48 protein-coding genes and 2 tRNA genes (2 of these 50 running past the window's edge) are annotated in these 57,671 nt (G+C 67.1%); 25 read left to right on the top strand and 25 right to left on the bottom strand.

What is annotated here, in order from left to right:
- Positions 1-2,479 carry the 3' portion of a kelch repeat-containing protein gene (locus QZ647_RS11065; protein WP_291272217.1) on the top strand. It extends 245 nt beyond the left edge of the window, so only the last 2,479 of its 2,724 coding nucleotides appear in the window; the start codon falls outside the window, past its left edge; its stop codon occupies positions 2,477-2,479.
- Positions 2,480-2,579: 100 nt separating this feature from the next.
- Positions 2,580-3,326 (top strand): hypothetical protein, encoded by a 747-nt coding sequence (locus QZ647_RS11060; RefSeq protein ID WP_291272216.1) that lies wholly within the window; start codon positions 2,580-2,582, stop codon positions 3,324-3,326.
- Between the two features lie 97 nt (positions 3,327-3,423).
- On the opposite strand, the gene QZ647_RS11055 is transcribed toward QZ647_RS11060, so the two are convergent.
- The 6 genes from QZ647_RS11055 to QZ647_RS11030 all read right to left on the bottom strand — a co-directional run bounded on the left by QZ647_RS11055 (position 3,424) and on the right by QZ647_RS11030 (position 8,864).
- Complete coding sequence (locus QZ647_RS11055; protein WP_291272215.1) at positions 3,424-3,768, bottom strand: hypothetical protein; 345 nt, start codon at positions 3,766-3,768, stop codon at positions 3,424-3,426.
- Between the two features lie 106 nt (positions 3,769-3,874).
- Positions 3,875-4,291 carry a hypothetical protein gene (locus QZ647_RS11050; RefSeq protein ID WP_291272214.1) on the bottom strand — a complete coding sequence of 139 codons (417 nt, stop codon included), beginning with the start codon at positions 4,289-4,291 and terminating at the stop codon, positions 3,875-3,877.
- Positions 4,292-4,348: 57 nt separating this feature from the next.
- Positions 4,349-5,899 (bottom strand): DHA2 family efflux MFS transporter permease subunit, encoded by a 1,551-nt coding sequence (locus QZ647_RS11045; RefSeq protein ID WP_291272213.1) that lies wholly within the window; start codon positions 5,897-5,899, stop codon positions 4,349-4,351.
- Positions 5,900-5,906: 7 nt separating this feature from the next.
- Positions 5,907-6,908 (bottom strand): HlyD family secretion protein, encoded by a 1,002-nt coding sequence (locus QZ647_RS11040; protein WP_291272212.1) that lies wholly within the window; start codon positions 6,906-6,908, stop codon positions 5,907-5,909.
- Position 6,909: 1 nt separating this feature from the next.
- The gene (locus QZ647_RS11035; protein ID WP_291272211.1) at positions 6,910-8,253 is read right to left on the bottom strand and encodes a TolC family protein; all 1,344 of its coding nucleotides are present in this window, start codon (positions 8,251-8,253) and stop codon (positions 6,910-6,912) included.
- Entirely contained in the window at positions 8,250-8,864 is a 615-nt protein-coding gene (locus QZ647_RS11030) for a TetR/AcrR family transcriptional regulator (protein ID WP_291272210.1), read from the bottom strand. Before QZ647_RS11030 ends, QZ647_RS11035 begins: the two co-directional genes overlap by 4 nt.
- A gap of 160 nt (positions 8,865-9,024) precedes the next feature.
- On the opposite strand from QZ647_RS11030, the gene QZ647_RS11025 reads away from it, so the two are divergent.
- The 7 genes from QZ647_RS11025 (at position 9,025) to QZ647_RS10995 (ending at position 23,613) form a co-directional block, all read left to right on the top strand.
- Complete coding sequence (locus QZ647_RS11025; RefSeq protein WP_291272209.1) at positions 9,025-9,708, top strand: CerR family C-terminal domain-containing protein; 684 nt, start codon at positions 9,025-9,027, stop codon at positions 9,706-9,708.
- 1 nt (position 9,709) lies between these two features.
- Complete coding sequence (locus QZ647_RS11020; RefSeq protein WP_291272208.1) at positions 9,710-11,002, top strand: TolC family protein; 1,293 nt, start codon at positions 9,710-9,712, stop codon at positions 11,000-11,002.
- A 120-nt stretch (positions 11,003-11,122) separates the two neighbouring features.
- Positions 11,123-12,238 carry an efflux RND transporter periplasmic adaptor subunit gene (locus QZ647_RS11015; protein WP_291272207.1) on the top strand — a complete coding sequence of 372 codons (1,116 nt, stop codon included), beginning with the start codon at positions 11,123-11,125 and terminating at the stop codon, positions 12,236-12,238.
- 3 nt (positions 12,239-12,241) lie between these two features.
- Positions 12,242-15,442 (top strand): efflux RND transporter permease subunit, encoded by a 3,201-nt coding sequence (locus QZ647_RS11010; protein ID WP_291272206.1) that lies wholly within the window; start codon positions 12,242-12,244, stop codon positions 15,440-15,442.
- Positions 15,443-15,531: 89 nt separating this feature from the next.
- Complete coding sequence (gene mfd, locus QZ647_RS11005; protein WP_291272205.1) at positions 15,532-18,948, top strand: transcription-repair coupling factor; 3,417 nt, start codon at positions 15,532-15,534, stop codon at positions 18,946-18,948.
- Between the two features lie 497 nt (positions 18,949-19,445).
- The gene (locus QZ647_RS11000) at positions 19,446-22,010 is read left to right on the top strand and encodes a PKD domain-containing protein (RefSeq protein WP_291272204.1); all 2,565 of its coding nucleotides are present in this window, start codon (positions 19,446-19,448) and stop codon (positions 22,008-22,010) included.
- 190 nt (positions 22,011-22,200) lie between these two features.
- Positions 22,201-23,613, top strand: a complete 1,413-nt coding sequence (locus QZ647_RS10995; RefSeq protein WP_291272203.1) for a hypothetical protein — start codon at positions 22,201-22,203, stop codon at positions 23,611-23,613.
- Positions 23,614-23,622: 9 nt separating this feature from the next.
- Here QZ647_RS10995 and QZ647_RS10990 read toward each other — a convergent pair whose 3' ends face one another.
- Together QZ647_RS10990 and QZ647_RS10985 are read right to left on the bottom strand one after the other, a co-directional pair.
- The gene (locus QZ647_RS10990) at positions 23,623-24,111 is read right to left on the bottom strand and encodes an acyl-CoA thioesterase (RefSeq protein WP_291272202.1); all 489 of its coding nucleotides are present in this window, start codon (positions 24,109-24,111) and stop codon (positions 23,623-23,625) included.
- A complete protein-coding gene (locus tag QZ647_RS10985; RefSeq protein ID WP_366526169.1) occupies positions 24,108-25,562 on the bottom strand; it encodes an HAD-IG family 5'-nucleotidase in 1,455 nt (484 codons plus the stop codon). The genes QZ647_RS10990 and QZ647_RS10985 overlap by 4 nt, the downstream gene beginning before the upstream one ends.
- 95 nt (positions 25,563-25,657) lie before the next feature.
- Between QZ647_RS10985 and QZ647_RS10980 the strand changes: the two genes are divergently transcribed.
- Together QZ647_RS10980 and QZ647_RS10975 are read left to right on the top strand one after the other, a co-directional pair.
- On the top strand, positions 25,658-27,730 hold the full coding sequence (locus QZ647_RS10980; protein WP_291273030.1) for a S9 family peptidase: 2,073 nt from the start codon (positions 25,658-25,660) through the stop codon (positions 27,728-27,730).
- Between the two features lie 27 nt (positions 27,731-27,757).
- A complete protein-coding gene (locus QZ647_RS10975) occupies positions 27,758-28,423 on the top strand; it encodes a cytochrome c3 family protein (protein WP_291272200.1) in 666 nt (221 codons plus the stop codon).
- Between the two features lie 111 nt (positions 28,424-28,534).
- On the opposite strand, the gene QZ647_RS10970 is transcribed toward QZ647_RS10975, so the two are convergent.
- A complete protein-coding gene (locus QZ647_RS10970; RefSeq protein ID WP_291272199.1) occupies positions 28,535-29,569 on the bottom strand; it encodes an alpha/beta fold hydrolase in 1,035 nt (344 codons plus the stop codon).
- Between the two features lie 442 nt (positions 29,570-30,011).
- Here QZ647_RS10970 and QZ647_RS10965 point away from each other — a divergent pair, with 442 nt between their 5' ends.
- Positions 30,012-32,105, top strand: coding sequence for a M3 family metallopeptidase (locus tag QZ647_RS10965; RefSeq protein WP_291272198.1), 2,094 nt, complete (start codon positions 30,012-30,014; stop codon positions 32,103-32,105).
- A gap of 62 nt (positions 32,106-32,167) precedes the next feature.
- Here QZ647_RS10965 and QZ647_RS10960 read toward each other — a convergent pair whose 3' ends face one another.
- The 4 genes from QZ647_RS10960 to QZ647_RS10945 all read right to left on the bottom strand — a co-directional run bounded on the left by QZ647_RS10960 (position 32,168) and on the right by QZ647_RS10945 (position 34,962).
- Positions 32,168-33,013, bottom strand: a complete 846-nt coding sequence (locus QZ647_RS10960; protein WP_291272197.1) for an OmpA family protein — start codon at positions 33,011-33,013, stop codon at positions 32,168-32,170.
- A 21-nt stretch (positions 33,014-33,034) separates the two neighbouring features.
- On the bottom strand, positions 33,035-33,751 hold the full coding sequence (locus QZ647_RS10955) for a hypothetical protein (protein ID WP_291272196.1): 717 nt from the start codon (positions 33,749-33,751) through the stop codon (positions 33,035-33,037).
- 151 nt (positions 33,752-33,902) lie between these two features.
- Complete coding sequence (locus QZ647_RS10950) at positions 33,903-34,436, bottom strand: hypothetical protein (protein WP_291272195.1); 534 nt, start codon at positions 34,434-34,436, stop codon at positions 33,903-33,905.
- Position 34,437: 1 nt separating this feature from the next.
- Positions 34,438-34,962 (bottom strand): HAD hydrolase family protein, encoded by a 525-nt coding sequence (locus tag QZ647_RS10945; protein WP_291272194.1) that lies wholly within the window; start codon positions 34,960-34,962, stop codon positions 34,438-34,440.
- A gap of 190 nt (positions 34,963-35,152) precedes the next feature.
- Between QZ647_RS10945 and QZ647_RS10940 the strand changes: the two genes are divergently transcribed.
- The 10 genes from QZ647_RS10940 (at position 35,153) to cydB (ending at position 44,872) form a co-directional block, all read left to right on the top strand.
- Complete coding sequence (locus QZ647_RS10940; protein WP_286355229.1) at positions 35,153-35,482, top strand: metalloregulator ArsR/SmtB family transcription factor; 330 nt, start codon at positions 35,153-35,155, stop codon at positions 35,480-35,482.
- 49 nt (positions 35,483-35,531) lie between these two features.
- On the top strand, positions 35,532-36,836 hold the full coding sequence (locus QZ647_RS10935; protein WP_291272193.1) for a TolC family protein: 1,305 nt from the start codon (positions 35,532-35,534) through the stop codon (positions 36,834-36,836).
- On the top strand, positions 36,833-37,873 hold the full coding sequence (locus QZ647_RS10930) for an efflux RND transporter periplasmic adaptor subunit (RefSeq protein ID WP_291272192.1): 1,041 nt from the start codon (positions 36,833-36,835) through the stop codon (positions 37,871-37,873). The genes QZ647_RS10935 and QZ647_RS10930 overlap by 4 nt, the downstream gene beginning before the upstream one ends.
- Entirely contained in the window at positions 37,863-41,153 is a 3,291-nt protein-coding gene (locus QZ647_RS10925; RefSeq protein ID WP_291272191.1) for an efflux RND transporter permease subunit, read from the top strand. Before QZ647_RS10930 ends, QZ647_RS10925 begins: the two co-directional genes overlap by 11 nt.
- Positions 41,150-41,362 (top strand): DUF2892 domain-containing protein, encoded by a 213-nt coding sequence (locus tag QZ647_RS10920; RefSeq protein WP_291272190.1) that lies wholly within the window; start codon positions 41,150-41,152, stop codon positions 41,360-41,362. The genes QZ647_RS10925 and QZ647_RS10920 overlap by 4 nt, the downstream gene beginning before the upstream one ends.
- Positions 41,359-41,532, top strand: a complete 174-nt coding sequence (locus tag QZ647_RS10915; protein WP_291272189.1) for a DUF6132 family protein — start codon at positions 41,359-41,361, stop codon at positions 41,530-41,532. Before QZ647_RS10920 ends, QZ647_RS10915 begins: the two co-directional genes overlap by 4 nt.
- 49 nt (positions 41,533-41,581) lie before the next feature.
- Positions 41,582-41,941 carry a rhodanese-like domain-containing protein gene (locus QZ647_RS10910; protein WP_291272188.1) on the top strand — a complete coding sequence of 120 codons (360 nt, stop codon included), beginning with the start codon at positions 41,582-41,584 and terminating at the stop codon, positions 41,939-41,941.
- A gap of 25 nt (positions 41,942-41,966) precedes the next feature.
- Positions 41,967-42,392, top strand: a complete 426-nt coding sequence (locus tag QZ647_RS10905) for an OsmC family protein (protein ID WP_291272187.1) — start codon at positions 41,967-41,969, stop codon at positions 42,390-42,392.
- Positions 42,393-42,487: 95 nt separating this feature from the next.
- Positions 42,488-43,816: a cytochrome ubiquinol oxidase subunit I gene (locus QZ647_RS10900; RefSeq protein WP_291272186.1), complete on the top strand. Its 1,329-nt coding sequence runs from the start codon at positions 42,488-42,490 to the stop codon at positions 43,814-43,816.
- 9 nt (positions 43,817-43,825) lie between these two features.
- Entirely contained in the window at positions 43,826-44,872 is a 1,047-nt protein-coding gene (gene cydB, locus QZ647_RS10895) for a cytochrome d ubiquinol oxidase subunit II (protein WP_286355238.1), read from the top strand.
- A gap of 6 nt (positions 44,873-44,878) precedes the next feature.
- On the opposite strand, the gene QZ647_RS10890 is transcribed toward cydB, so the two are convergent.
- The 12 genes from QZ647_RS10890 to QZ647_RS10835 all read right to left on the bottom strand — a co-directional run bounded on the left by QZ647_RS10890 (position 44,879) and on the right by QZ647_RS10835 (position 55,678).
- Positions 44,879-45,418, bottom strand: a complete 540-nt coding sequence (locus tag QZ647_RS10890; RefSeq protein WP_291272185.1) for a hypothetical protein — start codon at positions 45,416-45,418, stop codon at positions 44,879-44,881.
- A complete protein-coding gene (gene cmk / locus QZ647_RS10885; protein WP_291272184.1) occupies positions 45,415-46,080 on the bottom strand; it encodes a (d)CMP kinase in 666 nt (221 codons plus the stop codon). Before cmk ends, QZ647_RS10890 begins: the two co-directional genes overlap by 4 nt.
- A gap of 35 nt (positions 46,081-46,115) precedes the next feature.
- Positions 46,116-47,567, bottom strand: a complete 1,452-nt coding sequence (locus QZ647_RS10880) for a NapC/NirT family cytochrome c (protein ID WP_291272183.1) — start codon at positions 47,565-47,567, stop codon at positions 46,116-46,118.
- Positions 47,568-47,738: 171 nt separating this feature from the next.
- Entirely contained in the window at positions 47,739-49,388 is a 1,650-nt protein-coding gene (locus tag QZ647_RS10875) for an ATP-dependent DNA helicase RecQ (protein ID WP_291272182.1), read from the bottom strand.
- Positions 49,389-49,418: 30 nt separating this feature from the next.
- Positions 49,419-50,546, bottom strand: coding sequence for a histidinol-phosphate transaminase (gene hisC / locus QZ647_RS10870; RefSeq protein ID WP_291272181.1), 1,128 nt, complete (start codon positions 50,544-50,546; stop codon positions 49,419-49,421).
- Complete coding sequence (clpP, locus tag QZ647_RS10865) at positions 50,546-51,142, bottom strand: ATP-dependent Clp endopeptidase proteolytic subunit ClpP (RefSeq protein WP_286355244.1); 597 nt, start codon at positions 51,140-51,142, stop codon at positions 50,546-50,548. Before clpP ends, hisC begins: the two co-directional genes overlap by 1 nt.
- A 77-nt stretch (positions 51,143-51,219) precedes the next feature.
- On the bottom strand, positions 51,220-52,842 hold the full coding sequence (gene tig / locus QZ647_RS10860) for a trigger factor (protein WP_291272180.1): 1,623 nt from the start codon (positions 52,840-52,842) through the stop codon (positions 51,220-51,222).
- Between the two features lie 132 nt (positions 52,843-52,974).
- Positions 52,975-53,059, bottom strand: a tRNA-Leu gene (locus tag QZ647_RS10855).
- A 23-nt stretch (positions 53,060-53,082) separates the two neighbouring features.
- Positions 53,083-53,159 (bottom strand) — tRNA-Arg (locus QZ647_RS10850).
- A gap of 56 nt (positions 53,160-53,215) precedes the next feature.
- On the bottom strand, positions 53,216-54,151 hold the full coding sequence (locus QZ647_RS10845; RefSeq protein WP_291272179.1) for an amidohydrolase family protein: 936 nt from the start codon (positions 54,149-54,151) through the stop codon (positions 53,216-53,218).
- Positions 54,152-54,232: 81 nt separating this feature from the next.
- The gene (locus tag QZ647_RS10840; protein ID WP_286355247.1) at positions 54,233-54,526 is read right to left on the bottom strand and encodes an FYDLN acid domain-containing protein; all 294 of its coding nucleotides are present in this window, start codon (positions 54,524-54,526) and stop codon (positions 54,233-54,235) included.
- Positions 54,527-54,607: 81 nt separating this feature from the next.
- Positions 54,608-55,678, bottom strand: coding sequence for a hypothetical protein (locus tag QZ647_RS10835; protein ID WP_291272178.1), 1,071 nt, complete (start codon positions 55,676-55,678; stop codon positions 54,608-54,610).
- Between the two features lie 116 nt (positions 55,679-55,794).
- On the opposite strand from QZ647_RS10835, the gene QZ647_RS10830 reads away from it, so the two are divergent.
- The 3 genes in view from QZ647_RS10830 to QZ647_RS10820 are tightly spaced (at most 19 nt apart) and all read left to right on the top strand, a layout consistent with a single transcriptional unit that may run on beyond the window.
- Positions 55,795-56,154 carry an STAS domain-containing protein gene (locus QZ647_RS10830; protein ID WP_291272177.1) on the top strand — a complete coding sequence of 120 codons (360 nt, stop codon included), beginning with the start codon at positions 55,795-55,797 and terminating at the stop codon, positions 56,152-56,154.
- A 2-nt stretch (positions 56,155-56,156) separates the two neighbouring features.
- Entirely contained in the window at positions 56,157-56,594 is a 438-nt protein-coding gene (locus QZ647_RS10825) for an ATP-binding protein (RefSeq protein ID WP_286355250.1), read from the top strand.
- 19 nt (positions 56,595-56,613) lie between these two features.
- Positions 56,614-57,671: the 5' portion of a PP2C family protein-serine/threonine phosphatase gene (locus QZ647_RS10820; protein WP_291272176.1), read on the top strand. 514 nt of this gene lie beyond the right edge of the window; the window shows 1,058 of its 1,572 coding nt (coding positions 1-1,058); the start codon lies at positions 56,614-56,616; the stop codon falls past the right edge of the window.

The raw sequence follows: 57,671 nt of genomic DNA, 5'->3' as shown, positions 1-57,671 counted from the left end.
CAACAGCGCAGGAACGGCCACGAGCACGACTGCCACCCTCTCCGTGAGTGGTGGCAGCGGCAACCCCGTAGCGCCGACATTCACCACCCAGCCTGCCAGCCAATCGGTGGTGGCAGGAAGCGCGGCCGCGTTCTCGGCAGCTGCTACCGGAACGCCCACGCCGACCTACCAGTGGGAGCGCAGCGCGGATGGCTTGAGCTGGACCTCCATCAATGGGGCCACGCAGGCGAACTACACCTTCACGGCTCAGACGACGGACCACTTGGCGAAATTCAGGGTCAAGGCGAGCAATAGCGCAGGAACGGCGGTGAGCAATGTGGTGACGCTCACCGTGACGGCAACCGCTCCGAGCAGTTATTCCATTTCGGGCAAGGTGACCGATGCCTCCAATGCCGCCCTTTCATCTGTTACGGTCACTTGCACTGGGACCAGTACGAGCTCGGCCAGCACTGACGCCAGCGGTAATTTCACGATCTCGGGTCTGGCCAACGGAAGCTATGTCCTGACGCCTGCCAAGACCGGCTACAACTTCAATCCCGCAAGTACGACCGTCCTGGTGAGCGGTGCCAATGTCACCGGGAAGAATTTCACTGGGGTATCAAGTGGCCCTTCGTCTGGGGGTGGAGCCTTCGTACCCACGGGCTTTATGACCATCGGAAGGATGTATCACACGGCCACGCCTCTTGGAGATGGCACGGTCCTGATCACCGGTGGGCAAACCCCAATGGGGGATACCGGGAGTGCGGAGATCTATAACCCCTCGACGAAAACCTTTACCGCCACCCTCGGATCCATGGCCGTCAAAAGGGCTCAACATGCCGCTGTGCTCCTGCGTAATGGCAAGGTACTTGTCGTTGGCGGCGGGAATTACCTTTTTTCCATGTATAAAATGGCCGAAATCTATGACCCTTCGACCCAGAAGTTCACAACTGTTGGCCCCATGGTTCAGGACAGATCTTTGTCGGGCTGTTTTGCTGTGCTCCTCGCAGATGGGCGGGTGCTTATCGGTGGAGGAGAAGCTTCGTCAACCGCTGAAATATACGATCCAATCTTAAATAAATTCATAGCGACAGGGTCCATGGTGGTGTCGAGATTCATGGGCCCGGCTGTAGCGGTACTTAACGATGGTAAAGTCATGGTCGTTGGTGGTGGCTCAAATAGTGCCGAGTTGTACAATCCGGTAACGGGTGTATTCACTGCCACTGGTGCACCCACAGCTGTGACTAGCGATCATGTAACAACTCTTTTAACAGATGGTAGGGTGTTGCTGACGGGGAACTCATCCTCTGGTGCTGCTGAACTATATGACGCTAATACGGGTCGGTTTACTGCGACTGGAGTAATGGGAACACTCTCTATTGGGCATTCAGCTGTGCGCCTTCAAAGAGGCTCAGTGCTACTTGTAGGATTGGACCCGGGCGATCTTCACATCTGGCCTCCCGAACTTTATGATCCCTCCACAGGTTTATTCTCTGTGACTGGTTTCATGGCAAAATCGAGCTATTACCATACCACTACGCTTCTTGCCGATGGCAGTGTCCTTGTGGCCGGAGGCCTGACGGGGGGGGGAATCATTACGGATCGCGCCGACCTATACAACGCGGGGGACGCCAGTTCGGCCCCAATCTTCACAGCTCAACCCCAAAGCCAGACCGTGACGGTGGGAGCCAGCGCCACCTTGACGGTGGCTGCCAGCGGGACCCCCGCGCCCAGTTACCTGTGGGAGCGCAGCGCGGATGGCCTGACCTGGGCACCGATTCCGGGGGCCACCCAGGCCAGTTATTCCCTTTCAGCCCAGCCTTCCGACCATTTGGCGAAGTTCCGCGCCAAGGCCACCAACAGCGCAGGCACTGCGATCAGCAATGTGGCGACACTTACGGTCGTGGCGGCTCCCCCGTCTTCGGGAGTCTATGGGAGTCGCTACTATCCGATGAGTTCAGGCAATTATTGGCAATATGAAGGGGTTTCAATCTCAGGCAGCAGATACACGGATACTTACACGGTATTATCGGCATCGAGTCAGAGTGCGACTATTAAATATATTAATTCATCCTTTATGACTGGAAACTATACGAATTTTAATATTCAGCTCAGTGGTGTGGACATGAGCACCATGAGCCTTAGCTACTCAAGCGGTGGGTCTTATGTTTACACTCCGCCTCAACCCATTCTTTTGCCCGATTCTTCTTTTGGTCCCCATTTGGTGTTCACGAGCACAGGCCAAGGAAGTTCCTTTTCTCAAACAGAAACAATCGATTGTAAAATAATTGGTCCCGAAACAGTCACAGTACCTGCTGGAACCTTCGATACCATTCGAGTTGATTCAGTGCGTACAACTGTTACTGGAGCTTCGACGCTAACGATGTATATAACTGATTATTTTGCAATCGGAGTCGGCCGGGTAAAGAGTCGAACAGTATCTTCATCAGATCCATCAAGTCAGACTGATATTAGTCTTCTTTCATATGCTATTCGTTAACGATGATTTATTAAAAATCAATAGATAAAGCGCCGTTGTACAAGGCATGAACCCAAGACTCTTCTAAAGGAACCTACTCATGAATCTCCAGGCATGCTTGATGACCCCAGTCCTGCTTATCGCCGCCAGCCCAGCCTCGGCCCAGGCCCCCTCCAAGGACGCCCCCCTCACCAATCAGGAGGTCATCAAGCTCTGCAAGCTCGATCTGGGTGACGATGTGGTCATCGCCAAGATCAATCAGGCGAAGTATGTGGATTTCAAGCTGGAGACCGATGACCTCACCAAGCTCAAGTCGCAGGGCGTGAGCAAGCCCGTGCTGGCGGCCATGCTCAAGCGCGCGACGGCCACCGCAGGCGAGATGAACACCACCAGCGTGATGGGCCCTTACGGTGGAGCCGTGGTGACCACCTCGGGCGGTCCCATGGCGCGGCTGATGACCAAGGATGGCGAGTACGACCTCAGGTCCATCGCAGGCAGCCCGAGTCAGACCTGGGCCTATGTCACGGTGCTCATGTTCATGGATTACCCAGGGCTGAAGGCCGAGGTCCGCACCAAGGACCACAAGCCGGCGTTCCTCGTGCGGTCGCAACAGAGCCCCGTGGGGCGCTACTTCCTAGTCAAGGCGGAGTCGAACAAGAAGGATCTGACCCGCTCGGTGAAACTGGGGAGCCGGGGCATGTTCACCAACAAATCCGTCACCAACCCCGACAAGGACTGGACGGTGCTCTTCGCCGCCAAAGAGCAGGGCAACGGGTTCTGGCAGATTACGCCCCAGAAGGACCTGGAGCCTGGGGAGTACGGCATCTGGTTCAGGGATTCGGAGCTGTACGACTTTGGCGTGGATTGAGGTTCACCTAGAAAGTCAGCCTAAGAAAAGCGGCCCCAGTCGGGGCCGCTTTTTCCGTAGAACCTAGATTGTTGGGAAATCGGTGGATCGACGGATTTCAGTGGTGCCCATGCCCATGGTCATCCGCGGGCTGGCCGATGAACTCGGCTTTCCGGCCCAGGAAGATCACCCAGAGCGCATAGAGGGCCAGGAGGGCGAGACCCAGGGCGAAGAAAGCGGGGCGGGCGGTGGCCAGGTTCTGGGACCGGAAGCCCAGGAGGCCCAGGACGGATCCGAAGAGCCCGGTCGAGATGAGCACCAGGCCCCAGCGGGAGGCCGCCACGGGATTCTGGCCCACCTCTTCGGGCAGGGTGCCGAGGGGGTTCTTCACCTCGCCGGCCACATGGGTGCCCTGGAACAGCAGGACCACAAACAGAAGGAAATAGAAGACCAGGAAGAGCATGAACGGACCCTCACCTTTCTTCGTAACATGATTCGCCGGCCCCGGGGCGGAATTCGCTGCACATGTCACAACCCCCGCCGGGCCGAGAGCGGCCCCCTGAGGGCCTTCAGCGCTCTTCGAGGATGGCCCGTCCCGCCGCGATGGCCGTCTCTTTTTCGCGGAGCCAGCTCTGCTCGCGCCGACGGCGCTGGAGAAAGACCCCAAAGAAAACGCCTGCCGCGACGAGGCAGAGGGCCGCGAGGCCGAAGAGGGCCGGGATCCCCCTCCCGGCGGCGGGCTGAACGGCCGGAAGGGCGAGGGCCCCCGCCAGACAGGCCAGACCGAAGACCAGGGCCCGGATGGCGCGGGAACGCCAGGGCCGGACCTCCTTCTCCAGGGCGGCCCTGGAGAGATCCCGGACGAAATCGACCTGCTCCTCGGCGTTGGCGGTCCCGTGGGCCGCTTCCATCTCGAGCTTGGCCAGGGTGAGGGCGAGCTCTCCCGAGACATCGTCCAGCGTGGCGGTTCGGCTCCGGATCGTCATGGCAGTTCCTTTCGGTGAAGAGGCGGGCCCCGGAATGGGCGCTCCGCAGGCTGAACCTCAATGGAAGGAGAGGCCTCCCCCTTTGGGGTTGCGCAGGGTCAGGGCGAAGGGCAGGGCGAGAAGGAAGACGACCACCAGAAATCCGAACACATCGACGAAGCTCATGAGAAAGGATTGGCGGGTCACTTCGGCGCCGATGAGGGCTTGGCTCAGCCGGTTCACGGAACCGGGGTCCAGACCCGCCCGGGGGAACAGCCCCTGGGCGAGACCGGCATAGCTGGTTTGGAGCGTCCCGTTGAAGGGGGTGATGTGCTCCGCGAGGCGGGCATGATGGAACTGCGCCCGCTGCGCCAGGATCGTGCTGGCCACCGCGATGCCCACGCTGCCGCCTTCGTTCCGCATGAGGTTGAACATGCCCGAGGCGGTGCCGACCAGGGCCGGCGGGATGCGCTGGACGGAGGCGGTGGCGATGGGGACGAACACGAAGCCTATGCCCAGCCCGTGGAAGATCCAGGCCATGACGAGGTAGGCCATGCCCGTCTGGAGGTTCACATGCATCAGCAGCCAGGCTGAATAGGCCAGGGAGGCCGCTCCGGCGGCCACGATGAGCCGCACATCCACTTTGCCCATGGCCAGCCCCACTGCGATCATGGCCACCACCGAAGCCACGCCGCCGGGACTCAGGATGAGCCCCGCCCAGGTGGGCGTGAAGCCCAGCAGGTTCTGGACGAAGAGCGGCAGCAGGATGAACGCGGCATAGAGGCCGAAACTCACGATGAAGATGAGGGCCATGCCGCCGGCGAATTCCGGCAGGCGGAACATGGAGAGGTCCACCAGAGGGTTCTCCGCGGTGAGGGAACGCCAGATGAACAGCGTGATCCCCAGGGCGGCGAGCCCGGCGAAGACCTTCACCATGTTCGACGCGAACCAGTCCAGGCGCTCGCCGCGGCTCAGGAAGAGCTCCAGGCAGCCCAGGCCCACGGCGATGAAGATGAGGCTCCAGTAGTCCACCGCGCCCTCGGGTTTGTGCAGGTAGGCAGGGTCTTCCACGAAGCTGAAGGCCAGGTAGTAGGCCAGCACGCCCACCGGGATGTTGATCCAGAAGATCCAGGGCCAGCTCCAGTTGTCCGTGATCCAGCCCCCCACCAGGGGACCGAGGATGGGCCCGAAGATGACGCCGATGCCGAAGAGGGCGGAGGCCATGCCGTGCTCCTCCTGGGGAAAGGCTTCGAGGGTGATGGCCTGGGACATGGGCACCATCGCGCCGCCCGCCAGACCCTGCACGACGCGCATGAGGATCAGCCAGCCCAGGGTGGGGGCCGCCCCGGCCCCGAAGCTGGCCAGGGTGAAGAGCGCCAGGCAGAAGAGGTAGAGGCGCTTCCGGCCGAAGAAGCTACCCAGCCAGCCCGTGATCGGCAGGATGATGGCGTTGGCGACGAGGTAGCTCGTGATGACCCAGGTGATCTCATCCGTGCCCGCGGCGTAGGTGCCCTTCATGTGGGGCAGTGCCACATTCGCGACGGAGGTGTCCAGGACCTCCATGAAGGTCCCGAGCATGGTCGTCAGGGCCACGATCCACTTGTGGGAAGGGCCGCGCGGAGCGCTCATGGCCACCTCAGCGGCTCCGGGTGTCGATCTCGGCTTCCACGCTCAACCCCAGCCGGAGCTTGCGGTCCGGGTCCGCATCCGCGTCGAGCCGGATCTTCACGGGCAGCCGTTGGACGACCTTCACCCAGTTCCCCGTGGCGTTCTCCGCCGGCAGGAGGCTGAACGCCGCTCCGGTGCCGGCGGAGAGGCTTTCCACGGTTCCCATGAAGGTCCGGCCATCCAGATCGGTCCTCATCCGGACCCTCTGACCGGGGCGGACGCGGTGCAGCTGGGTCTCCTTGAAATTGGCTTCGACCCAGAGATCCGGATGGCCCAGGGGCACCACGGCCAGCAGGGGCTGCCCGGCCGCCACCACCATGCCGGGCTCCGCCAGCTTCCGGCTCACCACGCCATCGCAGGGGGCGAGGAGGGCGCAGTAGGAGCGCTGCAGCCGCGCCTGGGCCAGGGCCGCCTGGGCCACCTGGACCTTGCTCCGGCTCACGCCCAGCAGGCCCTGGGCGGCGGCCACCTGCTTCCGGGCGGCGGCCGCCTGTGCGCGGGCCACCTCCTCGGCGGTGAGGGCCTGGTCGTACTTCTGCCGGGGGAGGGACTGCCGCTCGAAGAGCGCGGCCATGCGTTTCTTCTCGAGGCCCGCCAGGGCCTGCTGGCTTTCGGCGGACTGCAGCTGGGCCTGGGCCTGGGCGATCTGGGCCTGGTTCAGCGCGAGGGCGCTGCGGGCCTCGGCCTCCGAGGCTTCGCCCCGCGCGACGGCCGCGTCGTAGTCCCGGGGATCCAGGGTGGCCAGGAGCTGACCGGCCCGGACGGCCTCGTTCTCCTGCACCGCCACCGTGAGGAGGGGCCCTGGGATGCGGCTGGCCATGGTCGTCACATATCCCTTCACATAGGCATTGTCGGTGCTCACGAAGACCTGCCCGTGGCGCCATCGGACGAGGGCCCAGAGGGTGCCGCCGGCGGCGAGGAGGAGGATGGCTGCCAGGGAGATCCATTTCTTCTTCGCAGGGGCATCCATCTCACTTCTCCCGGGAGGTGTGCGTTTCAAAGAAGGTCGGCAGGTCCTCGCCCAGGGCCACCAGCAGGGCGGCCTGCTGGGCATAGGCCCGGTATCTGCGGTCCGCCAGGGCACTGCGGCTTTCGGCAAGCACGGACTCGGCCTCCAGCACCTCGGTGTTCCGCACCAGCCCTTCGCGGTACTGGTCGCCCACGATGCGGAGGTTCTCCTCGGCCGAAGCCACATTCGCCCCGGCCGTCTCCATCTCGCGCAGGGACTGCCGGAAGGCCCGCAGGGCTGCAGCCGCGGCCTGGCCCGCCTGGCGCTCCGCTTCCTGGAGATCCCGGCGGGCGCGGGTGGTTTCGGCTTCCGCCTGGCGGATCCGGGCGGTGCGGATCCCCCCATCGAAGACCTTCCAGGAGAGCCCGACGAAGAGGCTCGTGTCGTGCTCATGCACCATATAGGGGTTCTGGGCATAGGTATGGCTGGCCTCCGCGGCCACCGTCGGGAGGCGGTCCTTGCGACGGAACCCTGCCTGATCCGCCAGGGCCTGGACCTTGGCCCGGGCGCTGCGCACGGTTTCGTTCCGGTGGGTGGCCAAGGCCCGGCAGGCCGGCTCGTCCCAGGGCAGGGCGGGTGGGCCCTCGGAGGTCTCAGGCAGATCCTGCGGGGTTTCGGCGGGAAGGCCCATGGCGATGTTGAGCGCCTCCATGGCGGAGGCGTAGGCCTGGTCCAGGGCATGGTCCGCGTCACCCACGGCGCGGAGGGCCACCTCCGTGCGGAGGAGGTCGTTGCGGGCCACCACTCCCTGCTCGAAGAGGGCCCTGGCCTGGCTCATGTGGCTTTCCAGGGTCTTGCCGCGTTGGGCCAGGACCCGTTTCTGGGCTTTCAAGTTCAGGAGGGTGAAATACCGCGCGGCCACCTCGCCCTGGGTCTTCTGCAGGTCGGCCTGGCCGGCGTGGGTCACAGCCTCCTCCCGGGCGCGGGAGGCCGACATCGCGCCTTCCCGCCGACCGAAATCCCACAGCAGGTATTGGATGGAGGCCTTGTAGCGCCAGGACTGCCGGTCCTCGATGGGGAAGACCTGGGGGGGGACGGCGAGGGGTCCGATCCTCATGGGCTGACTGAGCAGCTCCGACCGGTGCTCGGTGACCCGGTAGCCGCCCTGGAGCTGGATCTCCGGCCAGTAGAGCCCCTTCACCTGAGCGGTCTCCTCCCGGGCTCCCGCCAGGCCCAGCCGGGAGGCCTCCGCCGCCTGGGAGGCCGACCCGGCCAGCCTCAGGGCCCTGGCCAGGCTGAGGGGTTCGCCGCCGCGGATGGGGTAGACCAGGAAGGCGCCGAGCAGGAAGGCGGTGGCGGTTCTCATGCGGAGACTCCCGCCCCCTGGAGGAAGCAGGCGATGGCACGGTCCACGCAAGCCCCAGGTGACTCGTCGATGCCGCTCCGGTGGCTGTGATAGAGGGAGGCCTCGAGCACCCCGAAGCAGAGCTGGGTGAGGAATTCCTCGCCCAGGTCCCGGAGCTGGCCGGCCTCCACCGCCTGGCGGAGGATGGCCTTCAGGCGGCTCCGTTCCGTCTCGTAGATCTCCTTCAGGCGGGGAAGGAACCGGGACTCGAAGCCCCAGTCGAAATAGACCCGGTCGTGGATGAACATGGGCAGCCAGATGGCCCGGCCCTTGAACTGGTCGGCATAGGCCAGGAACATGGCCCGCAGCTGCTCCAGGGGCGGGCGGTCAGCGCGGAGGAGGGCCTCCGCCTGGACGAAGAACTGCTCTGCCCGGCGGAGCATGACCTGTTCGTAGAGCTCCTGCTTGGAGGGGAAGTGCTCGTAGAGGCCCTGCATCCCGATCTGCGCCTCGGCGGCGACCTCCTGCATGGTGGCCTCGTCGAAGGGCTTCCGGCCGAACACCGTGCCCGCTGCTTCCAACAGCAAATCTTTTCTTTGCTGCTTTTCAAGGCTTTTCCGGTCCATGGTCATCGGAGACTCCGAATCCATATTCCGAATTTAGAATTTTAATTATGACCGTCAAGTCACCTTTTCAAATCACATCGAGGGCCATTTGGGTCTTGACTGGCTCAAACGATTGATTAATTCTTGAACTCCGTTGTTCAATCGATTGATTTGGAAGCGAGAGCCCATGAACGCACAGCCCACCGACGCCTCTTTAGACACGCGTCAGCGCCTGATCGAGGCGGCGATCCTGACCTTTGCGGAGAAGGGGTTCGATGGGGCCGGCATCCGCGAGATCGCCAAGCGGGCCCAAGCCAACTCGGCCCTGGTGACCTACCACTTCAGCGGCAAGGAGGGGCTCTACCTGGCGGCCCTCCAGTACATCTTCAACCGGAAGGCCTGCCATGTGGCCGAGCTGGCCGCGGCGCCCCGCTTCGAGGGGCCGGGGGCCCGCGAGGCGGCCCTCCAGGGCCTGAAGAAGCACATCCAGGCCTTCATGGAGGACCTGATGGCCTGCGACCGTGGGCCCGACCCCCTGGACGAGGCGGCCATGGCACTCATGGCCCGCGAGATGCAGGCACCCCGCCCGGTGTCCTCGGCCCTCCTCATGGAGCAGATCCGGCCCCATGTGGAGCACCTCATGCACTGCCTCGAGGTGCTGCGCCCGGATCTCTCCCGGGACCAGCTCCTGAACATGGGCCTGAGCATCCAGGGCCAGCTGCTCTATTTCCGGAATTCCCTGGGGATCTCCCGTCTCATCCGCCAGAACCCCCGCTACCCGGAGGATCTGCCGGCCCTCATTCAGCACTTCACCGAATTCAGCCTGCGGGGACTCGGCGTCCCCGAGGCCTTTCCCGAGCCGAGGAACTGACATGCTCCTGATCGCCCCTCCCGCCCTCCAGGCGCCGGCGCCCGAATCCCCGTCCCGCGTGCTGGACCTGGCCGGTGCCCTGGCCCGGGCCAGGAATGAGAACCCGCTGCTCCGGGCCGCCAAGGCCCGCGTGGACGAGCGGCGCGGCCTCATCACCAGCACCCGGGCCGATGCCCTGCCGCAGCTCACCCTCGTGGGCGACTTCACCCGCGCACGGGATGTCTCCATCCTCAACAGCGGTTTCGCCGACAGCGCCGCGACCTTCGGCCTGTCGCCGACCTCCCTCGTGGGCGCCCGCAGCATCTACACCAGCCAGGCGAACCTGACCCAGCCCCTGTTCTATTGGGGCAAGCTGGGCACGGCCGTCGACATCGCCAAGATGGGCGAACAGGAAGCCACCCTGGCCTACACGACCTCGGAGCTGGATGTCCTGCACGGTGTCGCCAAGGCCTACCTCGGGGTGCAGGCGGCCCAGGCCGAGCAGGAGGTCATCGAGACCCGCCGGAAGACGGCGGAGCAGTTCGTGGCGGATGTGAAGGCCCGGCTGGAGGCCCAGACCGCCACCGAGTTGGACCGCCTGCGGGCCGAGAGCGAATTGCTGGCGGTCATTCCCGAGGCCCTTCAGGCGGAGGCCAATGTGAAGCGGGCCATGGAGGTGCTGAACGGGCAGCTGGGCCTGGATCCCAAGGCGCCCCTCACCCTGGCGCCCCTGGGCCTGCCGGAGGCCGCCCCCAAACCGGCGGGCGCCGAGCGGAGCGAACTGGCCCAGCTGAAGCAGCAGGAGGCCATGTACCGGGCGAACGAGAAGATCATCACCTCGGACCTGCGCCCCAAGTTCGACCTCAGCGCCAGTTACGGCTACCAGGCCGGGAAGAGCGACAACCTCTTCAAGGAGCCGTACGACACCTGGAAGGTGAGCATCACGATGAAGTTTCCGATCTTCGACGGGCTGCGCAGCTCGGGCAAGCGGGCCCAGAACACAGCCCAGCTCGAGCAGGTGAAGCAGTCCCGCATCGACCGTGAGCGGACCGTCGCCATCGAGCAGAGCACGGCGGACCGCGAGCTGGAGAAGGCCATCGCCCTGAACGAGGCCGCCCGCCGAGCCCATGACGCCACCGCCGAGGCCCTGCGCATGAGCCGCGAATCCTTCGAGCAGGGGCTCATTACCTCCCTCGACCTCCTGCAGGCGGAGCGCGCCGAGCGCCAGGCCGAAAGCCAGCGCCGCCGCGCAGAACTGGGCCTCTGGTCCGCCCGCTTCGATCAGCGCCGATCCCTCGGCCTGCCTCCTCTCTGATGCTGTCCGGAGGGGACCGCCTGCTCGCTTCGCTCGCGATGTCCTCCCCGGAACCCCCCTCGTCGCCGCCAGGCGAAGCCTGACGGCGAGCTCGAATCCGACGAATTCCAGGAGCCGACCATGAACCGCAAAACCATCCTCTACATCGCCGTGCCCGCCGTCGTGATCGCCGGGGCGGCCAGCTTCCACCGCGGCAAACGCAACAATGAGCTGGACCACCAGGCCACGGTGAAGTCCGAGGGCACAGTACCCGTGACCCTGATCCCCGTCCAGGAGCGGAGCTTCCGGCCCGCCGTGGCCTTCACGGGCACCCTGCTGGCGGTGAACCGGGCCGAGCTGAAAGCCGAAGTCACCGGCCGGGTGACCCGGGTGGCCGTGCAGGAAGGCGACACCGTCGCCGCCGGCGCGCTGCTGGGGGCTCAGGACGAAGACGACTACCAGCTGGGCGTCCAGGCGGCCGAGGCCCAGGCGGCCCAGGCCCGGGCCCAGGCCCTCCAGGCCCAGCGCGACAATGACCGTTCCGTGGCGCTCCTGGAGAAGCGCAGCATCACGCGCCAAGCTGCCCAGCAGGCCGAGACCGCCTACAACGCCACCCGGGCCGCGGCCCAGGCCGCTGAAAGCAACCTGGGGATGGCGCGGTTGCGCCTGAAGAAGGCCCGCCTCGTGGCGCCCTTCGCGGGGCAGGTGGCCCGGCGCGCGGTGCAGCCCGGCGAGATGCTGAACCCCGGTCAGGTCGCCTTCGAAATCGTGGACAACCGCAAGCTGGAGATCCGCGCGGACCTTCCCACCGAGGCCATGGCCCAGGTGAAGGTCGGTCAGCGCGCGACTTTCCGGGCCATCGGCCTGGACCGCCTGGTCGAAGGCCGGGTCGCCCAGGTGAGCCCCAGCCTGTCTCAGGACGGCCGCACCCTGCGCGTCCGGGTGGAAGTTCCCAACCCAGATGGCGCGCTCAAGGGCGGCCTCTTCGTCGAAGGCGTGATCCTCGGCGAGGGCGAGACCAAGAGCCCGGCCCTGCCGGCCACGCTGCTGAAGGCTCAGGACCACGACGCCGAGATCTACATCGTGGAGCAGGAGATGGCGCGCCGGAGGAAGGTCATCCTGGGACCCGAGCAGGACGGTTTCCGCCCGGTCAGCGGGCTTGCGGTCGGCGCGCAGGTGATCGACAGCGGCAAAGACCTGGTGGGCGAGGGCACCCGCCTCCGCGTGATCAGCGGCGCTGCCGCAGAGGGGAAGTGAACCATGTTCCTGTCTGACCTCTCCATCCGCAGGCCGGTCCTGACCGTCTGCATCATGCTGGCCCTGGTGGTGCTGGGGCTCTTCTCCGTGAAGAGCCTGGGCATCGACCAGTACCCCAACACCGACATCCCCACCGTCACCGTCTCCGTGATCTACCCCGGCGCCAGCCCCGAGTCAGTCAAGCAGGATGTGGTCCGGAAGATCGAAGAGGCCGTCAACCCCATCGAGAAGATCAAGGAGATCAGCTCCACCAGCCAGGAGGGCCTGGGCACGCTCGTGATCCAGTTCCACCTGGGCCGCAATGTGGATAACGCGCTGAATGATGTGCGCACGAAGATCGGCCAGATCCGCCGGGATCTCCCCAGCAACATCGAGGAGCCCGTCATCTCCAAGTTCGACCCGGCGCAGCTGCCGGTGCTCTCCCTGGTGGTGAAGCCGGATGCCAAGCATGCAGACATGAGCGACCGGGAGCTCACCCGCATCGCGGAGGACTTCCTCAAGCGGCGCATCGAGAACATCAACGGAGTGGGCAAGGTGGACCCGGCGGGTGGCAGCACGCGCGAAATCCTCGTCAACATCGATCCCAAGAAGCTGGAATCCCAGGGGCTGGCCCTCCAGGCCGTGAAGAGCGCCCTGGGCAGCGACACCATGGCCATTCCCAGCGGCAACCTGCTCCAGGGGAACCGCGAAGTGTCCGTGAAGGTGGATGCCAAGGCCCGTACCGTGGCCGACTTCAACCATGTGATCGTGGGCAACAAGGAAGGCCGCCCCATCGAGCTGCAGGAAGTCGCGACGATCGTGGATGGCATCAAGGAACGACGCAGCCTCGCGCGCCTGGACGGCAAGGATGTGGTGGCCTTGGAAATCCAGCGGCAGACCGGCGGCAACACCGTCGCCATGGTGACGGCGGTGGAGAAGGCGCTTGAGGAGATGAAACCCGAGCTGCAGAAGCAGGGCGTGGAGGTGGTCACGGCCAAGGACAACGCCCGTTTCATCATCGACAATGTCGACGATGTGAACATGTCCATCTACCTGGGTGGCCTGCTCACGGTGATCATCGTCTTCTACTTCCTGAAGAGCTGGCGGTCCACCCTCATCACCAGCCTCACGCTGCCCGTGTCCGTCATCTCCACCTTCATCATCATGCGGGTGCTGGATTTCACGCTGAACACCATGACCCTCATGGGCCTCAGCCTCGCCATCGGCATCCTCATCGACGACGCCATCGTGGTCCGCGAAAACATCACCCGGCATGCGGAAATGGGCAAGGACCATATCACCGCCGCCCGCGAGGGCACGGCAGAGATCGGCCCGGCGGTCATCGCCACGACGCTGTCCATCCTGGCCGTGTTCGTGCCCGTGGCCTTCATGGGCGGCATCGTGGGCAAGTTCTTCTTCCCCTTCGGCATCGTCGTGGCCTTTGCCGTGGCCGTCTCGCTGTTTGTGAGCTTCACGCTCGATCCCATGCTGAGCGCCGTGTGGCCCGATCCCGAGCACGAGAAGAGTTCCGATGCCCATGTGCACTACCGGGGTCGCAATCCCATCATGCGCAGCGTGGAGGCCTTCAGCCGCATGCTCGACCGCTGGGAACAGCTCTACAAGACGGCCATCGAGTGGTCCCTGAACCACCGCAAGACGGTCATGGCCATGGGCGGAGGCAGCTTCGTGCTGGCCATGGTCCTTTCGGGCCTGCTCGGCAACAACTTCATGCCCGACTATGATCGAGGCGATCTGCAGGTGACCTTCAAGGCCGAACCGGGCTCCAGCCTGGCCGCCACCCGCGACAAGGCGCAGGCCATGGAGGCCTCCATCAAGGCCATCCCCGGCGTGGCCTTCACCTACACCACCATCGGCACGGGCCTGAACGGCACCGTGAATTCCGGCGGCATCTATGTGAAGTTGAAGGAAGGCCGCCGCCCCAACCAGGTGATCATCCGCCGCCAGATCCGCGAAGCCTTCCGCTCCATCCCCGGTGTGGATGCCGCCGTGGGGCCGGTGAACGACTGGGGCATGGCTTTCCCCATCATGGTGGCCGTGCAGGCGCCGGACCGGGACGCGGTCATCCAGGCCGTGCCGCTGGTGAAGGAGGCCCTGCGCAGCGTCCCGGGCGCCGTGGATGTGACCACCAGCCTGGATACCGGCAAGCCTGAACTGAAGCTCGTCATCGACCGCAAGGCCGCCTCTGATCTGGGGGTGAGCCCGGCCCTGGTGGCTCAGATGGTGCGCCCCCTGGTGGACGGCGAAAAAGTGGCGAAGTATGAAGACGAGAAGGGGGAGCAGCGCGATGTGCGCGTCCGCCTCGAGGATCAGCAGCGCCGCTTCACGACGCAACTGGCGAACATGACGGTTCAGAGCACCAAGGACCTGGGCGGTGGCAAGCACCCGCTGGTACGGCTCAACCAGGTGGTGCGCTTCGAGGAGGGCATCGCCCCCGCCAAACTCCAGCGCCATGACCTGATGGAAGAAGTGGAAGTCGATGCGAACTTCGAGGGCTCGACCCTCGGCGAAGTCAGCGCCGGCGCGGCCAAGAAGGTGGCGGAGCTGAAGGCGAGCGGCAAGCTGCCCGAAGGCACGCGGGTCGAGTTCCTGGGGCAGACCCGGGATCAGAAGGAGACTGCGGGCTACATGGGAACCTCGCTGCTATTGGCGGTGTTCTTCATCTACTTCGTGCTCGCCAGCCAGTTCGAGAGCTTCAAGCTGCCCATCGCCATCATGGCCAGCCTGCCGCTCTCCATGGTGGGCATGGTGCTGATGCTGCTGGTGACGGGCGACTCCATGTCCATGATGACGAGCATCGGCATGATCCTCCTGATGGGCCTGGTGACCAAGAACGCCATCCTGCTGGTGGACCATGCCCTGCACTTGGAGCGGGAAGAGGGCATCTCCCGCCGCCAGGCCATCATCCGCGCAGGCACGGTGCGGCTGCGGCCCATCCTCATGACCAGCTTTGCCATGATCGGCGGCATGCTCCCGCTCTTCCTGGCGTTGGGTGCCGGTGCCGAGATGCGCGCTCCCATGGCCCGGGCCGTGGTGGGCGGCCTCATCACCTCCACCCTGCTCACGCTCATCGTGGTGCCGGTGTTCTTCGAGATCGTCGAGGACTTCAGCCTCGTGAAAGTGTGGGGCCGGATCCGGCGCCTGCTGGGCCGAGCCGAGCCGGAGCCCGAGGTGGTCCGTCCCCTCGCCGGGGCCCCGGAAGCCTGAGTTAGATGAAGCCGGGGCCTCCCGGCGGACCGTGCGGGAGATATGAGCGCTCGTCTCCGGGCGCCGCTTGAGGCAATCTGAAGGGTGCCATGAATGTCGTCGCCCCCGAGCTGAAGGATCTGCTGCGTTTGGCCGAGGCCCCCGCAGAGGTCCTTGGGGCACCGGGCGCTCGTCTCCGCTGGACCTCGCCGCCCGCACTGGCGCTGGTGCTGGCACGGTGGATCACCCGCGAAGGCCGGGTGCAGTCCCTCTGGGTGGATGCTCCCACCGAGGGGGAAGCCCGCATCCTGGCCCAGGACCTGCAAGCTCTGCTGCCCGGTGTGGGTGTGGCCCACTTCCCTGGGTTCGCGCCCTATGCGGGCGGCGAAAGCAGCCCGCCGGGGATGGTGCTGCGGGAGCGGCTGTCGACCCTGGTGGGCCTGCTCGAGCGCCAGGTCCAGGTGCTGGTGACGGGGCCGCTCACAGCCTGCGAGAAGCTGCCCCATCCCACCTGGTTCCAGAAGCAGAAGCTGGATCTCCACCAGGGCGCCGAGGTGCCCCGGGAGCTGCTGCTGGAGACCCTGGTGGCCCTGGGCTACCGCCGCGCGGAGATGGCTTCGGCACCCGGCGAATTCAGTTCGCGCGGCATGGTGGTGGACCTCTGGCCCGATCACCAGGCCCAGCCCCTGCGGCTGGAGACCTTCGGCGATGAGCTGGAGCGCCTCAGCCCCTTCGACCCCGATACCCAGCGCCGTACCGGAGAGGCCCTGGAATCCCTCACCCTGTATCCCCGCTTCGAGGGTGACCGCGGCGATGGCCAGGCCCTGCTGGCGGCCGTGGCCTCCCGTGCGGACCGCACGCCGGAAGCCGACGATGATCTAGCCTTCCGCCGGGCCCGGCTCGCCACCCACGGCCACTTTCCTGGTGAGGAGCTGTTCCATCCCCTGCTGGCCCAGCCCAAGGGCCAGCTGGTCCACTGGATGCCGCCCTGTCTGCGGGTGCGGCTGGACGGGGCCTGGGAGGAGGCCCTGCGCGAGGCTGAGCGGACCCGCATCGAGGGGGGCCTGGCGGTGCTCCGTCGGGGTGGCGTGGTCTGCCCTGACTTCGAGGACCGGTTCCAGCCGGCGGATCCCAGTCGGCCCACCCTCCACCTCACCGAGTGGCAGAGTGAGGCCACGGTACCCCTCGCGGCCCAGCCCGTGCGGGAGTTCCAGGGGCGCCTGCCGGATCTGGCCGAGCATGTGCAGGAGCTGGCGCTCACGGGACATCGGGTCTTCCTCGCGGGATCAACGCCGGGCATGCGGGACCGCTTCGCGGAATTCCTCCGCGATTACGATCTGCCCCAGGCTTACGGCACCGAAACGGGTTGCCGGGCCATTCAGCTGGCCCTGAGCGCGGGGGTCCATCTCAAGGAGCCCGCCCTGGTGGTCTTCACCGAGCGGGAGATCTTCGGGCGCAAGGCCATCCAGGCCGCGCCCAAGAAATCGCGCAGCGCGGCCTTCCTGTCGGATCTGCGGGACCTCAAGCCCGGCGACCGCGTGGTGCATCTCGACCATGGCATCGGCGAGTTCCTGGGATTCGCGACCCTCACGGTGGGTGGCGAGGAACAGGAAGTGCTGCAGCTGCGCTATGCCGACGGGGGCCAGCTCAATGTGAGCCTGGAACGGGCCGATCTGATGCAGCGCTACACCGGGGCGGAGGGCCACCTGCCGCCGCTGGACAAGTTGGGCGGTGCCAGCTGGGCCAAGGTCAAGCGCAAGGCCAAGAAGGCCATCCGCGACATGGCCGACGAGCTGCTGAAGCTCTACGCCCAGCGCAAGCTGGAGAAGGGTCACGCCTATCCGCCCGACGGCCCTGACATGGCGGCCTTCGATGCCAGCTTCGCCTTTACGCCCACGCCGGATCAGATCGAAGCCATCGAGGCCGTGAAGGCCGATCTGGAATCGCCGCGCCCCATGGACCGCCTGCTGGTGGGCGATGTGGGCTTCGGCAAGACCGAAGTGGCCATGCGCGCCGCGGCGAAAGTGGCTCTGGAAGGGCGCCAGGTGGCGGTGCTGTGCCCCACGACGGTGCTCTGTTTCCAGCACTTCAGGACCTTCAAGGAGCGCTTCGCCGGATTCCCCATCCGCATCGAGATGCTCAACCGCTTCGTGGATCCCGCCGACCAGAAGCGCATCCTCCAAGAAGTAGCCGACGGCAAGGTGGAGATCGTCATCGGCACCCACCAGCTGCTGGGCGCGAAGCTGAAGTTCGCCGACCTCGGCCTGGTGGTGATCGACGAGGAGCAGCGGTTCGGCGTGGGCCACAAGGAGAAGCTGAAGAAGCTGCGCCTCAATGTGGACCAGCTCGCGCTCAGCGCCACGCCCATCCCGCGCACACTGCACATGAGCCTCACGGGGCTTCGCGAGATCAGCCTCATCGAGACGCCGCCGAAGGACCGGCTGGCCATCGAGACCGTGGTGGCGCCCTGGAGCGACGAGCTGGTGCAGACCGCCATCCAGTTCGAGCTGCGCCGCGGGGGCCAGGTCTACCTGGTGCACAACCGAGTGGAATCCATCGTCTCCATCGCGGCGAGGGTGCGCGAGCTGGTGCCCGATGCCCGGGTGGCCGTGGGGCACGGACAGATGACGGATGAAAGCCTTGAGCAGGCCATGGTCTCCTTCATGGAGGGCCGTGTCGATGTGTTGGTGGCGACGACCATTGTCGAGAATGGCCTCGATGTACCGAACGCGAACACGCTCATCGTGCACCGGGCCGACGCCTTCGGCCTCAGCCAGCTCTACCAGCTGCGGGGCCGCGTGGGGCGAAGCGATGTGCCGGCCTACGCGTACCTGCTGATTCCGCCCAAGCACGAAATCAGCGACGATGCCCGCAAGCGGCTCCAGGCCCTGGAGGACTTCTCGGAACTGGGCTCGGGCTTCCGCGTGGCGGCCATGGATTTGGAGCTGCGCGGCGCGGGCAACCTGCTGGGCGGTGAACAGTCAGGCCACATTCACGACATCGGCTTCGAGCTGTATGTGAAATTGCTGGAGGAAACGCTCCAGGAGCTGCAGGGCCAGCCCAGCGGCACCTTCGAGGTGAAGGTGGACGGCCTGGCGCCCGGCGCCCAGCTCAGCCGCCGCTGGATCGACCAGGCCAGTGAGCGCCTGGTGGCGTACAAGCGCATCTCGCGGCTGCGCGAGGAGAAGGACCTGGAGCTCTACCGCCTGGACCTGGAAGACCGCTTCGGCCGCGTGCCGGAGGATGACCCGGAGACCCAGCGGTTCTTCGAGCTGCTCAAGGTGAAGGTCCGGGCCCAGGCCGTGGCCGTCTCCGAGGTCGCCGTGGAGAAGGGCGCCCTCAAGCTGCGGCTCAGTCCCCTGACGCCCCTGGATCCCACGCGCCTCATGGCCTGGGTGGGCCGGCAGAAGGGCGGCCAGCTCAGCCCCGATGGCGCCGTGCGCCTGCCGCTGCAGGGCACGGCCGAGGGGCCCATCCTCCAGGCCCAGCGGGTCCTGGCCGAGTGGGCGGCGCTTGGCACGGCCTGACTGAAGGATTCCAAGCGAACGATCCATCCTTCGTACGATCTACGGGGCCGCGATCCGAGGCGGTCTGTTCTGCTCGCCGCGCAGGGCGGCATCGCCGGGGCGGCCGCCGCTATGGGCTTTGAGGAGGATCGAGGTCATCCAGAAGGTGTAGATCGAGGTGCCCGATGGGTGGAAGCGGCCTTTCCGAATCTACCTTAAGAGCCTCTAAACCGGCGCCAATGCAGCATCTCCGGAGTTCGTGGTGGGGAGTCTTGACGGGTGCAAGTCTGCGCTCCATGTTTACGACTCACTTCCGGAATGAATGCCCGGAAGCCCGTTCTGGCGTCCAATCCGGTGATCGACACCGGCCGTTCCAGGAGGGCCATTCCATCCAGGTGAGTGGCTGGCGCCTCATGCGGCCCCGCAGGGGTGGTGAAGACCCGCGCGCTTTTCCATTCTGCCGATCCCTCGCCCCGCACGGGGCGGATGGGGAGGGCCCGTCTTCACAGGAGAGATCCATGACCCATTCCTTCCTCCGCCACTCCATGAATCTCGCCACCCTTGCGGGAGCGGCGCTGGTGCTGCCCGTCCTCCACTGCGGGAAAAGCGCCTCCCAGGCGCAGACAGCCTCCTCCAGCCAGCCGGCCCCGGGCGCAAGCGCTGCGCCATTCTCGTTCTCCGTGGTGGCTTCGGGCCTGTCGAAGCCCACGGGCATCGCCCTGGCGGACAACCGATCACTGGTGATCTCCCAGCAGCCCGCGGCCCCCCTGGATGCCTCGCTCGCCCGGATCGACCTGGGCACTGGAAGCGTGGGCCTGATCGCCGGCGGGGCCGCCGTTCAATCCGGATTCGCGGCGAACCGGGCGGGGCGGCTCTACTGGGTGGATGCGCAGAAGGGTGCGCTCATGACCCAGAGCAGGGCCGCGGGGTCGCCGACCGTCCTCCATGCGGGTGGCATGCTGCCGACCACGACCATCGCCGTGGATGCCGCAAACCGGGTGTACCTCGCTGGAACGGCCGCCCAGGGCGGAAACGGCGTGGCTGCCGTGCTGGTGCGGGGCGCCTCGCCCACGGCCATCCCCGATCCTTCGGGGCCGGACAAGACGGTCCTGGTCGCGGCGTCTTCCGGGGATCTCTACTGGACCAGCCGCGCCGCAGGGCTCATCTATCACCGGTCCCCGGATGGCAAGGGCAGCGTGCTCGTCACCGGGCTGAAGTCGCCGCAAGGCCTTGCCCTCGGTCCAGCCGAGGATGTTCTGTATTTCACGGAGGTGCCCACGCCGGGCAAGGACGCCGCCGCGGGTGGCACCAATACCGTGAGCGCCCTCGACCTCGCGACCCTTTCCAGGACGGTCATCCATAGGGGTGATCCCGAGCCCACGGGAGTCGCGGTGGCCGCCAACGGCAGCGTGTACTGGACCAGCACCAGCCGGGGCCTCGTCCTGGTCGCGCGGCCCGCCATCCTCCCCGCTGCACCGGCCCAGTTCACGGCCACGCTCAGTGGGACGGAAGAGGTTCCCCCTGTCACGACCCAGGCCTCCGGGAAGGCGTCCTTCAGCTTCGTGAGCGGAACCACCCTTTCCGATGACCAGGTGTCCACTGGCCCGGCCCTCGGCTATCGGGTGACGATCACGGGCATCGCCCGCGTGCGCAGGATCGAGATCCATCAGGGCGCCAAGGGCACCACAGGGCCCCTGGTGGCCATCCTCCCCCGCGGCGACGACTTTGATGACGATGAGGACGAGCTTACGAGCGGGAGAGAGAGCGGAAGCGGGGGCATGGGTGGCTTCGCCCTTGGGGGTCGGATCCGTCTCCAGAACCTCCTGGGGCCCTATGCGGGCGACTGGGCGGGATTCAGCGCCGCTCTCGCCGCCGGGAACCTCTACCTGACTGTTCCGACCCGCTCGTATCCCACCGGCGAGATCCGGGGCCAGATCCTTCCCACGGCCGCCCCCCCGGCGAACCATCCACCCACGGCCGTCATCACTTCGCCAGCTGCGGATGCGACCATCCAGGCCGGTCAGTCGGTCACCTTCGCGGGGACGGCCACGGATCCCGATGGCGATGCCGTCTCGATCCTATGGGACTTCGGCGATGGCAGCAGCTCTACCCTCCTCTCGCCGGGTAGCCACACCTATGCCATGGCCGGGACCTACACGGTCCGCCTGACCGCCACTGATGCCTACGGGCTGGCGGATCCCAATCCGCCCACCCGAACCATCACGGTCCAGCCCGCTGCCGTGAACCTGCCGCCCTCCGCCACGATCACCTCGCCTTCCGGCAGCGTCAGCATCGTCGCCGGGCAGTCAGTCACCTTCGCAGGCACCGCCTCGGATCCCAATGGAGACCCGGTCACTGTCCTCTGGGAATTCGGAGACGGGGGGACCTCCACCTTGCTGGCTCCCGGCGCCCATGCCTACGCCACAGCCGGAACCTACACGGCGCGCCTGACGGCCACGGATTCCCATGGATTGCCGGACCCGAACCCGCCGACCCGCACCATCACCGTCACGGCCGCCCCGGTGAATCAGCCGCCCACCGCGACGATCATCGCTCCTGCGACCAATGTCACCATCAACGCGGGCCAGTCGGTGACCTTCACGGGCACGGCTTCCGACCCGGATGGCGATGCGGTCACTGTGCTCTGGACTTTCGGGGATGGGACGACATCGACCTTGCTGGCTCCGGGTTCCCACACCTTTGCGGCCCCGGGGACCTACACGGTGCGCCTGACGGCCACGGATTCCCACGGGTTGGTGGATCCGAACCCACCCGTTCGCACCATCACCGTCTCGGCGGTCGCCGCCCCCACGCTCACCCAGATCCAGACCCAGATCTTCACGCCCCTCTGCGTGGGCTGTCATGACGCGGCAGGGGCGGCCGGCATGAACCTCACCGCGGGAAGCGCCTACGCCAACCTGGTGAATGTGCCCGCCACCACACTTCCGGGGCTCCGGGTCGTACCGGGCGACCCAGCCTCCAGCGCCCTGGTCATCCAGTTGGCGAGCGGCCACCGGAATGTATCTGCGGCCAATCAGTCCCTCATTTCCGCCTGGATCACCGCGGGTGCGCTCAACAACTGAACGGGTCCCCAGGCCTCCGGGCCAGGGATGAAGGACGCGGGGGCGGCCCAGGACCGCCCCCGCTTTCTGTCTTGGCACCCCCGGCCGGACAGGGGCGGCCAGCCGCCGGTCCGGATCCGCCGTTCGCCGATCCCCCGACCAGGGGGAGCATGGTCGGGCCTACCTTGAAAGGGTCCCGACAGGAGCGCCCATGCTGTCCTTTCTGATGTCCGAAGCCGCCGCCCTGGGTCGCGTGGTCCAGACCATCACCGCCTTCCTGCTGCTCACGGCCTTCGCCCCCCTGGTCCTGCATAGCGCAGAGGCGAAGGCGGAACCCCGCATCGTCTCCCTCAAGGGCTTCGAAGCCCTTGAGGTGCGCAGCCAGGGCTTCACCCTGCCCCAGGCCATGAAGGTCCATGTCTATGCCAAGGGCGGGGGGCTCCGGCGCTTCGGCCGCGCGCCCATGGATCAGCCGCTCTTCGCCTATGGGTGGATCCTGAACGCCGTCACCCGCGAGGTGGTGTGGCAGATGGATGGATCCAACACGAAGCGGGACTGGGAATACCGCGTGGCCGACCAGTACCTCGACCTGCCGAAGGGCAGCTACGAGGCCTACTTCGCCAATCACGGATTCGGGCAGAGCCTGCTCTTCGCGCAGTGGAGCCGGAACATCGACCGTCGGGCCCTCCACCGGGAAGGGGCCGATCGGTCCCATGGCTTCCTGGCGGCTTTCGGGGCGGACAATGCGAGCATGCTCCGGCACTGGCGGGAACAGGTGGGCCATTACGGACTGGAGCTCTACCTGCCGGGCGGCGAGGCCGGGACGGTGGTGCTTTTCGAGGCGCCGCTGCGGTGGAAGAACATCGTGCTGGCGCTGCCTGCGGTCTCGGATGGCAGCTACAGGACCCAGGCCTTCCACCTGAAGAAGGCAGTCGCGCTGCATGTCTATGCCGAAGGCGAAGGCAGCGGCCGGCGCATGCACGACTACGGCTGGATCACGGATGCCCGCACGCGCACGCGGGTGTGGGAGATGAGCATGGACAAGGCCCAGTTCGCCGGGGGAGCTGGCAAGAACCGTCGTCAAGTGGAGACCCTCCAGCTGCCGGCCGGTGACTACGAGGCCTCCTTCGTGACGGATGATTCGCACTCCCCCGCAGATTGGAACGCCGCACCTCCCTGTGACCCCGGCATGTATGGCCTGACGCTGTCGGTGCCGTCGGATGGGGACCTGGCGGCGGTGGCGCTGACGGAGCCGCTGACCTGGCCCGTGGTGGCCGAGCTGGTGCGCGTGGGCGACGGCCAGGACCGCAGCGCCTCGTTCACCCTCTCCTCCGGCCGTTCCGTGAGGATCTACGCCATCGCGGAAGGCGACGGGGAGGACATGGCCGATGAGGCCTGGATCGAGGATGCCGCCGGCAAGCGCGTCTGGTTCATGGAGCGCAGCCGCACCCATCACGCGGGCGGCGCCACGAAGAACCGCCTGGCCGACGAAGTGATCAGCCTGCCCAAAGGCACCTGCACGGTGCGCTTCCGCACCGACGACAGCCACGCCTACGGCCACTGGAACAGCGATGCGCCCTGGGATCCCGAGCACTACGGCGTGACGATCTATGCGGTGAAATGACGGGTTCGATCAGGATCCGGAGGTCACCGGGCCCGCTGCTTTCAGCGCCCAGAGCACCTGCTTCTCATCGGGCACCACCGTGAAGGCGCTCCGGAACGCCTCTGGAATGGTCTGGGCCCGTCCCGTCCCGGCATCGACGAAGACCCAGAGGGTCCTGGCCTTGGCCAGGACTTTCCGGTCCCCGTCCCGCCAGAAGAGGTAGTGACGAGGGGATTCCTGGGCGTCGAAGCCGCCGATCCAGGTCAGCACGGTGATCGTCTCCCCGACGAAGGCGGGCCGGAGGTAGTCGATGGTGTGAGAACGGATCACCCAGCTCGTCTGGGTCTCCGCATACCGGGCCAGCGTCCAGCCCTGCGCGTCTGAGTGGGCCGTGGCGATGTCCTGCATCCAGCGCAGGTATTCCAGATTGTTGACATGGCCGTTCCCATCGATGGCCGATTCGGGCACGGCGAAGGTGCGGGCGAAAACGCCCGGCGGCAAGGCCGGCGCCAGAGTCATGGCTGGGCCTCCATCCCGGGACCGGCCGGATCGTGCGGCAGGCTGCCCCGGGGGGAGCGGAAGTAGGCGAAGGGCGTGGCGTGGAGGAAGTTCGACACGCGGCTGGTGTAGATGTCGGCGTAACGCTCGATCTGACGGGTGAGGTGGCTCTTGTCGTTGCCGGCGCGGGTGAGCAGGCCCCACCTCGCATTGACCAGTTCGGTGCCGGCCCTGGCCAGAGGGGCGATCTCGGCGTCGAGGGCCACCAGCTGGCCGCGGAGGTCGTGGACGCGCGCCTCCAGGGTGGCCGCATCGGCCGTGGGGGCGGGACCGTATCCCGCGTGGAGGCGCTGGAGGGCGAGGCGCGTCTGGGACAGGCGGTCCTCCAGCCCTTCCTTCTCCCGCATCATGGCCATGAGGCGAAGTTCCGTCTCTCGGAACGATTCCAGAGCGGCCATCTCCGCATCCAGCTCCCGCAGCACCAGGGCCGTGCGCCAGCTGAGGAGCCGCTTGCTCACATGGACATCGCCGAACATGTGGTCGCCCACATAGAGGATCTCGTCGCCGGAGATGCCGAGATCCCGCTCCACCTGGGAGGCGCAGCCGCCCAGGTAGAGGCCGCCCGGCCGCAGGGGCCCCATCAGCGGCCGCAGCAGGCCTGCCTCGTCCACCACTTCGAAGAAGGGACCGCGCTCGGTGAAGAAGGCGGGCTTCCGGGCGGCCACGATCACCAGGTCGAAGAGCTGGCGCCAGGTCATGCCTTCCGGCAGGTGCCGGTCGTAGGCGTGGGCCATCATCTTCGAGGTGAAGCTCCACTCCGAGTTGGTGATGAGCAGCAGCTTCTTGCCCGCGGCCTTTTGGTCCAGCAGGGCCAGGGCGGCCTCGGGGTCCTGCACCACATAGCGCTCAGGCGCCGCGGCGATCTCGGCCTTCAAGTGGCCTTCGAGGTGCTGGGCATCCACCCGCGCCCGCACATGGCGGTAGAGGCTGGCGTATTCGAAGGGGCGGGGCAGGGCGCCCCGGTCCAGCAGGTCCACCGCCTGGGCGAAGAGGCAGCCTTCGGATAGCGAGAACAGCGTGTTGAGGAAGACCCAGCGGGGATCGTTCAGGTCCACCAGGGTCTGGGCGTAGGCATCCCGCTGCTCGGCGTGTTCGAGCATCCGCGTGCCGTGCATGGCCCGCTTCACGAAGCCGAAGCGGTTGGCCTTCACCAGGTTGCCTCGTTCAGTGTCGATCACCAGGCCGCGGGCCACCATCCTGGGGTCGAAATCCAGACCTTCCACAGGCCAGCCTTCGGAGGCGAGCCGTTCCCGGGCTTGGGCGTAGACCATCTGCTCGAAGGCCGCCACCCGGTAGTCCACCAGGGTGTAGTCCATGTCGTAGCCGATGGCCCGAACCGACCGGAGGTTCAGGGTCCGGTTGCAGAAGATGCCGCGGCCGCGGGGTTGGTCGGGGGGCTCGGGCTTCACCATGCGTCAGGATAGCAAGGTGGGCGTGGGGGCCGATGGTGGCCGGTGCCCCGGCTCCATGCGATTCTGTGGGTTCTCGTCCCGGAGGCCCCGTGTCAATGCTGCATCGGTTCCTGATTCCCGCCCTCCTCGTCGCCCTGCCCGCGGTGGCGGCGGACAAGCGGGCCTTCCACATCGAGGATCTCTACCGCCTGAAGGGGATCCAGCACCTGGTCTTGAGCCCGGATGGGTCCCGCCTGGCCTTCGAGGTGTCCAGCCAGGACCTGAAGGCCGCCAAGCGGAACACGCAGCTCTGGGTGCTGGAGACAGCCTCGGGCCAGGCAAAGCAGCTCACCTACTCGGGCAAATCGGACACGGCGCCCCAGTGGTCAAAGGACGGCAAGACGCTCTACTTCCTCTCCAGCCGTGAGGGCGGCAGCCAGCTCTGGGCGCTGGATGCCGGCGGCGGAGAGGCTCGGAAGGTCACCAGCTTCGAGCCCGGCGTCGGATCGCCGAAGCTCGCGCCCGGCACGAATCGGGTGGTGTTCGAGGCCTCGGTGTTCCCCGAAGCCATGGCCGATGGCGCCAAGCACAAGGAGCTGAGCGAGAAGCTGGAGAGCGGTCCCGTGCAGGCCCACCTGGCGGATTCGCTGCTCTACCGCCACTGGACCGAGTGGCGCGATTTCCAGTACAGCCACCTCTTCTCGGCCACACTTGAGGGCAAGGTCGAAGCCATCACCTCCGGGAAGCAGGACTATCCGGCCTTCTGGCAGGCCTGGGACCTGAGCCCCGACGGCAAGGAACTCTGCGTCACCACCAACACCGACCCCGTGGCCGCCCGCAGCACCAATCAGGATCTCTTCCTGATCTCGCTGGAGGGCGACCGCACTCCCAAGCGCATCACCGGCGACAACCCGGCGGCGGACCAGGATCCGAAGTACTCGCCGGACGGCCGCTACATCGCCTACAAGTTCCAGACGAAGCCGGGCCATGAATCCGACCTCTTCCGCCTGGCCGTCTATGACCGCCAGACGAAGGCCCGCAAGGTGCTGACGGAAGCCATCGACAACTGGGTGGACGGCTTCCAGTGGTCGGCGGACGGGAAGGCCCTCTGGTTCACCGTGCAGGAGAAGGGCCGCTGGCCGCTCTTCCGTGTGGAGGTCGCCTCCGGGAAGACCACCCGCATGCTCGAGGGTCAGAGCATCAAGGAGTTCGTAGTGAGCGCCGACCAGAAGGCGGTCTACCTCACCAAGACCCGCGTGGGCGAGCCAGCGGAGATCTGGCGCTACGGTTTCGAATCCAAGGAGCTGAGGCGCCTCAGTGCCTTCAACCAGGCCCTGGCCAAGGAGGTGGACTTCCGTCCTGCCGAGGAGCAGTGGGTGAAGGGTGCCGACGGCAAGGACATCCATGTCTTCATCGTGAAGCCCCACGGCTTCGACCCGGCCAAGAAGTATCCGCTCATCCTCAATGTGCACGGCGGCCCGCAGATGATGTGGTCCGACACCCTGCGCGGCGACTGGCAGGTCTATCCCGGCGCCGGCTACATCGTGGCCTTCCCCAACCCCCACGGCTCCACGGGCTACGGCCAGGCCTTCACGGACGCCATCAGCGGCGACTGGGACGGCAAGGTGATGACCGACATCGACAAGGTGGCCGACCACCTGGCCGCGCTGCCCTATGTGGACAAAGACCGCATGGGCGCCATGGGCTGGAGCTGGGGCGGCTACGCCATGATGTGGCTGGAGGGTCACACCACCCGCTTCAAGGCCCTGGCCGCCATGATGGGCGTCTACGACCTGCGCTCCATGCACGGCGCCACGGAGGAGCTGTGGTTCCCCGAGCACGACCTCACGGGCACACCCTGGGAGAAGTCGGCGGCCTACGACCGCATGAACCCCAGCAGCCATGTGCAGGCCTTCAAGACCCCCTGCCTCGTCATCACCGGCGAGCGGGACTACCGCGTGCCCTACACGCAGAGTCTGCAGTTCTTCACGGGCCTGCAGGAGATGGGCGTGCCCAGCCGCCTGATCGTCTTCAAGAATGACGGCCACTGGCCCGACAACCTGAAATCCATGCCCGTCTACTACAACGCCCACCTCGAGTGGTTCCAGAAGTACCTGGGTGGCGGCGCCGCCCCCTGGAAGACCGAGGACATGGTGCGGAACCTGGCTTTTGACAAGGCCGGGAAGTAGCATCCAGGTACGAATCCCGGAGTCCCCATGTGCCGATCGGTCGGTTTGACCTTCCTGCTTGTCCTCTCGTTCCTCGGCTGCGGACCGGAGAAACCGGCAGAGGCTCCGAGCGCCGCACCCCCCGCCCCCTCGGGACCGGCCCCGGCCACCTCGGGAACCCAGGCGCCGCCTGCGGGGGGGGCGCAGGCCTCCACCTCCAAGCCAGCGGCTCCCGCGGGAGTGGCTTCAAAGCCTGCGACGGCCGCCGCACCCGCGGTCGTGGCTCCCAGCCCAGTGGTGCCAGCCGCAGCGCCGGCACCGGAGCTGGCCCCCAAGGCCGCTCCGGCTCCCGCGGCCCCAGCCTCCGCAGCCAAACCCGCCGCGGCCACGCCCACTGCCGCAGCGCCCGCCGCACCTGGTCCCATGCCGACCCTGGCAAGCAACGGCCACGCGGCTGTCGGCGCCGACAAGTGCCGGATGTGCCACCGCGTCCAGCACGACTCCTGGTCGGTCTCGGCCCATGCCAAGAAGGGCCTGGATTGCGAGGCCTGCCATGGCAACGGCGCTGACTACAAGGCCATGCCGGTCATGAAGAATCCCGCGGCGGCCAAGGCCGCGGGCCTCGTCAGGCCGAGTGCCGACTTCTGCCGGAAATGCCATGGGGCCAAGGCCGACGCCGCGTTCCTGGCGAAGGCGCACGCCCACAAGGCCTAGCCGACCGAGCAGCCACCGAGCCATCCCGGACTGGAGATCCAGCAGGCCCATGAGTCTCCGCCTCTTCCTGGCGCTTCTGGTCGGTGTGTGCGCGCTGGCCTCGCATGGACCTCAGGGGTGCGGCGCCCCCTTCAGCCTCCAGTAGCTGCCGCCCCCCGCCAACCGGGTTTCCAGGCCCCGGCGGGCGGCGCGCAGCCCCTCCTGCATCACGCGGCGGATATCACCGAGCACGGGCGGGGCGGTGGCGAAGTAGGAATGCTCCAGGAAGCTGGTGTCCAGCCCCGACGCATCCACGGTCTCGATGCCCGGCACCACCACGATGCCCTCGGCGGTATCGCCGGCCCGGGGGTAGCCATGCACCTTCTTGGAGGCCAGGAGCGCGTTGTCACCGCTGGAGACATACAGCGTGATCCGCTCACAGCCGGCCGCGAGGGCCGGGGCGATGTCGCGCTTGAAGATCTCCGCGTCGATGTCGGGCGCGGTGAGGATGATCTCTTTGAAGCGGCCCTTGAGCTTCGGCTGCTCGGCGAAGATCTGGCGGAGGGCGCCGGTCAGCGCGCGGTTTCCCATGGAGTGGGCGATGAGGTAGATGTCCCGGGCGCCGCTCTTCTGGGCGAAATCCACGAGGAACTTCTTCAGGTTCGCCTCGCTCCACTGGACATTGTTCTCATCCGTGGTGTAGCCCTGGAGCGACCCCTGCGAGGGCCAGCTGTAGAACACGGGCACGCCGCGGTAGTCGAGATCAAAGGTGATCTGCGCCGTGCGCCGGGCGGCGTCGTCGAAGGAGACATTGTAGCCGTGGACGAACACGAAGCTCGATCCGGAGGAGCCCTGGGCCTGGATCCGCGCCTTCACACGGTTGAGGAAGCCCTGGCGGGTATGGAAGGTCCGGTCGAGGATGACCATGTGCTTCCGGGGATCCTCGCGGAACTCCAGCCGCCAGATGGAAGGTGATTCGATGTCGCCGGTCTTGTGCCCCCTCGGGATGCTCACGGCCACTTCGCCATAGGAGATCCCGGCACCCCGGGCGCCGCCGTAGCCTCCGGTGCGGGGATCCAGCTTCCGGTCGGTGCCGTACATCACCGACACCCGGGCGAAAGCCTGGTCCCGGGCCACATTGGGATTGCCGGCCCCAGGTGCAGGCATAGGCGCAGGTGCAGGCATAGGCGCGGGTGCAGGTGGGGGCGGCAGGGAGCGTCGCGAGGAGGCCTCCTTCCGTGGCATGTCGGACCGCTCGGCCATGCGGGGGTCCTCGCGTTCCACCGGCGGGGGCGGTGGTGGCATGGACGGGCGCGCCGAGGCTGCAGGCGGCGGTGGCGGTGGCGGAGGAGGCGGGAGCACCGGGGCGGGCCTGGGGGCCGGAGCCGGTGGCACCACCGGAGGCTGGTGCGCGCACTTCAGCAGGAGGAGCGCGATCGCCAGGCAGGGCGCAAGCCCGGAGGGCAGCGGACGGAAGAGGGGGGATCGCATGGCATCCTCGGTTCGAAGGGCGGGGGATGGACATGAGGATAGCCCAGCCCCGGAGACCCCGATTCGGTTCCCCTCGTAAGATGATGCTAGAGTGAAGAATGACCCTCCAGGAGCCTCTATGCGCACCGCTTCCGCTTTGGCCGCTCTCATGACCCTTCCCGCGCTGGCGGCCGATCCTGCCGTGGCGGGCAATCCGTTCTTCGCGGACTGGAAGACGCCCTTCGGCGTGCCGCCCTTCGCATCGATCACAGAGGCGCACTTCCTCCCGGCCTTCCAGGAGGGCATGGCCCGGCAGAAGGCCGAAGTGAAGGCCATCGCGGAGGCGAAGGACGCCCCGACTTTCGAGAACACCATCGTGGCGCTGGAGCGGTCGGGCCAGTTCATGGATCGCGTGGGTTCCGTGTTCTTCAACCTCACGGGCGCCGAGACGAACCCGAAGCTCCAGGCGGTGAACCGCGAGCTGATGCCGCTGATGGCCGCCCACCGCGACGACATCCAGCTCAACGCCAAGCTCTTCGGGCGGGTGAAGGCCGTGTGGGAGGGTCGCGCAAACCTGAAGCTCGCGCCGGACCAGGCCCGGCTGCTGGAGCGCACCTACAAGGGCTTCGTCCGGGCGGGTGCCGCGCTGACCGCCGACCAGCAGATCCGCATGCGCGCCATCAACGCCGAGCAGTCCAAGCTCGGCGTGGAGTTCGGCGACCGCCTGCTGAAGGCCACCAAGGCCTTCCAGATGCTGGTGGAGAAGCCCGCCGACCTCGCGGGCCTGCCCGAGGGCACGCGCCTGGCGGCGGCCGCCGCGGCGAAGAAGGCCGGCAAGGACGGCCAGTGGCTGTTCACCCTGGATGGTCCGAGCATCTGGCCCTTCCTCGAGTACTCGCAGAACCGCGAGCTGCGTAAGCGCCTCCTCACAGGCTATCTGGAGCGCTGCAACCAGGGCGGGGACACCGACACCAACGCCATCGTGGCGAAGGTGGCGGCCCTGCGCGTGGAGAAGGCCCAGCTGCTGGGCTACAAGACCTGGGCCGACTTCGTGCTCGAAGAGAACATGGCCAAGCATCCCAAGGGGGTCTACGGCCTGCTGGACCAGATCTGGAAGCCCGCGCTGGAGGTCGCCAAGAAGGAGCGCGCTGAGCTGCAGGCCATGATGGCGAAGGATCTGCCCGGCCAGAAGCTTGAGCCCTGGGACTGGCGCTACTACGCGGAGAAGGTGAAGCAGGCCAAGTACGACTTCGACGAGGAATCGGTGAAGCCCTACTTCGCCATCGACGCGGTGCGCCAAGGCGCCTTCACCCTCGCCGGGAAGCTCTACGGCATCTCGTTCACCGAGAGGAAGGAGGTGCCCGTCTATCAGAAGGATGTGCGCTGCTTCGAGGTGAAGGAGCAGGACGGCCGGCACCTCGGCCTGATCTTCGTGGACTACCATCCCCGGCCGGGCAAGCGCGGCGGCGCCTGGATGAGCAGCTACCGGCAGGCCTGGGTGCAGGACGGGAAGCAGGTGGATCCGGTGGTGGTGAATGTGTGCAACTTCACCGCGCCGGCGGGGGATCGTCCCGCGCTGCTGACCTCGGACGAGGTGCGCACCCTCTTCCACGAGTTCGGCCATGGCCTGCATGGGCTCTTCTACAAGGGCCGTTACCGCGGCACGGCCGGCACACCCCGTGACTTCGTGGAGCTGCCCAGCCAGGTCATGGAGAACTGGTCCATGGAACCCGAGATGCTGAAGCTCTATGCGAAGCACTACAAGACGGGTGAGGTCATCCCCGAGGCGCTGATGGCGAAGATGAAGAAGGCCGCCACCTTCGGGCAGGGCTTCGCCACGGTGGAATACATGGCCGCTTCGCTGCTGGACATGGACTGGCACACCCTCACCACCACCAAGCCCCAGGACACCGCCGCCTTCGAGAAGGCCTCGCTCACCAAGTGGGGGCTCATCGCCGAGATCCCGCCCCGCTACCGCAGCCCCTACTTCAACCACATCATGGGGGGCTACGCCGCAGGCTACTACAGCTACATCTGGAGCGCCGTGCTGGACAGCGACGCCTTCCAGGCCTTCAAGGAGAAGGGCAACCTCTTCGATCCCGCCACCGCGGCGAAGTTCCGTGCCGAAGTGCTCTCGAAGGGCGGCACCGAGGATCCTGCGCTGCTCTACCAGCGCTTCCGCGGCCGGGATCCCCAGGTGGGACCCCTGCTCGAGAAGCGCGGGCTGAAGTAGGCGCGAATCCAAACGCAGCGGAGGGTGCCCGGGGCCGGTCACCCTCCGTCTTTCGCCGGGCGCTAGTCCTTGACCAGCTCCACCCGCCGGTTCTTGCCCTTGCCCTCCTCGGTGTCGTTGCTGGCCACCGGGGCCAGAGGACCCACGCCGTAACCCTTCAGGCGGGAGGCGGCGAGGCCGTGCTGGCCGACAAGGGCCTGCACCACGGCCTCGGCGCGGGCCTGGGAGAGTTTCATGTTGGCCTCCAGGCCGCCGGTCATGTCGGTGTGGCCGACCACCTTCAGCTTCAGGGCCGGAGATTGGCCGAGCAGTCTGGCGATCTCCGCCAGGGCCGGCTTGGACTCGGGCTTCACCTCGGCCTTGCCGGTATCGAAGTAGATGCCGTAGATCGCCACATGACCGGTGGCGGCGAGGTCGCTGCCCATGGCCGCCGCATCGGCCACGATGTACTGGGCCATGGCCTGCTTCTCGACGATGCGCAGCCAGATCTTGCCGTTCCCGCGCTCAGCCTGAACCCAGGCTTCCTTGCCGTCCTTGGTGATCTTGCCGTTCACCCACCAGTCCGGCCGCTGGTGGAGCACCTTGCCGCCGGCTTTCAGGATGGCGTTCTCGTAGTTCCTCACCACGGCCACGGCAGAGGGTTCGAGCTTCCGGTCCGTGACGGCGTAGGTCAGGAACATGAACTTCCCTTCCACGGGCACCTTCTCCCGGGCGTTGGGAGTCCAGAACTCGTAGCGGCCGAATTCTTCCGTCTTGCAGTCCTGGAGGACATAGCCCGGCATGCGGGTGGGGAAGAGGGGATGGTCCTTGCATCCGGCCTTGTCGGCCTGGGCCAGGACCGGCGGCGCGGCGAGGAGGGTGGCGAAGGCCATGACGGTGGCAGCGGCGAAGGCATGGGCTCGGCTCACGGAAGATCCTTTCGGGAAAGGTCAGGGCTTGAACGGGTACTTGGCCAGGTTTTCGAAGGTCTCCTTCGCGGCGGCGAGGGCGGCCTCCGCACTCATGTCGCCTTCGATCTTCAGGGTGATGCGCGTGCTCGGCGTGTGGGCCACCCCCACGAGGCGCACCATGGGGATGGGGGGCGGCTCGACGCGGTTGTCGGCCACGCCGCCCCAGGGGCACCGGCGGGTCTGGGTGGAGAGGATGACCGTGCCGCCCGCCACCTGTTCCAGGCGGAAGGGATTCCCCTGGGCCGCTGGCGCCTTGCGGCGCTTCCGCGCGATCTCGTCCTTCTCGTTCTGGAGGACCTGCTGCTCGTAGCCGGCCACCTGCATCTGGAGCAGTTGGACGCCCTCGCCCTCGTAGTGCTGGAGCTCGACGCTCCACTTCGCCGGGAACTTCTCTGTGAGGCAGGGGTAGGAGAAGGGCAGGTCGGCGCTGCCGCCGCCCAGGGCCACGATGCCCTGGCCCTGGTACATCCCCGTCACCCGCACCGCGCCCTTCGGCGCCAGGGCGGCGATCACGGGGGGGCAGGGTGGAGTGTTCGTCGGGGCGGGCGGCGCCCCCATCAGCACAGCGCACCCCAGACCGGCGACGCAGGCCAGGAGTCTCGGGACGCGCCATTCCGGGGCCCGGCTCGGGGGGTGGTGCAGGCCTCCGCCGAAGTCCCGCCGGCCGCTGGGAAGATCCGATCTCCGGAGCCGCATGGCACCCTCCTGGGGGAAGCGGGTCATGAAAGATGAGTAGATTGTCATCATTCAAGACCCATGGACCCTCCGGGATCAAGGGGAAGTTGGGCCTGCGGCGGGGCGCAGACCTGGGCCTCAAGGGTGCCGGGGGGCTTGGCCAGGGTCGGGCTCAGAACCGCCAGGTCGCGCCGACGGTGAGTCCGGTGGCCGTGAGGTCCCTCTCGATGGGGCTCCAGAAGCCCCTCACCTCGAGGCCGAAGTGGGAAGAGGCCTGGAAGCCCAGGCCGCCGCTGGCGCCGAGGCGGGTGTGCGAGGCCGTGGAGGGGCTGGTGCCGGTGGCGCTCAGGCGCCACTGCTGGCCGCCCAGGGCGCCGATCAGGTAGGGGCCGCGCTCCGGGTCCTCGCCGGGGAACCACAGGAACTCGGCCATCAGGTCGACCGAAGTGACCGAAGTCTTCGTGCCGGTCAGGCCCAGGGTGTCGCCCTTGGGGATGAACTGGGCACCCAGCAGGGGGCGCAGGACGAAGCCCTGGTTGATGGGGATGTCGATGTAGGCGGCGACGCCGAGCCCCGCCTGGCTGTTGGTGAGGTCGCGCAGGTCCCCCATGGGCACCAGGGCGTGGACGCGAACGCCGAGGGTGGCCGCTTCCTGGGCGGGAAGGGCCAGGGTCGTGGCGAGCAGGGCGGCGGCGAGCGGTTTCATGTCAGGCCTCGTACTTGGTGACGATGTCGGTCCAGTGGCCCTGGGCCTTGAGGATCCGCTCGGCCACAACCCTCAGCAGGCCGTGGCCGCCGGGCACGGGAGCCACCCAGTGGCAGGCGGCCTTCACCTCGGCCACGGCATCCGACGGGCAGCAGGCCAAGCCCACGCGCCGCAGCAGGGGCAGGTCCGGGAGGTCGTCGCCCAGGTGGGCCACCTGATCGTAGGCCAGGCCGTACTTGGCGCAGAGCCGGTCGAGGATGGGCTTCTTCTCCAGGTGGCCCGCGAAACAATCCACCACGCCCAGATCCTTGGCGCGGTTCACGGTGGCCCCGGCATCCAGCCCCGAGATGAAGGCCACGGGGATGCCCGCCTGCTGGAGCATCTTGATGGCGGCGCCGTCGCGGACATGAAAGGCCTTGGTGTGGCCAGGTTCCGCACCGTAGTGCAGGAGGCCGGTGGTGAGGACCCCGTCAATGTCGGTGCAGAGCAGGCGGATCTTGGCGGCGCGCAGGTCCAGGTCGTCCACGGGAGTCTCCGGCTCCAGCCTAGCAACTCGGGCGGGCATGACGCTGGTCACGATCACCCGAAAAACGACAGTCAGGTGGAATGCTTAGCTTGCAGGATGCTCCAATGGATATACAGTTTTCCTGTGGTGACGGATTTCGGGGTTGACGGGATTCAAAATTGAATGATCATATATGCAAGGAGTTGATTCCGTGAACCACCAGCTCAGCAACCCCATGATCGAAGAAGTGAGCGGACTCTTCAGCGCCCTGGGCGATGCCTCCCGGCTGAAGATCCTGCGGGCTTTGCTCGATGCCAAGGGCGCCCTGAGCCAGGGGGCCGTCGCGGAGGCCTCGGGGCTCTCCCAGGCCAATGCCTCCAAGCACCTGGCCTGCCTGGTGCGCGTGGGGCTGGTGAGCCGCGATCCCGAGGGCAACGCGGTCTATTTCGCCCCGGTGATGCCCCTGGTGGGCGAGCTGTGCGATCTCGTGTGCGGCCATGTGACCGATCGGGCCCGCGTGACCTACAAGGCCTTAAAATGATGGAGGCCCTTTTTTTGGCTCGGAGTATGCCTTTATGATTATTTGTAAAATGCGAACGCTGGCCCTGCTTCTGACCGTTGGCGGCGGCCTCATGGCCCAGGACGGGCTCACCGTTTCCGAGGCCATCCGAAGGGCCTGGAAGGATCAGGCCGGCCTGAAATCGGGCCGGGCGCTGGCCGAAAGCCGCCGGGAGGAGGCCTCAGGCCAGCGGGACCTGCGTCTGCCCACCCTGACCCTGAATGCCCAGGGCGTGCGCACGGACGAGCCCATGATGGCCTTCGGCATGAAGCTGAACCAGAGCCGCATCACGGCCATGGATTTCAATCCGGCCAGCCTGAACCGGCCCGATCCCATCGCGGGTTTCGGCGGCTCTGCGGTCCTCCGCCAGCCCCTGTACACGGGCGGTCGCTTGGGCGCGGCGCGGGCGGCGGGCGATTTCTCGGCCCAGGGGGAGGCCGCCAGCCAGGTCCGGCGGGAGCAGGAAGCAGCCCTGGCAGTGGTGGAGGCCTACTTCGGGGCCCAGGTGGCCGAGCAGGCCCTGGTCTGGGTGGCGGATACCCGCACCTGGGTGCAGGAGCTGCAGGCCTTCGTGGGGGCCCGTGTCGCCCAGGGCCTGATGCTCGAAGCGGAACTGCAACGGCTCAAGGCCTTCGGCGCGCAGGTGGAGGCCCAGGGGGCCGAGACCACCCGCCAGCTGCGCACGGCGCGCTCCGGGCTGGGCTTGCTGACGGGCACCGGTCCCGTGGAAGGGCCGCTTGCCACGCCGCTGTCCGAAGCTTCGGCGGTTCAGCCGGCTGCGCCGACGAGCGGCTTCCGGGGGGATCTCCAGGCCGCCGAATTCCAGGCGAAGGCCGCGGCCCAGGCGGCGCGGGCCGCCAAGGGCAGCCTGCTGCCCGAAGTGGGCCTGGAGCTGGGCGCTGGAACTCTGAGGCAATCCTGGAGCCAGGGCGGCAATTGGACCTGGGCCGCCCTTGGCGTGAGCTGGAAGGTGTTCTCGGCCCCGGACCAGTCGAAGGCGCGGGCCGCCCGCGCCCAGGCCCGATCCGCGGAAGAGATGTGGGCGTTCAAGCGGCAGCAGGCGCAGCACGAAGTCCGGGCGGCCCGCGAGGCCGTGGTGGCCGCCGAGGCCCGGCACGCCTCCGCGCGGGAATCCCTGGCCGCGGCCACAGAATCCCGTCGGCTGCGGGAGGCCCGGCACCGGGAGGGGCTCACCCCTCTCACGGATGTGCTGGATGCAGAGGCCGCCGTGCAGGGGGCCCGCACCCTTCTCCTCCAGAGCCTCTACGACCTGCGCGTCAGCCGCGCGGCCCTCGACCTGGCCACCGGCGCCCCCATCGAAGGAGTGACCCCATGAAAGCGATGACGACCTCAGCGACCTGGTCCGCCCTGACTGCGGCCGGTGCCCTGGTGGCCACCCTGGCCTGCGGGCACAAAGAAGCCCGGCCCGAGGCGAAGGTGCTGCCGAAGGCGGCGGTGTCCCTGGCGGCCTCCTCCCAGGCGGAAGGGGGCAGCTGGGTGGCGGCCACGCTGCAATCCACGCGGACGGCCACGCTGTCGACGCGCATGGCTGCCCAGGTGAAGCGAACCCCCGTCCAGGAGGGTCAGCGCGTGGCGGCCGGCACGCTGCTGGTGGTCCTGAGCGATGACGACCTCCAGGCCCAGCTCCGGGCCGCCGAGACCGGCTTCGGCACCGTGGAGGCCCATCACCGGCGCATCCAGGCCCTCTTCGCCCAGAAGGCCAGCACGCCCTCCGAAGTGGAGCAGGCCCAGGCTCAGCTGGCCCAGGCTCGGGCCAGCGTGGCCGCGGTCAAGGCCAACCTCGCCTACACGCAGATCCGCGCGCCCTTCGCCGGCGTGGTGCAGGCCCGCAAAGTCAACGAAGGCGACTTCGTGGCTCCGGGCACCCCGTTGGTGGAACTCGTCGGCGAAGGAGAGCAGGAGCTGGAAGCCACCCTGTCCGAGGCCGAGGCCAAGGCCCTGAAGCCCGGGATGAAGCTCCGCTTCGAGTCAGAGGGGACGACCGGAGAGGCTCAGATCACGGCCCTGGCACCGGGCGGCGACGCCTTCAGCCACAAGGGCACCTTGCGTGCCCGGGTGCTCTCCCCCAAGGGGCTGCGCCAGGGGTCCTTCGCGCGCCTGCTCATTCCGGGCGTCAAGACCGAGGGACTGAGCGTGCCGCGTAGCGCCCTGGTGTTGCGCGGAGAGCTCACGGGCGTCTTCGTCGCCAGGGAGGGGCATGCGGAGCTGCGCTGGCTCAGCCTGGGCGAGGGCGCAGGTGACACCCTGCCCGTGCGCGCGGGTCTGAAGGCCGGCGAGGCGGTCATCGACCGCCCCGGCACCCTGCAGGATGGCCAGCCCGTCGAGATCGCCGGGGTGCCGCATGTCCGCTGAAATGAACCTGGGCCTCGCCGGCAGGCTCGCCAAGGGCTTCCTGCGCAGCAAGCTGACGCCGCTGCTCGTCCTGGCTTCGCTGCTGCTGGGCCTTCTCGCCGTCTGGCTCACGCCCCGGGAAGAGGAACCCCAGATCGTCGTGCCCATGGTGGATCTCTATGTTCCGTATCCCGGGGCGAGCCCCAAGGAGGTCGAAAGCCAGGTTTCGACGCCCCTGGAGCGCCGCCTCTGGGGCATCCCCGGCGTGGAGTACCTCTATAGTGTGAGCCGGCCCGGCCTGGCGGTGCTCACGGTGCGTTTCAAGGTGAACGAACCCCAGGAGCCGAGCCTGGTGAAGGTGCACCAGGAGCTGGCGGCAAACCCGCAGCTCCTGCCCCCCGGGGCGCTGAAGCCCATCGTGAAGCTGCAGACCATCGACGATGTGCCCTTCCTGGTGCTGACCCTCCATGGGCCGGACCAGACGCCCGGCGGCCTCCGGAAGCTGGCGGAAGTGCTGGGGCAGGAGCTGTCCGCCGTGCCCGACACGGCCCAGGTGAAGGTGCTGGGCGGTGCCCGTCGCATGGTGCGCGTGGAGCCGGATCCGGACCGTCTGCGGTCGCTCGGGTTCTCCCTGGGCGACCTGCAGCCGGCCCTCCAGTCCGCCGAGGCCCAGCTATCCGCCGGGGCCCTGGTGGATCGCGGCCGCCGCACCGAAGTCGAGGCCACGGGCTTCGTTCTCCAGGCTGCCGAGCTGAACCGGCTGGTGGTGGGCGTCCGCAACCAGAAGCCCATCTACCTGGGCGAAGTGGCCCGCATCGTGGACGCCCCGGAACCCGAACCTCCCGTGACCCTCTTCGCCGGCGGCGGCGTCCAGGGCTTCGAGCCCGCCGTGAGCGTGGCCCTCTCCAAGCGCGCAGGCACCAACGCCACGGCCCTGGCCGAGCGCGTGTTGACCAAGGTGGAGGCCCTCCGGGGAAACCTCATCCCCAAGGATGTCTCGGTCACGGTGACCCGCAACTACGGCGAGACCGCCGGGGACAAATCCAACGAGCTGATCGAACACCTCCTCATCGCCACCCTCAGCGTCATCGCCCTCATCCTGCTGGCCATGGGGTGGCGCAGTGCCGTGGTGGTGGGCGTGGCCGTGCCCGTCACGCTGGCCCTGACCCTGCTCATCACCTACCTGTTCGGCTACACGCTGAACCGGGTCACCCTGTTCGCGCTGATCTTCTCCATCGGCATCCTGGTGGACGACGCCATCGTGGTGGTGGAGAACATCCACCGCCACATGCACCTGCCGGGCCAGAAGAAGAGTTTTGCCCGCATGGTGGTGGAGGCCGTGGATGAGGTGGGCAATCCCACCATCCTGGCCACCTTCGCGGTCATCGCCGCCATCCTGCCCATGGCCTTTGTGCGGGGCCTCATGGGCCCCTACATGCGGCCCATCCCCGTGGGCGCCAGCCTGGCCATGCTGTTCAGCCTGGTCATCGCCTTCGTCATCAGCCCCTGGGCCAGCCTGATCGTGTTCCGCCAGGAGGCGCACTTGCCGGAGACGGACCCCTCGGGCCTGCATCCGGGCGGCCCCGAAACGGCCTCGCCGGAACCCGACCACGCCGGGCCCGACGAGGTGCCCGAGACGCGCTTCACCCGGCTCTACCGGACGGTGATGCACGCCCTCCTGACGCGCCCCAGGGTGCGGTGGGCCTTCTTCGGTGGCGTCGCCCTCCTGCTGCTGGGCGCCATGTCCCTCGTGGGCACGGGGGTGGTGAAGGTGAAGATGCTGCCCTTCGACAACAAGTCGGAGTTCATGGTCCAGCTGGACCTGCCGGCCGGAACGCCGAAGGAGGACGCCCTCGCTGTGGGTCAGGATGTCGCCCGGCGGCTGCTCAAGGATCCCACCGTCAAGGATGTCCAGGTCTATGCGGGCGAGGCGGCGCCCTTCACCTTCGTGGGCATGGTCCGCCACAGCTTCCTGCGGCAGGCCGCGGAGATGGTGGATCTGCAAGTGAACCTCGTGCCCAAGCAGGATCGCAAAGAGCAGAGCCACGCCATCGTGGTGCGCCTGCGCCCCGAGTTGGAGAAGATCTCCGGGCCGGCCGGCGCCCGCATGAAACTGGTGGAGATCCCGCCCGGCCCGCCGGTCATGGACACCATCGTGGCTGAGATCTACGGCCCCACCGAGGCCGAGCGCACGCGACTCTCGGGGGAAGTGCTTGCCGCCTTCAAGAGTGTCGACGGCATCGTGGATGTGGATTCCACGATGAATCCCACGGGCCCCAAGGTGAGCCTCGTCCTCGACCGGGAAAAGGCCGCGCTGCATGGCGTCGCCCCGGCCCAGGTGGTGCAGACCCTCGCCATGGCGGGGTATGGCTATCAGGCCGGCGCCTTCCATGTGCTGCGGGGTTCGAGCCAGGTGCCCGTGGTGCTTCAGCTGGCCCCGGAGAAGCGCCGGCACCTGGACCAGCTGCTGCAGCTCACGGTGCCCGGCGCCCGGGGTCCGGTGTCCGTGCGGGAACTCGTGACGGTGAAGGATGGGACGGAGGAGGCCACCCTGCACCACAAGAACCTGATGCCCGTGACCTATGTCTTCTCGGACCTGGCGGGAACCATCGAAAGCCCCGTCTATGCCCTGGCCGCGCTGAACAAGAAGATCGACGCCATGAAGGGCACCGGCGGCGGTCCTGTCCCGAGGCTGGGCCTGGCCCACCCCGAGAACACGGAATCGCTGTCGCTGAAGTGGGATGGGGAGTGGCACATCACCCTGGAAGTCTTCCGGGACCTCGGTCTGGCGTTCGCTGCTGTGCTGGTGCTGATCTTCGTGCTGGTGGTGGGCTGGTTCGAGAGCTTCCAGATCCCCTGGGTGATCCTGGTGCCGATTCCGCTCTCCCTCATCGGCATCATCCCCGCCCATGGGCTGATGGGCGCCTTCTTCACGGCCACCAGCATGATCGGCTTCATCGCCGGGGCCGGCATCATCGTCCGCAACAGCATCATCCTGGTGGATTTCATCGAATTGAAATTGAGGGAGGGCATGTCGCTGGAATCCGCGGTGGAAGAGGCAGGTGTGGTGCGCTTCCGGCCCATGCTGCTGACCGCCTCCGCGGTCCTCGTGGGCAGTGCCGTCATGCTGGCGGATCCCATCTTCCAGGGCCTCGCCATCAGCCTCATGGCCGGTGAAGTCGCCGCGACGCTGCTCTCCCGCATCGCCGTACCCGTCCTCTACTACCTCGTGGCCCGCCGGGGCCACGCGGCCAACCTCCAACGCCAGGGCGTGCTGAATGCCCCCCAGGAGCTCCCATGACCGTCGACCGCATCGTCCATGCCGTGGCTGGAACCTTCATCCTGCTGAGCCTGGCCCTCGCCCGCTTCCACAACCCCAACTGGATCTGGTTCACCGTCTTCGTGGGCGCCAACCTGCTCCAGAGCGGCCTCACCAACTGGTGCCTGATGTCCTCGATCCTGCGCAAGTTGGGCGTGCCTGAAGGCCCGGGCGTGGGATGTTCCCGGTGAAGGCGACAGCCCTTCGCCTCCTCCTGGGGCTTCTGGTGGGCGGCGCCCTTGGCTACGGCTGGCACCGCCTGGTGGGCTGCAGCACGGGCGCCTGTCCCCTGACGGCCACACCGCTGCGGGGCATCAGCTATGGCGCCGTCCTGGGCCTGATCTGGGCCCTGGCGAAGTAGGCCAAGCCCATTCCCGCAACCCTCATCTGAACCATCACCTGGAGCGGCCATGTCCCTGATCCTGGAGCATTGGATCTACCTGATCCCCTTGGCGGCGGTGGGCTATTTTCTGTGGGCCCGCCGATCCATGCCCGCCGCGGAGGTGAAGGCCCTGCTGGACCGCGGTGCCCAGGTGGTGGATGTCCGCACCACGGCCGAGTTCAAGGGCCAGGCCCATCCCCGCGCGATCAACATCCCCCTGGATCAGCTGGAGGCGCGGGCCGCGGAACTGGATCGGACCAGGCCCGTCCTGGTCTGCTGCGAGACTGGCAGCCGCAGCGGATTCGGGGTATCCGTCCTGAAACGCGCCGGGTTTGCGGAAGTCGCCAACCTGGGTTCCTGGCGCCGCATCCATACGCTGCTCGGCTGAGATCTGAGGAGGCATCAAGTTGACTATGACAACTTCTGTGACCTGGGAATCCGGCCTCGCCTTCGCGGTGGAGCAGGATGGCCATCACTATCGAATCGACGCCAGCCCCGAAGCCGGGGGCCGGGACCTGGGGCCCCGCCCCAAGGCCCTCCTGCTCTCAGGCCTGGGGGGCTGCACCGGGATCGATGTGGTGAGCATTCTGGAAAAAATGCGCGTCTCGATCGACGGGCTCGAGATCCAGGTGAGTGCGGAATCGCGCGACGAACATCCACGGATCTTCACGGGCATCCATGTGCGCTACCTCTTCAGGGGCAGGGATCTTCCCCTGGACAAGCTCGAACGGGCCGTGAAGCTGTCCGAAGATACCTATTGCGGCGTGTCCGCCATGCTCCGGCCGGCCGTGCCGATCACCTCGGAAATCGTGGTTGAGGATCCCCGCGATCTGACATAGAACCGGATTGTTACGCTCAAGGTCCCCTTCGATCGTGGGATACTGGCCGGGTTTCAGCACTCGATGCACCGCAGGCCGGTACGACGGGAGGGACCATGGGCGATCCGCTTTTCTGGCACAGGCTTCAGTTCGGGTTCACGGCGACCTATCACTACCTGTTCCCTCAGCTGACGATGGGACTGGCGCTGGTCATCGTCGTGTTGAAGGCCATGGGCCTGAGGACGGGGGAGGCCCGCTATAACGACGCGGCGCGCTTCTGGATCCGCATCTTCGGCATCAACTTCGCCGTGGGCGTGGTGACCGGGATTCCGCTGGAATTCCAGTTCGGCACCAACTGGGCGAAGTTCTCGCGCCTGTCCGGCGGCATCATCGGCCAGACCCTGGGCATGGAGGGCATGTTCGCCTTCTTCCTCGAGAGCAGCTTCCTCGGGATGCTGATCTGGGGCGAGAAGAAGCTGTCGCCCAAGGGCCACTTCGGCGCGGCGCTGGCGCTGTGGATCGGCAGCTGGCTGTCGGGCTACTTCATCATCGCCACCAACGCCTTCATGCAGCACCCCGTGGGCTACATCGTGGCCGCGGACGGCACGCTGCAGCTCACCAGCTTCTGGGCCTTCCTGTTGAATCCGTGGGCCCTGGGCCAGTACGCGCACAACATGATCGCCGCCGTGGTGACGGGCTCCTTCGTCGTGGCTGCCATCGGGGCATACTGGACCCTCAAGGGCATTCATCCGGAGCAGGCGAAGCTGAACCTGCGTGTGGGCACCATCATGGGCCTGATCTTCAGCGTCCTGGTGGCCTTCCCCACCGGGGACATCCAAGGCAAGCTCGTGGCCAAGTACCAGCCGATTTCCCTCGCGGCCATGGAGGGGCGCTTCGAAAGCGGACCCCGTGCGAACCTGACCCTGGTGGGCCAGCCGGATGTCGCCCGGCGGAGGATCGAGAACCCGATCCAGGTGCCCGCCATGCTGAGCTTCATCGCCTACGGGAGCTTCTCGAGCGATGTCAAGGGCCTGCTGGAATTCCCCGAGGACCAGTGGCCGCAGAACATCGAGCTGCTCTACTACAGCTTCCACATCATGGCGGGCCTGGGCACGATCATGATCGCCCTCATGGGGCTCGCGGCCCTGCTGCTCTGGAAGGGGCGTCTGGACACGGCCCGGCCCATGTTGTGGGTCCTGATGCTGGCCTTCCCCTTCCCCTACATCGCCACCACCGCGGGCTGGGCCGTGGCCGAATTCGGCCGCCAGCCCTGGCTCATCTACGGCGTCCTGCGCACCGTCCATGGCGCCTCTCCCACGGTGAACGCGGGCCATACGGCTTTCACCACCCTGGGCTTTGCCGGGATCTTCGTGGTGCTGAGTGTGCTCTGGCTCTTCCTGATCGGCCGGGAAATCTCCCACGGCCCCGTGTCGCACAAAGCCTAGGAGTCTGCCATGGAAATGCTCTGGTTCTGGCTCGTCTCCGTGATGGTCGCGATCTATGTGGTCATGGATGGCTTCGACTTCGGCGCGGGCATCCTGCACCTCGTCGTGGCCAAGACCAACGAGGAGCGCCGCGAGGTGCTGGGTGCCATCGGCCCCCTCTGGGATGGCAACGAGGTCTGGCTGCTGGCTGGCGGGGGATCGCTCTTCCTGGCCTTCCCCAAAGTGCTGGCCTCGGGCTTCTCCGGCTTCTACCTGGCCATGTGGCTGGTGGTCTGGTGCCTGATGGCCCGCGGCATCTCCATCGAGTTCCGCTCGCACCTGCAGGATGGCCTCTGGCGCCGCTTCTGGGATGCCTCCTTCACCTTCGCCAGCGTGCTGCTCCCGGTGCTCCTGGGCGCGGCCCTGGGCAATGTGCTTCGTGGCGTCCCCGTGGATGGCAGTGGCTACTTCGAGATGGCCCTGTGGACGAATTTCCGCCTCGGGCCCCAGCCTGGCATCCTCGACTGGTACACCGTGCTCATCGGGGTCTTCGCCCTGGTGACCGTGACCGCCCACGGCGCCCTCTTCCTGGCCTGGAAGACGGAAGGCGCGGTGCATGAGCGCTGCAAGGGGCTCGCCCTGAGCCTCTGGGGCCTGGTGCTGGTGCTGTGGGTGGTCTCGAGCTATGCGACCTCCGTGGTGAATCCCGGCATCTTCCACAACCTGCCCAAGGCGCCGCTCGCCTGGGTGGCCACGCTGATCTTCCTGGCGGGCCTCGGCCTGGTCTTCGTGGGCGCCAAGCGGGAGCGATTCCTGATGGCTTTCGTGGGCTCCGGCGCCTTCATCCTGGGCCTGCTGGCCGCCAGCGCCGCCTGCGTCTACCCGGTGATGCTGAGATCCACCCTGGGGCCCCAGTTCGACCTGACGGCCCAGAATGCCAGCGTGGGCCTTCACGGCCTCCGCACGGGCCTGGTGTGGTGGCTCATCGGCTTCCCCATCGCCATCGGCTACATCGCCTTCCTGTTCCGCTTCCACCGCGGGAAGGTGAAGGCGGCGGTGGAGGGGGAGGGCTACTAGCCGGATTCAGGCCCGGCGCCAGCGCCAGGCCAGCCACACCCAGCAGGCCGCCATGCCCAGCCAGCCGACGATGCGGAGGCCCTGGGCGAGCGCGGCGTCCTGGGCCAGCAGGCCCCAGCGACCAAGGAGGTCGGCCCAATCGTGCTCGCCGCCCCCCACCAGGGGAAGGACCTGAGCCCGCGCATCGGCCACATAGCGGGCGATGTTCAGCAGGTTCTCGAACCCCCAGATGCCCGCCGCCGCCGTTCCGGGGGCCTCGCGCCGGAGCCAGAAGGATCCCATCACCAGCAGAGGCACGAGCAGCTGCAGGAGGGTGCCTCCCAGGATGGTCAGAGGCTCCCAGCCGAGGATCCCGAAGAGGGGATGCCCGGCCTCGTGGAAGACCAGGTTCACGCCGTCGAGCAGGGGGATCCAGCCGGGTTCGGATAGCAGCGCTGCGAGGCTGAGCAGGCCCAGGCCCGCGGTCACGCCCGCCATGGCCCCGGTGCCGGCGGGTTGCCAGTCGGTCTCCCAGGCCTCCTGGAGGGGGCCGGGCAGGAGGGTCATGGGTGGGCCTGGTGCCGTGCCACGATCCAGTCCACGACCTGATCGAGGGTGAGATCGCTGGAATCCAGCTCCACGGCGTCTTCGGCAGGGCGCAGGGGCGCGACGGCGCGGGTGCTGTCGGCCTCGTCGCGGCGGCGCTGATCGGCAAGCACCTCCTCGAACACCGCCACCTGGCCCTTGGCCTGGAGTTCCAGGAAGCGCCGGCGGGCTCGGGCCTCGGGGCTGGCGGTGAGGAACACCTTGCAGCAGGCCTGGGGGAAGACGACCGTGCCGATGTCGCGACCGTCCACCACCCAGTGGCCGGTCGCGCCGATGCGGCGCTGCTGGTCCACCAGCACCTCGCGCACACGCGCATCCGCGCTCACGGGCGTGACGCGCCGCGTGACCTCCTGGCTGCGGATGGCCTCGCTGACATCTTCGCCGGCCAAGAAGATCCGCGTCCCCTTCTGGGTGAGGGCTAGGCCCGCCAGCACGCGCTCGAGTTCCTCCCGCGCCTCCAGGGCCAGCCCGGCCCGGTGGATGGCCAGGGCGGCGGCCCGGTACATGGCTCCGGTGTCGAGGTATTGCCAGCCCAGACGCGAGGCGACCCGCCGGGCGGTGGTGGATTTCCCCACGCCCGACGGGCCGTCGATGGCGATCAGTGGAAGGGCGGAAGCGGTCATGCCTTCATTCTGGGGGACCGCTTCCGCCCTTGCCATCACTTCATGCCGAAGTCCTTGAGGATCTTCGGGTCCTTCTCATCCTGGGCCAGGATGGTGTGGCAGGTGTCGCAGTCGCCCTTGATGGTGCGGCCGTCGGCGGAGGAGTGGCTGCCGTCGTGGCAACGGAAGCAGCCCACGGATTCCTCGTGGCCGATGTTGTTCGGGTGGGTGCCCCAGGTGATCTTCATCTCCGGGAAGACATTGCGCAGGTAGATGGCCTTCACGGCCTCGGCCGCGGCGTCCACCTGGGCCCGCTTGTGCTTGAACACATCCGGGTAGCTGGTGCGGTAGAACTCATTGATGGCCAGGGTGATCTTGGCGGCGGCCTCGTCGCGGTTCGCGTACTCGACCTTCAGCACCTCGACGGCCTTCTTCTTGATGAAGGGCAGCTCGGCGCTCATGCGCTTGAGGTTCAGGGCCTTGTCCACGGCGCGATCCGGGAGCTCGAAGGCGTGGGTGGGACGGTTGTGGCAGTCCACACAATCCATCTTGCGCTCGGAGGCCTTGGCGAGCTTCTCGGGAGGCAGCTTCTTGAAGTCCTCGGTGACATATTCAACCAGCTGGCCGTTGTCGTCGCGGTAGGTGACCTTGGGGATCTCCTGGCGGCGGGGATCGGTGGAGATGTAGCTGATGCGCTCCATGGCGTCGAGGTGGCGGCCGTGGATGCCGGTGGTGCCGTTGGCGGTGTGGCCGCCGATCTTCAGGAGCAGGATGCTGGTGGAGGGGGTGTTGGCCTCATCCTCGGCGTACTTGGTGCGGATGAGCAGCTTGTCATCCGTGAACTTCTGCGGCCAGTGGCACTGTTCGCAAGTCTCGCGGGCGGGGCGCAGGTGTTCGACGGGGCTGGGAATGGGGCGGGAGAAGGTGCCGAAGGCCACCGCGAAGAGCTGGCGGCTGCCGGAGATCTTGGCGCGCACCAGGGCGGGGGCGCCGTGGCCGATGTGGCACTGGGCGCAGCCCACACGGGAGTGGGGGGAATTCAGGAAAGCCGTGTACTCGGGGCTCATCACGGTATGGCAGGTGAGGCCGCAGAAGCGGTTGGAGTCCATGTACTCCACGCCCTTGAGACCGGCGGTGCCCATGATGCCGACATTCACGAAGGTGAGGGCGCCCACGACCAGCAGGAGGCGCCGCACACTGGGCTGGGTGAAGTCCACCTTCTGGAGGGGGGTGGGCGCTTCGCCCGCCAGCCGCTTCTTGCGGCGCAGGCGGAGGATGCCCACGGGGATGAGGATCAGGCCCACCAGGAAGAGGGCGGGAAGGATGAGGAACAGGAGGATGCCCGCATAGGGATGCACGGACTTCGAGCTCGTCATCTCCATGATCCAGAACCAGACGAGCGTGAAGGCCGAGCTCGTCGTCAGGGCCACACCCATCAGGGTCATCCAGTTGTTTCCAAGCTGGAAGGCCAGCCGGACCAGGTCTCTGATGCGTTCACCCAAACTCATGAAGCCACCTCCCTAAAACGAAGACCGACAAACGACAACAAAGTGTGAAATGTCTCTTCCCACCCTAATTTCCTCCCAGGGCATTCGCAAGACGGTACTGGACCGCCCGATTATCTATCTCCATTCAAATCAATCCCAGCAATTCCGGGTTGTGACAGAGGTCTATGGCCTTCAACCCCGGAGCAATTCCAGGAAGGCTTCGCCGTACTGCTGGAGCTTCTTCGGCCCCACGCCGCTCAGGGCCAGGAATTCCGCCTCGGTACCAGGTCGGAACCGGGCCATCTGCTGGAGGGTTGCGTCGCTGAAGATCACATAGGCGGGCACGCTCTTGGTGTCGGCCAGCCGCTTCCGGAGGGCCTTCAGCTCGCGATAGAGGGCCTCTTCACCTTCCACCTGGCCTTCGGGCACCGGCGGACGGGAACCCCGCGGCGAGCCGCGCTTGGCCTTTCCCGGCGAAGGCGCAGCCTGGAGCGGATCGCCGCCCGTGCAGCAATCGCAGGAAGTCCCGCAGGCGTCCATCTGCTCGCCGAAATGCGCCAGCAGGGCCTGGTGGCGGCAGCGCGGGGCCTCGGCCAGGCGGAAGAGGTCGCGGGTCTGGCGCTGCTGGGCCTGGGCCAGGGTCGCGTCCAGGCCGTCCGTGAAGCGGTCGTAGCTGAGGACATCGCCCCAGCCGTAGAACATGACGCAGTCCGCATCAGCGCCATCGCGGCCCGCGCGGCCGATCTCCTGGTACCAGCCTTCCACGCTCTTGGGCATGTCGCGGTGGATGACATAGCGAATGTTGCTCTTGTCGATGCCCATGCCGAAGGCCACGGTGGCCACGATGACATCCACATCGTCGCGCTGGAACGCCTCCTGGGCGGCCGACCGGGCGGCGGCGTCCATGCCCGCGTGGTAGGCCGCCGCCCGCACGCCCTCCCCCGCGAGGAAGGCCGCCGTGGCTTCCACGGCCTTCCGTGACAGGCAGTAGATGATGCCGCTCTCCCCGCGCCGGGCCAGCACCAGGCGCAGCAGGGCCTCGCGCACCGGCGGCAGGCCCTCAGCGCCCTTGCGGTAAGCGCTGATCCGCAGGTTGGATCGGAAGAAGGAGCCCTGCACCTCGAGAGGGTTCCGCATCTCCAGCTGCACGGCGATGTCGCGGCGCACCTCGGGCGTGGCGGTGGCGGTGAGGGCCAGCACCGGCACCTGCGGGAATCGCTGTTTCAGGCCCGCCAGGGTGCGGTAGGCGGGGCGGAAATCATGGCCCCAGTGGCTGATGCAGTGGGCCTCGTCCACCGCGATGAGGCGCAGGTCCACCTCGCGGAGCAGGTCGGCGAGGTAGAGCTCGAGGCCCTCCGGCGCGGCGTAGACCAGTTCCAGCTCGCCGTTCTTGAGGGCGCGGATGCGGTCGCGGCGCTCCTCTGCCTGGAGGCTGGAGTTGAGGAAGGTGGCCCGGAGGCCGGCTTCCGTGAGGGCATCCACCTGGTCCTTCATGAGGGCGATGAGGGGCGAGACCACCAGCGTGACGCCGCCCAGCAGTCGGGCGGGCAACTGGTAGGTGAGGGACTTCCCCGCGCCCGTGGGCATGATGCCCACCACATCGCGGCCCGCGAGCACGGCCTCGATGATGGTGCGCTGGCCCGGGCGGAAGGTGCCGTAGCCGAAGGTGGCCTTGAGGGCCGATTCCAGATCTGGTGGGGCCTCCAGTTCGGAGGCCAGGGTCTTCAGGGCCGCGATGGTCGCCCCATCGAAAGCCCTGGGCTCGATCCGGTAGCGGTCCCGCAGGCGGGCCAGCCCTTCCCTGCATTCGACATGCGCGCCCTGCGTGAGCAGGGCGCGCAATCTCCCGATCTCGTCTGGAACCTGCGCCACTCAGCAGCCGCCGTCGAGCAGGGGCGCGGCTGCGGTCCAGAAGGCCCGCATTTCCTCGGGCTTGCCGAAGGTCACGCGGATGTGGTTCGGCAGGCCGTAGCCCTGCATGGGCCGCACGATCACGCCGCGCTGGAGGAGCTCCTTGAACAGGTCCGCGGCCGGGAAGGCGGTCTCCATGAGAATGAAGTTGCCGCAAGTCCCTGAGATTTGGCAGCGGTGCTTTGCGGCTTCCAGCACGAAGGTGGTGCGGGCCTCGGTGTTCTTCTGGCGCGAGAAGGCCTCGAAGGCCAGGTCCTGGACGGCGACTTCCGCTGCGGCCTGGGCCAGGTGGTTGGTGTTGAATGGACTGCGGACCCGCTCGAGGAAGCCCATCAGCTCCTTCGAGCCCAGGCCATAGCCGATGCGCATGGCGGCCAGGGAGTGGATCTTCGAGAAGGTGTGGAGCACCAGCAGGTTCGGGCGCTCATCCAGGTAGGCGGCGGCATCCGGGTAACCGGCGGGATCCTCGTACTCGGCATAGGCCTGGTCCACCACCAGCACGATGTCTTCGCGCAGCTGGCGCACGAGGCGCTCCAGGGCGGCGCGTTCCAGGCGGATACCCGTGGGGTTGTTGGGATTGCCGAGGTAGACGAGGCGCGTGTCCTCGGCGACGGAGCGCAGGATGTCGTCCGCATCGAGCTCCGTGGCCGTGGCCCGGGATTCGATGACGCGGCCGCCGGCGGTCTGGGTGGCGATGCCGTAGATGGCGAAGCTGTGCTTGGGGATGACGGCGCTGCCGCCATCCAGGAAGGCGGCCTTGGCCACCATCTCCAGGATTTCGCTGCTGCCGTTGCCGAGGACCACGCGGTCCACCGCCAGGCCCTTCCGCTCCGCGATGCGCTTGCGAAGGTAGTAGCCGTCGCTGACGGGGTAGAGGCCCAGCCCTTCGAACTCGGAACCGGCGATGACCGAGGCCACCCGGGCCTTCACGGCCTCCGTGGGACCCCAGGGATTCTCGTTGGAGGCCAGCTTGACGATGGAGGTGAGGCCCAGCTCGCGCTGGACCTCCTGGATGGGCTTGCCGGGCACATAGAGGGGAATGCGCGACAGATGCTCGAATCCGGGAAGGGAGGAGAGGCTCGCGCTCATCAGGCCGGCCGCTCGGAGAGGACCTTGTCCACGATGCCGTATTCCAGGGCCTCCTCGGCACCCATGAAGAAGTCGCGGTCCATGTCCTTCATGACCTTCTTCAGCTGCTGGCCGGTGTGCTTGGCGAAGGTGGCGGCGAGGTTCTCCTTCAGGCGCTGGATCTCTTTGAAGGTAATCTCGATCTCCGTGGCCTGGCCCTGGGCGCCGCCCGAAGGCTGGTGGATCATGATGCGGGCGTTGGGCAGGGCGAAGCGCTTGCCCTTGGTGCCCGCGGCGAGCAGGTGGGCGCCCATGGAGGCGCACTGGCCGATGCAGTAGGTGACGATGTCGTTCTTCACGAACTGCATGGTGTCGTAGATGGCCAAGCCCGCCGTGACGCTGCCGCCGGGGCTGTTGATGTAGATCTGGATGTCCTTGTCCGGGTCCTCGCTCTCGAGGAAGAGCATCTGGGCCACGATGGCGTTGGCGACATTGTCGTCGATGGCCGTGCCCAGGAAGATGATGTTGTCCTTCAGCAGGCGTGAGTAGATGTCGTAGCTGCGCTCGCCGCGGGGCGTCTGCTCGATGACGATGGGGGGATAGTAGCTGCTGGGCATGGGCCCTCCGGCTGAAGCTTCAGGATAAAGCAAGAAGGCGCCCGTAGGCGCCTTCCGCATGGAGATCGCGCAGACGGCTACTTCTTGGCCGCGGGCTTCTTGGCCTTGGGCTTGTCTTCGGTCTTTTCCCCAGCCTTTTCCTCAGCCGCAGGCTCCTTGGCCTTGGCGGCCTTCTTGGGCTTCTCCTCGACCGGCTCCTCGACCTTCTTGGCGGCCTTCTTTTTCGGCTTGGGAGTTTCCGCCTCGTGCTCGTGATCGTGGTCACAGTCGGGGCCGTGGACATGGCCCGCGGGCGCCACGGCGGCGGGCTCGCCGCCCTCCTGGTTCTCGAGGTCGCCGCCCTCCAGGCCGCCGGCGTCGAAGCGGTTCACGGGAATCCCGGCCTCGCGCTTGCGCTCCAGCTCGACCAGGGCCTCGAAGGCGGCCTTGTCGAGCAGCTCCTCCGTGACGGTGGCGGTGGTGAGCAGGTGGTCGAAGATCCGGTCGGTGCGCAGGCGGCCCTTGATCTCCGTGGCGTTGCCGCGGCGTTCAAGCTCGGCCTTGAAGGCATCGAAGGGCTGCTGGATCTGGTTCTCGGCCATGAAGGTGCGGATCTCGGCGTCGATGTCGGCCTCGGGCACTTCGATGGACTCGGCGTTGCCGATGGCCTGCAGCAGGTAGCCGCTGCGGACGGCGCGCTCGGCATCGTTCAGGCGGTACTGGCGGTAGGCCTGCCAGTTCACCTTCTTGGGATCCATGCCCTGGCGGGCGACATGCTGGGCGAACTCCTGGCAGTAGTCGTCGAGCTGCAGACCCACCATGGAACGGGGCACTTCGAAAGGCGCGGCGTCCAGCAGGGTGTCCAGCATGGTGGCCTGCAGACGAGCCATGGCATCGCGCTCGGTGGCCTCCTCCAGATCCTTCCGCACGGCGGTCTTCAGGGCCTCGAGGTTCTCGAAGTCGCCCAGGTCCTTGGCGAACTCATCGCCCACCACGGGCACTTCCTTGCGGCGGACATCCTTGACATGCACCTCGTAGGCCAGCGTCTTGCCCGCCAGGACGGTGTTGGCGTCATCGGCGGGGTGGGTCAGGGTGAAGGACTTCTTCTCGTCGCTCTTGAGGCCCACCAGCTGGGCGTCGAAGGGGCGGGTCGCATCGATCTCCAGCACCTGGTCCTGGTAGGTCTGGGCCTTCAGACCCTGGGGCTTCACGCGGATATCGCAGGTGGCGATGAGGCCCTGGGCCACCACGCCGTCTTCCACGGGGAGGAACTTGGTGGCCCGCTGGCGGAGACCCTCGATGTGCTCATCCAGGGTGGCTTCGTCGATGGCGCGCTTCTTCTTGGTCAGGACCAGGGACTTGTAGTCGGGAAGCTCGATGTCGGGAGCGACATCGAACTGGGCGCGGAAGACCGCATCGGCGCCTTCCTTCAGATCCAGCTTCTCCAGAGAGGGGTGGGAGATGGGCAGGGCGCCCGCTTCCTGGGCGGCCTTCCAGAAGTGCTTCTCGACGAGCTGCTGGGCCACATCGGACTGGATTTCGCGGGCGTAGCGCTGCATCAGCACGGGCCGGGGGGCCTTGCCGGGGCGGAAGCCGGGAATGCGGACCTGCGGCGCGATCTTGGCCACCACCTCGTTGAAGACGGCGCTCACTTCGGAGGCGGGCACCGTGACTTCGACGGCTTTCCGAGTGGGGGACTGGTGGTGCAGGGTGGCGGACATGGAGGCTCCGTGATGCGGTAATGACTCGGGGATTATTCGGCTTTCGTGGTGACTCGGGCGCATCCTGTGCCCTTGCCATTCGGGCGGGCATCGCCTGGCGGCGATTCCGTCCGATTTCGCAATCCTGCGAAATGGTGCGAACGGTCGGACTCGAACCGACATGGTGTGAACCGCTGGAACCTAAATCCAGTGCGTCTACCAGTTCCGCCACGCTCGCAAAAAGCCGAATTGTCAAACCGGTGGTGCGCCCAGAGCGACTCGAACGCCCGACCCTCAGGTTCGAAGCCTGATGCTCTATCCAGCTGAGCTATGGGCGCGCACCGAATCCCCTAGTCTACCTGGATCGCCCGGCGGCTTCGACCCCTGGGTTGGTTCAGGCCTCAAGGCACCAGGCATCTTCGGCCCCGTGCCGCCGGAGGGTGGCCAGGGCGACCTCGTCCAGACCCATGCGCCGGGCGGTCTCGGCTTCGGTTCCCAGGTCGCAGGGGATGACACCCGGATCGTCGGTGCCCAGGGCGCAGCGCACGCCGGCCCTGAGCATCCGGGGCAGGGGGTGGGGCCTCACATCGGCGGCGAGGGCCTGGTTGGAGCTGGGGCAGATGTCGACGGGGATGCGGCGGTCCGCCAGCAGCTCCAAGGTGGCGTCATCGGCCCGGATGCCGTGGACGATGCGGGCCACCCCGCCCTCCAGGATGGCCTCGCGGACATGGGACCCCGGCCCGTTCTCGCCCGCATGGGCCGCGATGCGGAGGCCCGCGGTCCGGGCCCGGTCAAAGACGGGAGCCCAGTCCCGGAAGGGGCAGCCCTCCAGCCCGCCGGTGGAGAAACCCTTCACGAAGGACGGAAGGTCCGGCAGTACGAGGTCTAGGACCGCGTGGCCATGCCGGGGGCCGAAGTGGTTCACGGCATCCACCACCACGGCGCTCCGCAGGCCCCAGGAGCGAGCCTCGGCCAACCCGTCCTCCAGTCCGAGCCAGAAGGCGTCGAGGCTGATCTGGCCGCGGTGGACCACCAGGAAGTGGGGCGAGACCCAGAGGTCGAATCCGGTGCCTCCGGCTGATCGCGTGCGCCGCGCCGCGGCCAGGGCGGCCTCGCGCACAGCCGCACGGCTGTCCAGCAGCGCGGCGCCGAAGAGGAAGGCCTCGATGAAGCCCGGAAAGGGGACGGCGCCGCCCGACCACAGGGTCTCCAGCGGTCCGGGCAGCGGCAGCCCACGGCGCTCGGCCTCACCTCGGACCCAGGCGGGGTCGAGGGAACCCTCCAGGTGAGTGTGGCGGTCAACGAGGGGAAAGGGGGCGGCTGAGCTCACTCGGACATTATGCTCACCGCTCGCCGGATCCTCACTGCGCGGGCTGCCTGGGGGGCCTTGCTTGTGATCCGGCGGGGTTCGCTACTCGTCGTAGTCGTCCATGCGCAGGTCGCCGGGATCGAAGCCCTCCCCGCGGCCGCGCTCGATGGGCACGCCGGTCTCGCTGAAAGCCTCTTCGAGGTTCTCGGCTTCGGGCTCAGCCGCGAAGTCGTCCTCGATGACATGCACGCTCTTTTCCTTCTTCACGGCGCGGGGCTTGGCGGGGGCGGCCTTCTGGTTCGCGCCGCACTTGGGGCACAGCGCCTCGGGCTTTCCGAAGTCATAAAACTTCGCCGCGCACTGGAAACATGTGAATTTCTTGCCAAGATTCGCCATTGACTCGTTCCTCGTCCGTACCCAAAGGAACAAGGTTCTACCAGAGTCAATCCCGGTTGTCACCAACCTCCTGCAGGGCGGTTAGGCCCAAGGGGCCTCTCCGAGCTTGGAGGCATCGCCTTCGCATAGGTGGTGGATGACGGTGCTGGTGAAAATCCGGTGCTGCACCTCGATTGATTCTCCGAAGCGGTCCACGAAGGTCGCCCGGCTCCGCTCCAGCTCGTCCCGGAGCAGGCGGTAGAGATTCCCCTTCACCCGGGCCTGGGTGACTTTTTCCGGAAAATACAGTTCCACATCATCGACGAGGACCCGGGCCAGGCGCTCGGCGGCGGCCCGGGTTCTCGGATCCAGGGCCTGGGGTGACGCGGCGCCGATGGATTCGGGCACGACCTGGGTGGGTGCGCTGGCGGAGGAGATGCCCGGTGCGGTGTCTGATGAGGTGCCCGGCTGGGTATGGGAGGGGTCCTCCTTCCCCGCGGCCAGGGAGGCCAGGGTGGCGGAGGCCGCCAGCACCAGCGCCCGTACGAATTCGGGGTGATCCAGCCCCTGGCGGAGCCCGCTGTCCACCAGCAGCAGGGCCACGGTCTTCCGCTTGTGGCGCAGGGGGAAGACGGCCATGTCCGCGGCCTCGAAGGGGCTGAGGGGGGCGAGCAGGGCGGCGTACCCGGGGCCCTTCTTCCGGAGGGACCGGCCGAGGCCCTGAATGACGGATTCCAGGTCCGGAGGCGGGACCACGGCTCCGGGCTTCAAGGGGGCCCCGGCCTCGAACCCCCGGTGGGCGTAGAGCGAGGCCAATCCCTGCTTGAGGACGAAGAGGGCGCTGCGCTCCACCAGTGGCACGAGGGCGTCCAGGAGGCGCTTGAGCAGGTCGCCCTGGGAAGTGGCTCCTTCCACGAGGTCGAGGGCCGAGGCGAGGGGCTGATCAGTGGCGCCGGCCGGGCCCGCCGGCGGCGCTTCGAATCCGGGGCGGGGCGGAATCGCCCCGCGGAGCCGGTCGAGGAGGGCCCCATCCGGGCGGAAACGGGCCACGGCGCCCTGCCAGGTGGCGATCACTTCCTCGAGCAGGACCTGGTTCTGCTGGTTCAGCCAGGTCTCCAACTCGCTCCGGAGGGCGTCGTGGGGAGGCTGGTCCGCAGGGCTGGGGTCGCTCATCGGTGGACTCGGAAGAGGATTCGCGTTCAGGGTATCCCACTTCAGGCCGGAATCCCGCCCGCTGGCAATTACCCGAGGGAACCGATAGGATGGCCCAGGTTCCTTGGAGATGGCGGATGGCGGATCTTTCCATTGCGGTGAGGCAGGTCGAGGGCGTGTCGGTGCTCCTCCCGGCCGGGTTCATCAATGCCCATACCGTGCGGGAATTCGAGGAGGCCCTGGAGAACCTGGTCCAGAACGGCCACTACACCATCCTGCTCAACTGCAAGGACCTCAACTACATCAGCTCGGCAGGCCTGGGCGCCATCATGGGCCTCATCGAGACGGTGCGGGAGCATGACGGGGACATCCTATTGTCCAACCTCCAGGACAATGTCTTCGCGATCTTCGACACCCTGGGGTTCACCCAGCTCTACCGGGTCTTTGGCAACGAGGATCAGGCTCTGGCGGCGACCACGCCGGAGCGGAAGGGCTGATCGTGGCGGCCAAGATGGACCACGCCCAGTTCAAGCTCGTCATTCCGAGCCAGACCCGCTATCTGAACCTCGTGACCGGCCTGGCCAAGCGGGCCTCGCTGGTGGCCGGGCTCGACGACGCCGCCGCGGCCAAGGTGAGCATCGCCGTGGACGAGGCGGTGACCAATGTGATCCTCCATGCCTATCACGGCGAAGGCGAGCATACGGTGGAGCTGGAGCTGCGCTTCACGGAACAGGCTCTGGAGATCCACATCCTGCATTCCGGGCAGGGCATCCGCAGCGACCAGATGGTGCTGCCGGATCCCAAGGAGTACATCAAGCATCCGCGGAAGGGGGGCCTGGGACTGCTGCTCATGAGCCGCTTCATGGACGAAGTCCAGTTCAAGGCGGACGAGGCCTCTGGCCGGAACGAGTGCTGCCTGATCAAGAAGATCAGCTGAACCGCACGGTTCATCCGCCATGCCGACCAACCCCTTCGACCGCCTCCGCCAGCTGGCGCTGAAGACCCCGGAGGGGGCGCAGGAGCTGCTTCCGCTCATCGACTTCCTGGAGACCTTCCCGGAGCAGGGGACGGAAGAGGATCTGGTCCACCTGGTGGGCATCACGGCCATGGGCATCGCCAAGGCGGGTCAGGGTGGCCTCTGGGACGGCGGGCGGTGGCTCTTCCTGCGGGGGTCGGCGCCGGCCTTCCCCACCCATCCCGGCGAGGGCTGGCAGGTGCTGCCCTGGCGGTACGGGGATGAGACCTACGGTCACCTGGTGCTGAAAACCGGCGACCTGCCGGGCGCGGTGCCTCTGCTGCTGTCCATCTCGGCCCCCCTGCTGGCCTGGCGCCGGGCCGAGGCCGTTCGGAGCACCCAGAACCAGGCCCTGGCCCTGCAGCTCTCCCGCCTCAACACCGTGTTCGAGCTCACCCGCAACCTGGGCGAGGTGGAGACCCGGCACGACCTGGTGCGGCTCATGGCCAACACGCTCATGGGCGAGTTCCGGATCATGCGGCTCCTGGTGGTGGATGCCCAGGGGGTGGTGCTGCACGCGAAAGGGCTGGGCCAGGTACCGGAGGCGCTCGAAGGCGACCGTCTGCACGAGCTGGTGGAGGCGAAGGGACTGGTGCATGCGGTGGAGCTGCTGGACCAGAACCACAGCCACGGCTTCGCCTATGCCGCCGATCCGGCGGTGGGGAAGCTGTCCGACGATGACGAGGTGTTCCTCCACACCCTGCTGAACCTGACCTCCTCCCAACTCTCGAGCCTGGAGCTGCGGGAGGCGCGCATCCAGGCCGGGCGCATGGAGAAGGACCTCGACCTCGCCCGGGATATCCAGCGCAGCCTGCTTCCCAAGGAGCTGCCCGAACCGGACGGCTGGCAGTGTGCCGCCGCGAACCTGCCCTATCAGGCCGTGGGCGGCGACCTCTACGACCTGTGGATGGCGCGGGACGAGGAACTGGGCGACCGGCTCCATATCGCCGTGGGCGACATCTCCGGCAAGGGACTGCCCGCCTCCATGATGATGACCCA

It is taken from the genome of Geothrix sp., from assembly GCF_020622065.1.
GTDB lineage: Bacteria > Acidobacteriota > Holophagae > Holophagales > Holophagaceae > Geothrix.
Note: the sequence above shows the minus strand (reverse complement) of the source record. Positions and strands in the feature narration are given on the sequence as shown.

Bases quoted from the DNA above. Each gene is read 5' to 3' on its own strand.
- QZ647_RS11060 (WP_291272216.1), top strand. From the start codon at position 2,580: ATGACCCCAGTCCTGCTTATCGCCGCCAGCCCAGCCTCGGCCCAGGCC.
- QZ647_RS11055 (WP_291272215.1), bottom strand. From the start codon at position 3,768: ATGCTCTTCCTGGTCTTCTATTTCCTTCTGTTTGTGGTCCTGCTGTTC.
- QZ647_RS11050 (WP_291272214.1), bottom strand. From the start codon at position 4,291: ATGACGATCCGGAGCCGAACCGCCACGCTGGACGATGTCTCGGGAGAG.
- QZ647_RS11045 (WP_291272213.1), bottom strand. From the start codon at position 5,899: ATGAGCGCTCCGCGCGGCCCTTCCCACAAGTGGATCGTGGCCCTGACG.
- QZ647_RS11040 (WP_291272212.1), bottom strand. From the start codon at position 6,908: ATGGATGCCCCTGCGAAGAAGAAATGGATCTCCCTGGCAGCCATCCTC.
- QZ647_RS11035 (WP_291272211.1), bottom strand. From the start codon at position 8,253: ATGAGAACCGCCACCGCCTTCCTGCTCGGCGCCTTCCTGGTCTACCCC.
- QZ647_RS11030 (WP_291272210.1), bottom strand. From the start codon at position 8,864: ATGACCATGGACCGGAAAAGCCTTGAAAAGCAGCAAAGAAAAGATTTG.
- QZ647_RS11025 (WP_291272209.1), top strand. From the start codon at position 9,025: ATGAACGCACAGCCCACCGACGCCTCTTTAGACACGCGTCAGCGCCTG.
- QZ647_RS11020 (WP_291272208.1), top strand. From the start codon at position 9,710: ATGCTCCTGATCGCCCCTCCCGCCCTCCAGGCGCCGGCGCCCGAATCC.
- QZ647_RS11015 (WP_291272207.1), top strand. From the start codon at position 11,123: ATGAACCGCAAAACCATCCTCTACATCGCCGTGCCCGCCGTCGTGATC.
- QZ647_RS11010 (WP_291272206.1), top strand. From the start codon at position 12,242: ATGTTCCTGTCTGACCTCTCCATCCGCAGGCCGGTCCTGACCGTCTGC.
- mfd (WP_291272205.1), top strand. From the start codon at position 15,532: ATGAATGTCGTCGCCCCCGAGCTGAAGGATCTGCTGCGTTTGGCCGAG.
- QZ647_RS11000 (WP_291272204.1), top strand. From the start codon at position 19,446: ATGACCCATTCCTTCCTCCGCCACTCCATGAATCTCGCCACCCTTGCG.
- QZ647_RS10995 (WP_291272203.1), top strand. From the start codon at position 22,201: ATGCTGTCCTTTCTGATGTCCGAAGCCGCCGCCCTGGGTCGCGTGGTC.
- QZ647_RS10990 (WP_291272202.1), bottom strand. From the start codon at position 24,111: ATGACTCTGGCGCCGGCCTTGCCGCCGGGCGTTTTCGCCCGCACCTTC.
- QZ647_RS10985 (WP_366526169.1), bottom strand. From the start codon at position 25,562: ATGGTGAAGCCCGAGCCCCCCGACCAACCCCGCGGCCGCGGCATCTTC.
- QZ647_RS10980 (WP_291273030.1), top strand. From the start codon at position 25,658: ATGCTGCATCGGTTCCTGATTCCCGCCCTCCTCGTCGCCCTGCCCGCG.
- QZ647_RS10975 (WP_291272200.1), top strand. From the start codon at position 27,758: ATGTGCCGATCGGTCGGTTTGACCTTCCTGCTTGTCCTCTCGTTCCTC.
- QZ647_RS10970 (WP_291272199.1), bottom strand. From the start codon at position 29,569: ATGCCTGCACCTGGGGCCGGCAATCCCAATGTGGCCCGGGACCAGGCT.
- QZ647_RS10965 (WP_291272198.1), top strand. From the start codon at position 30,012: ATGCGCACCGCTTCCGCTTTGGCCGCTCTCATGACCCTTCCCGCGCTG.
- QZ647_RS10955 (WP_291272196.1), bottom strand. From the start codon at position 33,751: ATGCGGCTCCGGAGATCGGATCTTCCCAGCGGCCGGCGGGACTTCGGC.
- QZ647_RS10950 (WP_291272195.1), bottom strand. From the start codon at position 34,436: ATGAAACCGCTCGCCGCCGCCCTGCTCGCCACGACCCTGGCCCTTCCC.
- QZ647_RS10935 (WP_291272193.1), top strand. From the start codon at position 35,532: ATGCGAACGCTGGCCCTGCTTCTGACCGTTGGCGGCGGCCTCATGGCC.
- QZ647_RS10930 (WP_291272192.1), top strand. From the start codon at position 36,833: ATGAAAGCGATGACGACCTCAGCGACCTGGTCCGCCCTGACTGCGGCC.
- QZ647_RS10925 (WP_291272191.1), top strand. From the start codon at position 37,863: ATGTCCGCTGAAATGAACCTGGGCCTCGCCGGCAGGCTCGCCAAGGGC.
- QZ647_RS10920 (WP_291272190.1), top strand. From the start codon at position 41,150: ATGACCGTCGACCGCATCGTCCATGCCGTGGCTGGAACCTTCATCCTG.
- QZ647_RS10910 (WP_291272188.1), top strand. From the start codon at position 41,582: ATGTCCCTGATCCTGGAGCATTGGATCTACCTGATCCCCTTGGCGGCG.
- QZ647_RS10905 (WP_291272187.1), top strand. From the start codon at position 41,967: ATGACAACTTCTGTGACCTGGGAATCCGGCCTCGCCTTCGCGGTGGAG.
- QZ647_RS10900 (WP_291272186.1), top strand. From the start codon at position 42,488: ATGGGCGATCCGCTTTTCTGGCACAGGCTTCAGTTCGGGTTCACGGCG.
- cydB (WP_286355238.1), top strand. From the start codon at position 43,826: ATGGAAATGCTCTGGTTCTGGCTCGTCTCCGTGATGGTCGCGATCTAT.
- QZ647_RS10890 (WP_291272185.1), bottom strand. From the start codon at position 45,418: ATGACCCTCCTGCCCGGCCCCCTCCAGGAGGCCTGGGAGACCGACTGG.
- cmk (WP_291272184.1), bottom strand. From the start codon at position 46,080: ATGACCGCTTCCGCCCTTCCACTGATCGCCATCGACGGCCCGTCGGGC.
- QZ647_RS10880 (WP_291272183.1), bottom strand. From the start codon at position 47,567: ATGAGTTTGGGTGAACGCATCAGAGACCTGGTCCGGCTGGCCTTCCAG.
- hisC (WP_291272181.1), bottom strand. From the start codon at position 50,546: ATGAGCGCGAGCCTCTCCTCCCTTCCCGGATTCGAGCATCTGTCGCGC.
- clpP (WP_286355244.1), bottom strand. From the start codon at position 51,142: ATGCCCAGCAGCTACTATCCCCCCATCGTCATCGAGCAGACGCCCCGC.
- tig (WP_291272180.1), bottom strand. From the start codon at position 52,842: ATGTCCGCCACCCTGCACCACCAGTCCCCCACTCGGAAAGCCGTCGAA.
- QZ647_RS10840 (WP_286355247.1), bottom strand. From the start codon at position 54,526: ATGGCGAATCTTGGCAAGAAATTCACATGTTTCCAGTGCGCGGCGAAG.
- QZ647_RS10835 (WP_291272178.1), bottom strand. From the start codon at position 55,678: ATGAGCGACCCCAGCCCTGCGGACCAGCCTCCCCACGACGCCCTCCGG.
- QZ647_RS10830 (WP_291272177.1), top strand. From the start codon at position 55,795: ATGGCGGATCTTTCCATTGCGGTGAGGCAGGTCGAGGGCGTGTCGGTG.